This is a genomic window from Promicromonospora sp. NPDC090134 (genome assembly GCF_044746965.1).
Classification (GTDB): domain Bacteria; phylum Actinomycetota; class Actinomycetes; order Actinomycetales; family Cellulomonadaceae; genus Promicromonospora.
The window spans coordinates 948,846-1,003,897 of the sequence record NZ_JBIVCZ010000001.1; the positions used below are offsets into that span (position 1 = coordinate 948,846).

Here is a 55,052-nt window from a genome sequence, read left to right on the forward strand (position 1 = left end):
GACGGCGCTCAGTACTCGACCATCTTCAAGGACACGCGTCTGCTGGCCGAGCAGGCCGTCACCGCCGCCACGTCCTTCCTCGAGGGCAACGAGCCCGAGGCGAACGACACGGACACCTACGACAACGGCGTGAAGGTCGTGCCGTCGTACCTGCTGCCCACGGTGATCGTCACCAAGGACAACCTGCAGGCCGAGCTGGTCGACTCCGGCTACCTCACCGAGGACGAGGTCGCCTCCGGTCAGGTCGACGAGTAGGTCTGACCTCCTCGCGACACCGGCTCGACACCGCTGACCCGTGTCAGGCCGTCAGGTCACCCAGGTGACCTGACGGCCTGACACGGGGCCGTCGGGCGGGCACGGCCTCGCACCCTCACTATTGGCGACAAGTACGCGACAAGGACTGGCATGGCCGATTCGGCGCCGACCGACATCCTCGAGATGCGCGGCATCACCAAGACATTTCCTGGGGTCAAGGCACTCCAGGACGTCAACCTCACCGTCCGCCGGGGCGAGATCCACGCGATCTGCGGCGAGAACGGGGCGGGCAAGTCCACCCTCATGAAGGTGCTGTCGGGTGTGTACCCGCACGGCACCTACGAGGGCGACATCGTGCTCGACGGCGAGACCGCCGCGTTCGGCACGATCAACGACTCCGAGGCGCGGGGCGTGGTGATCATCCACCAGGAGCTCGCTCTCGTCCCGTACCTGTCGATCGCCGAGAACATCTTTCTCGGGAACGAGCGCCTCCGGGCCGGCGGCGCCATCGACTGGAACAGGACCAACTCCGAGGCCGCCGCCCTGCTCACGCGGGTGGGCCTGAGCGAGTCGCCCACGACGCCCATCTCCGCGCTCGGCGTGGGCAAGCAGCAGCTCGTGGAGATCGCCAAGGCGATCTCGAAGGACGTGAGCCTGCTCATCCTCGACGAGCCGACGGCGGCGCTGAACGACAACGACTCCGAGCACCTGCTCGGCCTGCTCCGGCAGTTCAAGGAGCAGGGCATCACGTCGATCATGATCTCCCACAAGCTGGCCGAGATCGCCGAGATCGCGGACCGCACCACCATCATCCGGGACGGCCGGTCGATCGAGACCTTCGACATGGCCACGGCGGGCGCCTCGTCCGACGAGATCCAGGACCGCATCATCCGCGGCATGGTGGGCCGTGATCTCGACAACCGGTACCCCGACCGCGTGTCCAACCCCGGCGACGAGGTGCTGCGCATCGAGAACTGGACGGTGTACCACCCGACCCAGGTCGGGCGCGTCGTCGTCGAGAACGCGAACCTCAACGTCCGGGCCGGCGAGGTGGTCGGCATCGCCGGCCTCATGGGCGCCGGGCGCACGGAGCTCGCGATGTCGCTGTTCGGCCGCTCCTACGGGCGGGACATCAGCGGCACGGCCTACATCCACGGCCAGCCGGTCGACGTGCACGACGTGCCGGACGCGATCAAGGCGGGCATCGCCTACGTGTCGGAGGACCGCAAGCAGTACGGGCTCAACCTCATCGAGGACATCCGCCGGAACATCTCGGCGGCGAGCCTCGGCAAGCTGGCGAAGAACGGCTTCGTGGACGAGAACGAGGAGCTCAAGGTCGCGGAGGAGTACCGCGCGTCCATGAACATCCGCACCCCCAACGTGCTGGTGGAGGTGGGCAAGCTCTCGGGCGGCAACCAGCAGAAGGTGGTGCTGTCCAAGTGGCTGTACACCGCGCCTGAGGTGCTGATCCTCGACGAGCCCACCCGCGGCATCGACGTCGGCGCCAAGTACGAGATCTACACCATCATCAACGAGCTGGTCGCGGCGGGGAAGGCCGTGCTGGTCATCTCGTCGGAGCTCCCCGAGCTCCTCGGGATCTGCGACCGCATCTACACCCTGGCCTTCGGCCGCATCACCGGCGAGGTCGACGTGCCCTCCGCCACCCAGGAAGGACTCATGGCCCTCATGACGCAGGAGAACACGCAGGACAAGCAGGAGGCGACGGCATGACCGGCATCGCCAACCTCCGGGACCTGCTCACCCGGAACATCCGCACCAGCGGTATCTACATCGCGTTCGTGCTGATCATCGTGCTGTTCTCGGTGCTCACCGACGGACTGCTGCTCAGCTCGCGCAACCTGACCAGCCTCGTGCTGCAGTTCTCGTACATCCTGATCCTCGCCATCGGCATGGTGATCATCATCATCGGCGGGCACATCGACCTGTCGGTGGGGTCGGTCGTCGCGCTGACCGGCGCCGTCGCCGCCGTCGTCGTGATCCGGAACGGCCTGCCCTGGTGGGTCGGCGTGCTGGCCGCCCTCGGCACAGGTCTGCTGGTCGGCGTCTGGCAAGGATTCTGGGTCGCCTATGTGGGCATCCCAGCGTTCATCGTGACGCTGGCAGGCATGCTGCTGTTCCGCGGCCTCACGCTCGAGGTGCTGAACAACGTCTCGCTCTCGCCGTTCCCGGCCGAGTACACGAGCATCGCCACGGGCTTCCTCAACGGCCTGCTCGGCGGCTACGGCTACGACACCTTCACCCTGGTCATCTTCGCGATCGGCGTGCTGGGCTTCGCGTACAACTCCTGGCGCAACCGCCGGGCCCGGGTCGCCTACAACCAGACGGTCGAGGCACCGGTCCTGTTCGTGCTGAAGATCGTGGTGGTCGCCGCCGTCGTCATGTGGTTCGCCTACAACCTCGCCACGTACCGCGGCCTGCCCGCCGTGCTGATCATCCTGGCCGTGCTGGTCCTGGCCTACACGCTGATCACCAAGCACAGCGTGTTCGGCCGCCACGTCTACGCCATCGGCGGCAACCTCGCCGCGGCACAGCTCTCCGGCGTCCGGGTCAAGCGTGTGAACTTCTGGATGTTCGTGAACATGGGCTTCCTCGCCTCGATCGCGGGCATCGTGTTCTCGGCCCGGTCGAGCGCCGCGCAGCCGGCCGCGGGCAACATGTTCGAGCTCGACGCGATCGCGGCGTGCTTCATCGGTGGCGCCGCCGTGACCGGCGGCATCGGCACCGTGACCGGCGCGATGGTCGGTGGTCTGATCATGGCCGTCATGTCGAACGGCATGTCGCTCATGGGCGTCGACCAGTCGACGCAGCAGATCGTCAAGGGCATCGTGCTGCTCCTGGCCGTCGCGTTCGACGTCTGGAACAAGAAGCGGGCGTCGGCCACCCGCTGACCCCCGTCCCGCCGAGGTAGAACCGTGGCGAGGTAGAACCGCAGACTCGTGCTGCGGTTCTACCTCGCCACAGTTCTATCTCGGCGCTCTGCGCCGGTGGGCGAGAATGGCGGGATGGCCCAACCTGATCCCGCGCCCCGGCGGGGCCGCCGTCCTGCCGGGCAGGACGCCCGCGCCGAGATCCTGGCCGCCGCCCGTGACGAGTTCGTCGAGAACGGCTACCAGGCGGCCTCCCTCCGGGCCGTGGCCCGGCGTGCCGGGGTGGACCCGGGCACGGTGCGGCACTGGTTCCCCGACAAGGCGCGCCTGCTGACGGCGACGCTCGGCGTCGCGGGGATCGAGCCGGACAAGGTGGTCGAGCGGGTGTCCGCCGGCCCCGTCGAGTCGCTCGGGGAGCGCCTCGTGGAGGGGGTCATCGGCATCTGGGACTTCGACGGCGGGGACACGGTCCGCGTGGTCATCCCGGCCGTGATGTCTGATCCCGAGCTGCGCGGCCTGCTGCCGCAGTTCATCGGCGCGGCCATCCTGGCGCCCGTCATGCGCGCGCTCGCGGTGCCCGACGCCCCGCTGCGCACCGCGCTCGTCGCCTCGCAGATGTCGGGCGTGCTGCTCACCCGCTACCTGATCCCGGTGGAGCCGCTCGCCGCGCTCGCCCCGGCCGAGGTGGCGCGGCTCGTGGGTCCCACCCTCCAGCGCTACCTCACCGGCACCCTCTCCGCCGCGGAGGGTCTTGCGCGGTAGCCGCCGCAGGAGCACAATTCCTCACATGAGGAAAAACGCGGTCGTCATCCGGGACCTGAGGGTCGTCCGGGGCGGGAGGCCGATCATCGACGGGCTGGAGCTCGACGTGCCCGCGGGATCCGTCGTGGGGCTGCTGGGGCCGTCCGGTTCCGGCAAGACCACGCTCATGCGCACCGTCGTGGGGGTGCAGGACAAGGTCACCGGCACGGTCCAGGTGCTGGACGCCGCGGCGGGCAGCCCCGGCCTGCGCCGCAAGGTCGGCTACATGACGCAGGACGCCAGCGTCTACACCGACCTCACCGTGGCCCAGAACCTGCGGTACTTCGCGGCTCTCGCCGGCGTCCCGTCCCCCGCCAAGGCCGTGGCGGCCGCCGTGGCGACCGTCGACCTCGGCGGCCACGAGAAGCAGCGCGTCGGCACGTTGTCCGGCGGCGAGCGGTCCCGCGTCTCGCTGGCCGCGGCCCTGGTCAGCGACCCCGAGCTGCTCGTGCTGGACGAGCCGACGGTCGGCCTCGACCCCGTGCTGCGGCGCGACCTGTGGACGATGTTCCGGCGGCTCGCCGCCGAGGGGCGCACGCTCCTGGTCTCCAGCCACGTGATGGACGAGGCCACGCAGTGCGACCGCCTGCTGCTGATGCGGGCCGGCGGGCTGGTCGCGGACACCACGCCCGACGAGCTGCTGACCAGCACCGGGGCGCCCGACGCCGAGCGCGCGTTCCTCGCCCTGATCGATGCGGCCGACGCCGCCGCCACCCCGACGCACGAGGAGACCGCGCGATGACCCTCACCCTCGCCACCGCCGGCCGCGTGCTGTCCCAGCTGCGCGGCGACCACCGCACCGTGGCCCTCATCCTGCTGCTGCCGTGCCTGCTGATCGGCCTGATCGCCTGGATGTTCCACGATCAGCCCCAGGTGGTCGACCAGTTCGGCCCCATGCTGGTGGGCCTGTTCCCGCTCATCGTGATGTTCCTGGTCACGAGCGTCGCGACGCTGCGCGAGCGGCAGTCCGGCACGCTGGAGCGGCTCATGACCACGCCCATCCGCAAGGGCGACTTCGTGGCGGGCTACGGTCTCGCGTTCGCGACGCTCGCGCTCGTACAGGCGCTCGTCGTGGTCGGCTTCGCCGTGCTGGTCGGGATGGACGTGGCCGGCCCGCTCTGGCTCGTCGTCGTCGTGGCGCTGCTGGACGCCATCCTCGGCTGCACCCTGGGGCTGGCCGCCTCCGCGCTGGCCCGGAGCGAGTTCCAGGCGGTCCAGATGATGCCCGCGATCCTGTTCCCGCAGCTCATCACCTGCGGTCTCCTCATGCCGCGCGACCAGATGCCCGAGGTTCTGGAGTGGCTGTCCCGGGTCTTTCCCCTCACCTACGCCATCGAGGCGATGACGTCGCTCGCCGCGGGGGACGAGTGGGCCGACATCCGCGGCGCCGTCGGCGTGATCGTGCTGTTCATCGTGGGCGCGGTGGTGCTGGGCATCCTGACGCTCCGCCGCCGGACGGCGTGAGTGCGGCGCGGACCGGCCGGCCGGCAGGCCCGGCCGGTCCGCGCGACCTTCAGCGCAGGTGGAGCGCTTCGGCGACGTCGCCCCAGGGCACGTACGAGAAACCCGTGGCGTCCCGGTCCGGGTCGACGTCGGGCCCGGTCTCGGGCTCGTCGTGCGTGACGAGCAGCCCGGACTCGTACTCGCCGACGGGCGCGTTGGACACCGCCAGGCCGTCGGAGCCGTTGACGTCGTCCACGCCGTCGCCCGCCACGCGGAAGGTGCCGAGCGAGCGGTTGCGGCCGGTCAGGGCGTAGACGCCGTAGGTGTCGTCGCCCTGGCTGGAGACGATCACGTAGCCCGTGCGGCCGGGGCCGTACCAGATGTCGACGCCCTCGGCGTCGGCGGTCAGGTTCGCTCCGCCGTACGACGGCGCGTCCGGGTCCACCGGGGCGCACTCCTCGGTCTCGGGGTCGTAGGCGTCGTGCACGCCGAAGTCCTTGACCTTGTCGACCAGGCGCGGCTCGCCCGAGCCGAGCGGCAGCGGCACGCGCCAGAGGCCCACGTCCTCCTGCGTCGCGTACAGGGTGCCGGTGCGGCGGTCGACCGCCACGCCTTCGAGCTGTGGCTCGACGCCCGGTTCCTCGCACGGCACCCAGGTGGTGCCGTCCGGCAGCCGGAACTCGCCGGGGATCTCCAGGTGCTCGACGTCGGTGTAGCCCACGCCGTCCGGACCGGTCGTGAGGCGCGCCGTCGCGATGGTGGTGCTGCCCTCCTGGGTCACCACGGCGTACGTCCCGCCGCGCCGCGGCTGGTAGACGGCCAGGCCGTACGCGGTCTGGTCCTCGGCGACCGTCTCCCGGTCCGGGCTGAACAGGAACTCCAGCTCTGGCGCGGTGGTCTCGGTGAGCGGCGCCCCGGCGTCCGCCCCCGCGGGGTCGATCGCGAAGAAGCGGATCTGGTCGTTGTACCGGTCCGAGACGACGGCGACGTCGGTCGGCTCGCCGGCCACGTCCAGGTCGTAGGCGATGTCCACGTTGTTGAACCGGCCGGGCACGCCGTCCGCGCGCGGGGCCGGCGTGGCCGCGACCGACTGCAGCTCGGCCGCGGCCACGTCGTAGACCCGGAGCCCGCCCTCCTTGGCCGTCGCGACCACGATCGACCGCTCCGAGTCGTCCGGGTGCACCCAGATCGCCGGGTCGTCGCCGGACGCGTTGCCGCCGGCCTCGTCGTCGTACAGCGGGGGAGTCTCCACCGAGGTGGTGACGGTGGCGGTCCGGTGTCTCCCGCCGCCGCCGTCCGCCCCGTCCGCGACGGCCGACGCGGGTGCCGCGACCGGTGCGAGCAGGGACACGAGCAGCAGGGCGGCCGGCAGGCCGGCGAGGCGACGTCGCATGGACCAGAGGTTCCCGGATCGAGGTGTCGCCGACCTGAACTCCACGCGAACCCTTCGGATGCCGGCTCCGGATCGCCGCCGGAGCAGACGGGTCGCGGCCCGATCCGGTCAGTCCAGCAGAGGGTCCAGACCCCACAGGGGGAAGACCGCGCGGCGGGTGGCCTGGACGGCGCGGTCCACCGGGTCGGCCGGGTCGTAGCCGTCGCGCCAGCTCCGGAACGGCACATCGGCCGTGCCCATCGTGTGGGCGGCCTCCAGGTCCAGGGCCTCGACGGCGGCACGCCACGAGGCAGGCAGCGCGGTCCCCTGCGCGACGGGCGCGTGCGCGGCCTCGGCGACGAGCGCGGTCCAGGCCAGCGGGACGACGTCGGACACCGCGTACCCGCCGCCGCCCAGGGCGAGCCAGCGGCCGTCGGCGTGCTCGTGCGCGAGGGCGTGCGCCCACTGCTGCGCGGTGCACTGCGCGTCCACGGAGACGTTCAGGTTCGAGAGCGGGTCGCGACCGTGGGCGTCGCAGCCGTGCTGCGAGACGATCGCCTGCGGGCGGTGCTCCCGGACCAGCGCGGGCACGACGGCGTCGATCGCCCGCAGCCAGGCAGGCCCCGAGGTGCGCGCCGGGACCGGGATGTTGACGGCGGTCCCCTCGGCGGGGCCGGGCATGCCGACGTCGGCCGAGGCGCCCGTGCCGGGGAAGAGGGTGCGGCCGTCCTCGTGGATCGAGACGGTCAGGACGCGCGGGTCGTCCCAGAAGATCGCCTCGACGCCGTCGCCGTGGTGGGCGTCGAAGTCCAGGTAGGCGACCCGCTCCGCGCCCAGGTCCAGCAGCCGGCGGATCGCCGCGGCCGCGTCGTTGTAGACGCAGAAGCCCGACGCCGCGCCCGGCATCGCGTGGTGCATGCCGCCAGCGACGTTCACGCCGTGCGTGATCTCGCCGCGCCACAGGGCGTCGGCCAGCGTGACGGACCCGCCGAGCTGGCGGGCGGCGGCCTCGTGCATCCCGACGAAGAGCGGGTCGTCGTCGGTGCCCAGGCCGCGCAGCAGGTCGGGTTCCAGCGTGGTCCCGGCGTGCCGGACGGCGGCGACGTACTCGGCGTCGTGCACCGACTCGATCACGGCGTCGGTCGCGGGCTCGGCGTCCACCACCTCGAGCGTGGGCCGGTCGAGCAGGCCGAGAGCCTTGATGAGCCGCATCGTCAGGTCGAGGCGGGCGGGCGACATGGGGTGCCCGGGGCCGAAGTCGTACTCGAGGAGTCGCGGACTCCAGACCAGCCGGGCGAGGTGCACCCGCCCACGGTAACGGACCCGGCCGCCGGCGGGTGCGGTGGCCCAGGATGCAGAGTTTCTGCCCGGCGTGCGCCCTTCGGCGTGGCAGAGTAGGGCGTCGATCGTCGGGATGCAGGGGAGGGAGCAGGTCGGATGGCGCCGAGGTTCCGGCACAGGCTGTTCGGCATCCGCGAGTACGTGGGCGCGCTCGCGTTCCGCGCCCCGGCCCGCCTGGCGGTCACGGTCTTCGCGTGCGTGATCGGGGTCTTCGCGATCCTCCTGCTCCTGCCCTTCGCGACCGCAGACGGCGAGGGCGCGAGCTTCGTGGACGCCCTGTTCACCGCCGTCTCCGCGGTGTGTGTCACGGGCCTCGTGGTGCAGGACACGGCGACCTACTGGTCGTTCTTCGGGCAGGTCGTCATCCTCACCGGCATCAAGGTGGGCGGGTTCGGCATCATGACCGTCGCCTCCATCCTCGGCATGATCGTGTCGCGCAAGATCGGGCTCACGCAGAAGCTGCTGACCGCGTCCGAGACCAAGACGAGCAAGCTGGGCGACGTCGGCTCCCTGGTCCGGGTCATCATCGTCACCGCGACCACGCTCGAGCTGTCCATCGCCGTGCTGCTGTTCCCCCGGTTCTTCGTGCTCGAGGACCACGTGGGCACGGCGGCCTGGCACTCGCTGTTCTACGGCATCTCCGCCTTCAACAACGCGGGCTTCGTCCCCACGGTGGAGGGGCTGATGCCGCACGTGGGCGACTGGACCCTGTTGCTGCCCATCGCTCTCGGCGTGTTCGTCGGGGCGCTCGGGTTCCCCGTCATCCTCAACATCCAGCGGGCCCTGCCCCGCCCCGGTCACCGCTGGCACGGCTGGACCAAGCGACTCTCCCTGCACAGCAAGCTCACCCTCGTGACCAGCGGCGTGCTGCTCGTGGTGGGCGCCCTGATGCTCCTGGCCCTGGAGTGGACCAACCCCGCCACGTTCGGGCCGCTGAGCTTCGGGGACAAGCTGCTGGCCGCGCTCTTCGCCGGCATCATGCCGCGCTCGGGCGGGTTCAGCACCGTGGACATCGGCGCCATGCACGAGTCGAGCTGGCTCATCCAGGACGCCCTGATGTTCGTGGGCGGTGGCTCGGCGTCCACCGCGGGCGGTATCAAGGTGACCACGCTCGCGGTCATGCTGCTGGCCATCATCGCGGAGGCGCGGGGCGACCGGGACATCGAGGCGTTCGGCCGCCGGATCCCGCGCGACGTGCTGCGCCTCTCGATCGCGGTCGTGTTCACGGGTGCGAGCATCGTGCTCATCTCGTGCGTCGCGCTGCTGCAGGTCACGGACCTGAGCCTGTCCCGGGTGCTGTTCGAGGTGCTGTCGGCGTTCGCGACCGTCGGACTGAGCACCGGGATCACCGCGGCCCTGCCCGACGCCGGGAAGTACGTGCTGGCCGCCCTGATGTTCGTGGGGCGTACCGGTGCGGTGACCGTCGTGGCGGTGCTGGCACTGCGGGACCGGCGGAGGATCATCCGTTTCCCCGAGGAACGACCCATCATCGGCTGAGACCGCCGTGTCAGAATCCGAGGTCATTATGGTGACCTGAGCATCTGACAGGCTGGCAGAGAGGAATACCGTGCCGGAGAAGAAGCCCGAGCGGGACGCGGGTGTGCTCGTGATCGGCCTGGGGAGGTTCGGGTCGGCGATCGGCGCCACCCTGGACCGGCTGGGCCAGGACGTGCTCGCCGTCGAGCAGGACCCCGTGCTGGTGGCCCAGTGGTCCGGGCGCCTGCCGCTGGTCGAGGCCGACGCGTCCAACCCGGACGCGCTGGAGCAGCTCGGCGCGAAGGACTTCGGCGTCGCGGTGGTGGGCGTCGGCTCGTCGCTCGAGGCGTCGGTGCTCATCACGGGCAACCTGGTGGACCTCGGCACGCCCCAGATCTGGGCCAAGGCGATCTCCGCCGAGCACGGCCGGATCCTGACCCGCATCGGCGCGCACCACGTCGTCTTCCCGGAGGCGGACGCCGGCTCGCGCGTCGCCCACCTCGTCAGCGGCAAGCTGCTCGACTACATCGAGGTCGAGGACGGCTTCACCATCGTGAAGATGCGCCCGCCCCGCGAGGCGCAGGGCTTCACGCTGGCGCAGTCCAACATCCGCAAGCGGTACGGGATCACCGTGATCGGGGTGAAGTCGCCGGGCGTGGACTTCGTCTACGCGACGCCGGAGACCCGGGTCTCCGCCAACGACCTGCTCGTCTGCTCCGGCCACGCCGACCTGCTGGAGCGGTTCGCGGCGCGGCCCTGAGCGGGTCCCCGGACGGGCCTCGTGGCCGGCCGGGGACGCAGGTCCGGCGCACCTCACACCGCCGTCGATTACGGGGCGCGCGGCAGAGCAGGTAGCCTAGGTAGCGGACTCCTTTTCGTGTTGGTCGGCCATCGTCACTATGGCGTCACTGTCCCGGACCAACCGTGGACCATTTCGCCGCGCGGCCCGTCGTCGGGCCGCCGCCGACCGACCGACCGAACATTGCGAGGACCTATGGGCTCCGTCATCAAGAAGCGCCGCAAGCGCATGGCCAAGAAGAAGCACCGCAAGCTGCTTCGCAAGACGCGCCACCAGCGCCGCAACAAGAAGTGACGCGCGCGCCGTCGGGCGCGTGACGAGCAGGCCCGGCCCCTCGGGGGGCCGGGCCTTCTTCGTGCCTCCGGGGGCTAGTGCCCGCGCAGCCGCCGTCGGGCCGCCCGCAGCACCAGGCCGAGCACCCAGGCCGCCCCGGCCCACGACGCCGTCCGGACCCCGCGCCCGGCCGCGCGCTGCGACCGCCCGCGGAACTCCCGGATGGGCCAGCCGACCTCCTGCGCGTGCCGGCGCAGCCGCAGGTCGGGGTTGATGGGGCAGGGGTGGCCCACGGACCGCATCATCGGCAGGTCGTTGAGCGAGTCGCCGTAGGCGTAGCTCTCGTCGAGGTCGATGGCCTCGGTCTCGGCGAGCGAGACGATGGCGTCGGCCTTGGCCTGGCCGTGCATCAGGTCACCGGTGAGCCGGCCGGTGTAGAACCCGTCCTTGTGCTCGGCCACGGTGCCGAGCCCGCCCGTGGCGCCGAGGCGGCGGGCGATGAGCTGCGCGATCTCCACAGGGGTGGCCGTCACCAGCCACACCTGGTGGCCGGCGGCGATGTGCTCGTCGAGCAGCCGGCGCGTGCCGGGGTAGATCCGCAGCGACAGGACGGCGTCCCACACCTCCTCGCCGAGGGTGGCGATCTCCGCGACGCTGCGGCCCGCGATGAGCGAGAGCGCCCGGTCGCGCACCTGGTCGATCTCCTCGCGGTTCTCGCCCCACAGGAGGTATCGCGCCTGGATCAGGGCGAACCTGAGGATGTCCCGCGTACCGAAGAACTTGCGCTGGTACGCCGACTTGGCCAGGTGAAAGGCGCTCGCACCGCGGATGATCGTGTTGTCGACGTCGAAGAACGCCGCGGTGGCGGACGAGGGGTGCGTCGACGGCATGGAGGTCACTCTATCCGCGTGCCACAGGACGCAAGTCCTCGCCGGGCACCCCGGCGGAAGCGCTGGTAGAACCGGTGGGTGACGCAGAACATCAGGATCCCCGAGGGTGTCGGGCTGGCGCGATTCCTCCATCTTCTGGTCGCCGTGCTGGCTCTCGGGGGCTTCGGGATAGAGCTCGTCGTCGCCCTCACCGGAGGCCCCGGTCTCGCACCGACGCACGCCGAGCGGATCGTCCGGCTCTTCAGCTACTTCACCATCCAGTCGAACCTGCTGATCGGCGGGGTGTCGGTGGCGCTCGCGGTGGACCCGCGCCGGGACGGCCCGGTCTTCCGGGTGCTGCGGCTCGACGCCCTGCTGTGCATCGCGGTGACCGGCATCGTGTACAACACCGTGCTGCGCGGGCTGGTGGAGCTGACGGGCGCCGGGATGGTGTCGAACATGATGCTGCACGTCCTGGCGCCGGTGTTCGCCGTCCTCGCCTGGCTGCAGGTGGGGCCGCGGCCCCGCGTGACGGGGCGGACGGTGTGGTGGTCCGTCGTCTATCCGATCGCCTGGCTGGTCTACACGTTCGTGCGCGGCGCCGTCACGGGCTGGTACCCGTACCCGTTCCTGGACGTGAACGCGCTCGGCTACGCGGGCGCGGTCACCAACTCCGCGATCGTCGCCGTCGTCTTCCTCCTCCTGGCCTGGGGCGTGCGCTGGGCGGACGGGCGGCTGCCGGACACCGACCGTTCGGTGGCCCGCGCGTGACGTAACCTCGGGGCGTGACCACTGCCGCCGAGACCCGGGTCGTTCTCTACACACGCGAGGCGTGCCATCTGTGCGAGGACGCACGTGCCGTCGTCGAGAAGGTATGTGAGAGCGCGGGGACCGCGTGGCGCGAGGTCGACATCGACAGCGCGCCCGCGCTGCGCGACAAGTACGGGGAGTACGTCCCCGTGCTCGAGGTGGACGGGATCCAGCAAGGTTTCTGGCGCGTGGACGGTGCGCGCCTGGCACGCCTCCTGGCATGATCGTCCAGGCAGTGTGTGCGTACGCCCGCGACACAGTGGTCGCGGGGAGGGGAGCAGCACGTGGTCGAACTCAGTGACGGGACAGTTCCAGCAGCAACCGTAGGGAGGCTGCCGTACTACCTGCGCGCCCTGCGCGACCTCGCGGCCGAGGGGGTGGACCTCACCTCCTCGACAGAGCTCGCCGAACGGTCGGGCGTCAGCTCGGCGCAGCTGCGCAAGGACCTCTCGTACCTGGGTTCGTTCGGCACGCGCGGCGTCGGGTACGACGTCGAGTCGCTCGCCTCGTACATCACGGTCGCCCTGGGGCTCGAGACGGAGCACCGGCTGGCGATCGTCGGCATCGGAAACCTCGGGCACGCCCTGGCGAACTACTCGGGGTACGCGACGCGCGGCTTCCAGGTCGTGGCGCTGCTCGACGCGTCGCCCGACGTCGTGGGCACGCGCGTTGCCGGCGTGACCGTGGAGCACGTGCGCGAGGTGGCCGAGGTCATCGATCGCGAGCGGGTCTCCATGGTGGTGCTCGCGCTGCCGGGCCACGGCGCCCAGGACGTGGCCGACTCCGTGGTGGGTTCCGGCGTCCGGGAGATCCTGAACTTCGCGCCGGTGGCGCTCCAGGTGCCGGACGACGTGGTGGTCCGCTCGGTCGACGTCGGCGGCGAGCTGCAGATCCTGGCCTTCCACGCGGCCACGCGGGCCGCGGCGCTCTGACTCGGTACCCTGTGCGTCCTCGGTCGCGCGTCGCGGGCTCGTGACCTGCTGCCGCGCTTCTCGAGAAGGAGGACCTTGGTGACCAGCCCTGAATGGCACCCCGGGATCGAGCGGAGGACGCTCACGGGCGTCCCGGCGGGGCGGTTGTCCGCAGCGGCGAGCTGGCTCCTCTGGTGCGGCATGGCCTGCGCCGTCGTAGGAGCGCTCTTCTGGGCCGCGGACCACACCGTTCTCGCTGCGGTGCTCATCCTGCCGGGCGGTGTGGGTATCTCGACGGCCCGCCTTCTCGACACCCTGGCCGGGACCCGGAAGACCCGGGAGATGGCAGCGGGGTACACGACGCTCGTCGAGGGGCGCGGGCCTGTCGATGCGGAGCACGTCGACGCCCGCTCGGGTCGACTGGTGAGCTTCGCGGGGGAGGACCTGACCGGCGTCGAGCGCCGGGCACGGGTCGCGGCGATCCGCGCGGACACCCGGCTCGGGGCCGAGCGGCCCGACCGTGCCCTGACCGGGGGCGGTGGAGCGCTGACGCCGGTCACGGACGCGGAACTCTTCGCCGGGCGCCCCCGGACCGTCGTCACCCTGCCCTGGACCGTGCGGCAGGGTGTCGTCTGGGGAGTCGCCCTGGTGGCACTTGGCCCACTAGGCCTCTTCGCCTATGCCTGGCTCGACGCCGGGGCCGCGACCCGGTCCGTCGTCGCGCCGGTCACGCTCGGTGCCGTGCTGCTGACGGCAGGCGTGGGAGTGGTCCTGCTGATCGTGTCGGCCCGGCGGGCCGATCGCATCCTCGCGGACGGGGGACCGGGTCCGAGCGCCAGGACCCAGGGCCTGGTGCTGAGCCTCTGGATCGTCCCGCTGGGTATCGCCGCGGTCTTCGGGGCCTGCTTCGTCGTCGCGGTCACGGACGTCGCGGGGCTCGGGCACCTCGTGTCGGCGCGCGGCCTGGACCGGGCAGTGGTGCTGTCGGCGGTCTGGGCCGTTCCGTGGTTCGTGGTTTGGGCAGTCCTGGTGCGCAGGGCCGCGGCCCGCTGACTGGTTCCGGACAAGAGTTCAGCAGGCCCCCGACGACCGGAATCCGTGCGGATGCGGTCGTCCGGAGCCTGCTGAACCAGGATCAGGGACGAGCGGGGCTCAGCCCTTGGCGATCGCGCTGACGTCCAGCGTGATCTTGACCTTGTCGCCCACCAGGAAGCCACCGGTCTCCAGCGTGGCGTTCCACGTGAGGCCGAAGTCCTTGCGGTTGACCTCGAGGTTGGCCTCGAAGCCGGCGCGGTCGTTGCCGAAGGGGTCCTTGGCGGTGCCGGTGAACTCGGTCTCCAGCTCGACACCCTTGGTGATGCCGTTGATCGTGAGGTCGCCCGAGATGATGTAGTCGTCGCCGTCGGCCTTGATGTCGGTCGAGGAGAACGTCCAGGTCGGCTTCTCGTCGGCGTGCCAGAAGTCGGCGCTCTTCAGGTGGCCGTCACGACCGGCGTCGCCGGTGCTCACGGAGGCCGCGTCCAGCTCGGCGGTGACGCTCGACGACTCCAGGTCCTCGCCCACCGTGATGGTGCCCGAGGTGACCGTGATGCTGCCGCGCACCTTCGCGATCCCGGCGTGGCGGACGGAGAAGGAGGCAGCGGTGTGGGAGGGGTCGATGTCGTAGGCGCCGGTGGTGAGACCTGCGGGAAGCGGGGTGGCCATCAGGGGGACTCCTTGTGGGTGCGGCGGTTGAGGTAGATAGTTGAGGGATCAACTAGATCTGATGCGTTCCAACATAACGGGTCCCGTAACGTATTCCTAGAGGGCGCCCGGCACGTCGCAGATCACATTCGCGCCGGCGGGCGATCATGGCTCCCGGCGCGACGGCGTCACCCGGGGCGGCCCTCCTGGCAGCTCGGCGAGTACGAAGGCGGTGGGCGAAGTGGCAGCGGAGACGATCCAGGGTTCCGATCTCTGGCTGACCGAGGAGCAGCAGGGCTCCTGGCGGCGGTATCTCGAGGGGACCGCGCGGTTCGTGGAGGCGCTCAGTGCGGTGCACGACCGGACCCTCGACCTCTCGCTCGGGGAGTACAGCCTGCTGGTGCAGCTCTCGGAGGCGCCGGAGCGCACCATGCGGATGTCGACGCTCGCCGACGGCCTGGTGCTCTCGCGCAGCCGCCTCACGCACACGGTCGCGCGCATGGAGGCGCGCGGGCTCGTGGAGCGCCGGGCGGCGGAGGGCGACCGCCGCGGGGTGAACTGCACCATGACCGACGCCGGCTACGCGGCGCTGGAGGTGTCGGCGCCGGGCCACGTCGCGGCGGTGCGCCGGATCATGGTGGACGCGCTGGACCCCGAGGAGTTCGCGCTGCTCGGGCGCATCATGGCCAAGGTCGCGGAGTCCTCGAAGATGTCGGGCGGCACGGAGGAAGGGCTCACGGCGCACTGCGACTGATCCCGGGCCACGCGCGGCGTCCGCGCGCGTGTCAGACGTACAGGTCACCCGGGTGACCTGTACGTCTGACACGGCGGTGGTGGGGATGGCGGGGCCTACTCGGTCAGCACGCGGCTGAACATCGGGCGGTACGCGTACCCGGCCACGAGTGCGCCGAGGATCGGGAACAGGAGGAACACCCAGAGCTGCCCCCAGGCCCAGCCGCCGCCGTAGATCGCGGTGGCGATGGAACGGGCGGGGTTCACCGACGTGTTGGTGACGGGGATCGAGATCAGGTGGATCAGGGTGAGCGTCAGGCCGATGGCCAGCGGCGCGAACCCGGGGGAGGCGATCCGCGCCGTGGTGCCGAGGATGACGAACAGGAAGACCGCGGTGAGCACGGTCTCGGTCAGGATCGCGGAGCCGAGCCCGAACCCGCCCGGGGAGTGCTCGCCGAACCCGTTGGACGCGAAGCCCGACTCGCGTGCGGCGTCGAAGAAACCGTCCGGCCCGCCGAGGGCGACCAGCGCCAGCACGCTGGAACCGAGCGCGCCGCCGATGACCTGCGCCACGACGTAGCCACCGACGTCGCTCCACGAGAACCGGCCCGCGGCCGCCAGTCCCAGCGTGACGGCGGGGTTGAAGTGGCCGCCTGAGATCGGGCCGAGCGCGAACGCGCCGACCACGACGGTGAGGCCGAAGGCCAGCGCGACCCCGAGAAAGCCCACGCCCAGCGTGTTGGCCTCGGCGTCGGGGAAGTTGGCCGCGAGGATCGCGGTGCCGCAACCACCCAGCACCAGCACGAAGGTGCCGAGCGCCTCGGCGGCCAGACGCGCGTACATGGCAGGCGATGCCGTCTCACTCATGTGGAGCCCCCTTGCTTGCATCCGACGGTTTCATGGCGAAACCTTTCCGCCGAATGTAGGTCGGCCGGACCGGATCGGCGCGAGATGACGTAATGCACACTCGCTGGAGGTCACGGGCACCCAGGGTCGGATGGGAGACTGTGGGTCATGGTTTCCACGACGGTTCACCTGCTGCGTCACGGCGAGGTGTACAACCCCGACGGCCTGCTGTACGGGCGCCTGCCCGGCTACCGGCTGTCCGACCGTGGCCAGGCGATGGCCAAGATCGTCGCCGACCACCTCACGAGCACCGGCCGGGACGTGACCCACGTGGTGGCCTCCCCGCTGCAACGGGCGCAGGAGACGGCCGCCCCCGTGGCGCAGGGCTTCGGCGTCGAGCTCGCCACCGACGACCGCGTCATCGAGGCCGACAACCGGTTCGAGGGCCTGGTCGTCGCCGGCCCCGGCGGCGGGGCGCTGAAGAACCCACGCAACTGGCCGTACATGTGGAACCCGTTCCGCCCGTCGTGGGGCGAGCCCTACACGGCGCAGGTCGAGCGCATGCGCGCCGCCGTCGAGGACGCGCGCCGCGCCGCGGAGGGCCACGAGATCGTGCTGGTCAGCCACCAGCTCCCCATCTGGCTCACGCGCCGAGCGCTCGAGGGCGGGACCCTCTGGCACGACCCGCGCAACCGGCAGTGCAACCTCGCGTCCCTGACGTCCCTGCACTTCGAGGACGACACGTTCGTCGGCCTGCACTACACGGAGCCCGCCGCGGAGCTCTACGACGGCGCGAGCAAGGTCGCCGGCGCGTGATGCGGGGCAAGACCGTCAAGGCGGTCCAGTGGGTAGTGGTCGTCGGCATCGTGCTCGGCCTCGTCGTTTCGCTCGCCGCGTGCAGCCCGGAGGACTCGGGCGCCGGCGACGTCGTGGGGCAGGGGTATGTCTCCGGTGACGGTTCGGTCCAGACGTACGACGTCGGGGAGCGCAAGGGGCCCGTCACCATCACGGGCAGCGACTTCGAGGGCAACGACGTCGACACCTCCGGGTGGTCGGGCGACGTGGTGGTCGTGAACACCTGGTACGCCTCGTGCGCGCCGTGCCGCGCCGAGGCCCCCGAGCTCGTGGACCTCGCGGGGTCCAAGGACGGCGTGCAGTTCCTCGGCATCAACACCGAGGACGACGCCGGCGCCGCCCAGGCGTTCCAGCGCACCTTCGAGGTGCCCTACCCGAGCATCGAGGACCGCACCGGCAAGGTGATCGCCGGCCTGTCCGGCGTCGTGCCGCTGCAGGCCGTGCCGTCCACCGTGGTGCTGGACCAGGAGGGCAACGTGGCCGCGCGCGTCATCGGCCAGGTCGAGGGGTCCACGCTGGAGGCCCTGATCGACGAGGTCCTGGCGGAGGCCGCCTGATGTACTCGACCGGCGCCATCGCCACCGCCGTCGGCGACGGGCTCGCGAGCACGGTCTGGAGCGGGTCGCTGCTCCTGGCGGTGCCCGTCGCGCTGCTCGCGGGCTTCGTGTCGTTCGCCTCGCCGTGCGTGCTGCCGCTCGTGCCCGGGTACATCGGGTACGTGAGCAGCATGGCCGCGGCCTCGGCCGGTACGACCCCCGGGATCGTGGCGACGCGCACCAAGCCGGCGCGCGGCCGCGTGGTCGGCGGGGTCGCCCTGTTCGTCCTCGGCTTCACCGCCGTGTTCGTCTCGTTCGGCGCCGCGTTCGGCAGCCTGGGCGCCTACCTGGTGCGCTGGGAGGACGTGATCATCCGCGTGCTCGGCGCCGTGGTGATCCTGCTCGGCCTCGGGTTCCTCGGGGCCGTCCCGTTCCTGCAGCGCGAGGCCCGGTTCCACCTGACGCCGCGCGCCGGCCTGTGGGGCGCGCCGCTGCTCGGCGTCGTCTTCGGGCTCGGCTGGACGCCCTGCATCGGCCCCACCCTCGGCGCCGTGCAGGCGCTCGCGATCGACGAGGCCTCGGCGGGCCGCGGCGCCCTGCTCGGCATCGCGTACTGCATCGGCCTGGGTGTTCCGTTCCTGCTCGTGGCCCTCGGGCTGCAGAGCTCCGAGCGCATGCTGGACTTCCTGCGCAAGCACCGCCTCGCGGCGCTGCGCATCGGCGGCGGGCTGCTGGTGCTGGTCGGGCTGCTGCTGGTCACCGGGCTCTGGACGCGACTGACCGGGGCCATGCAGCTCTGGATCGGTGGATTCGAGACGGTGATCTGATGGCCGGTCGTACCAGCAACCGGGACAGCACCCGGGACAGCAGGGAAGGCACGTACGTCCCCGAGGGCATCGCGGACGCGTTCACGCAGGGCGAGCCGGGCGAGGCGCACGACGGCCCGGCGTCGGACCCGAAGGAGCGCAAGCCCGAGCGGCCCACCGCGCCCGCGCTGGGCCTGGTGGGCACGCTGCGCTGGATGTGGCGCCAGCTCACCTCGATGCGCGTGGCGCTCATGCTGCTGATGCTGCTCGCCGTCGCCGCCGTGCCCGGGTCGGTGCTCCCGCAGCGCAACCAGGACGCCGCAGGGGTGCTCGAGTACCTCGCCGACCACCCGACCGCCGGGGACTGGCTCGACAAGGCCGGGTTCTTCGACGTCTACTCGTCGGTCTGGTTCTCCGCCATCTACATCCTGCTGTTCGTCTCGCTCGTGGGCTGCATCCTGCCGCGGTCGGCGGCGCACTACCGCGCCCTGCGCGGCCGCCCGCCGCGCGTGCCGTCCCGGTTCAACCGGTTCCCGGCCAAGGCCACCGCGACCACCGGCGCCGCGCCCGAGGAGGCGGCCGACGCCGTCGCCGCCCACCTGCGCGGCCGGCTCTCCTGGCTGCCCACGTTCCGGGTGGACCGGGGCGAGGAGGCCGCCCGCGGCCGACGCCCCGCGTCCGCCACCGTGAGCGCCGAGCGCGGCTACCTGCGCGAGTCCGGCAACCTCGTCTTCCACCTGGCGCTGGTCGGCCTGCTCGTCTCCGTCGCGACCGGCCAGATGCTGCACTACCGCGGCCAGGCCATCGTCACCGAGGGCCGCGGCTTCGCCAACGCCGTCGTGGACTACGACACCTTCGAGAAGGGCGGATGGTTCCGCCCCGGTTCCCTGGTGCCGTTCTCGATGACGCTCGACAAGTTCGAGTCGGAGTTCGCGAGCGACACCGTGGCCTTCGCCCAGGCGCGCGACTTCACGGCGCACGTGACGGTCACCGAGCCGTCCGGCGAGGAGCGGCCCGAGCAGATCAAGGTGAACCACCCGGTCGTCGTCGACGGCGCCAAGATCTACCTCCAGGGCAACGGCTTCGCCCCCGAGATCACCGTGCACGACGCCGAGGGCGAGGTCGCCTTCTCCGGCCGGGTCACGTTCATCCCCGAGGACACGATGTACACCTCCCGCGGTGTGGTGAAGGTGCCGGACGTGTCGCCCGGGCTGGACCAGATCGGGCTCGTCGGCTACTTCCTGCCGACGGCGGAGGTGAACGAGGACGGGTCGGCCCGCTCGGCGTTCCCGCAGCCCGTGGACCCGCTGCTCGTGCTCGAGGTGTACACGGGTGACCTGGGGCTCGACGACGGCTCGCCGCAGAACGTGTACGAGCTCGACACGGCGTCGCTCACCCCGGCCCTGGAGGAGTCCGGCGAGCGCGTCAAGGTGCTGGCGCGGCCCGGCGAGACCGTGGACCTGCCGAACGGGCTCGGCACCCTGACCCTCGGCGAGGACCTCCCGCGCTACGTGGCGCTCGACCTGCGGCACGACCCGTCGCTGGCGTTCGTGCTCGTCTTCGCGCTGCTCGCGCTCGCGGGGCTCACCGTCTCGCTCTTCACCCCGCGGCGGCGCGTCTGGGCGCGGGCGTACGACGGGCCGGACGGCGTTACGGTGGTCGAGGTCGCGGGGCTCGCCCGGGGCGACGACGCCGGCCTCCAGGCCGAGGTCGACCGCGCCCTGGGGGCGGTGCCGGGAGCGGAACCCGGACCGGCGGCCACTGGACGAGCTCAGGAACCGCGCATCGAGACCGGATCGGAAAAGGACTGAACATGGAGCTGGCAAACCTGAGCGTGCTGCTCGTCTGGGGTGCCGCGACGGCGCTCGCGATCGGGCTCATCGCGTTCTCGGTGGATCTCTCGCGCCTGTCCGGCGCGAAGGTCGACGCGCGGGACGCGGCGCGGAGCCGCGACAAGGTGAGTGTCGGCGCGGGGGCGGGGGACGACGCGCCCGGCCTGATCGACGCGGGGTCCGCCGCCCCCGTCGGCACCGGCGCGGCGGCCGGTCCGGTGAACCGCAAGTTCGCCGGGATCGGGATGTCCGTGACCTGGCTGGCCGCGGCGCTGCTGCTGATCGCGATCGTGCTGCGCGGCATCGCGGCGGGGCGCACACCGTGGGCCAACATGTACGAGTTCACGCTGGTGGGCACGTTCGTGGCCGTCGCGGTGTTCGCCGGCGTGAACACGCGGCGCGACGTGCGGTACCTGGGCGCGTTCGTGAGCGGGCTCGGCGTGCTGTTCCTGGTGCTGGCCCAGGAGAAGTTCTTCGTGGAGGCGATGGGCGTCCAGCCCGCGCTGCAGAAGTACTGGCTCGTGATCCACGTGGGCGTCGCCATCTGCGCCACCGGCATCTTCACCGTCGCCTTCGTGGCGTCGGTGCTGCAGCTCCTGCGGGACGCCCGGGACAACGGCTCGCCGGTGCTCGGCAGCCGGCACTGGGGCTGGCTCGACCACACCGCGGCGCCCGCCGCCCTGGAGTCGCTCTCGTTCCGCCTAAACTCGGTGGCGTTCGTGCTGTGGACGTTCACGCTCATCGGCGGCGCCATCTGGGCCGAGGACGCCTGGGGCCGCTACTGGGGCTGGGACCCCAAGGAGGTCTGGAGCTTCATCGTCTGGGTGGTCTACGCGGCCTACCTGCACGCGCGCACCACGCGCGGCTGGTCCGGGTCCCGTGCGGCCTGGTTCGTCGTGGCCGGCTACGCGTGCGTGCTGTTCAACTTCACCGGCGTGAACCTGATCTTCAACGGGAAGCACTCGTACTCGGGCCTGTGAGCCCCGACAACCACAAGACCAAGGGCACCGGATCCGCGCGGATCCGGTGCCCTTGGTCTATGTCTCGTCCCGACGCTCAGTTGCTCTCGGCGTCGTCGTCCTTGGCCTCCTGGCGGCCGCGGGCCTCGCGCTCACGCTTGCGCTTCTCCTGCTCCAGCAGCCAGAGGAACTCCGGGTCGTCGTCCGGGGCCACGGGGCCGGAGGGGCGGCGCGGGCCGGGCCGCGGTGGCGTGGTCGGGCGGGTTCCGCCGGAGCCGGGGCCGGGGCCCGAGGCTGGGCCGGCGTCGGACCGGCGGCTGACCCGCACCACGATCCACGAGATCGCGCCGAGCAGGGGCAGGAGGACGATCAGGAGCACCCAGAGCCAGCGGGGCAGGCCGGCGCGTTCGTCCTCGTCGGCGCCCCAGACATCGGTCAGGGCATAGGCCATGAGTCCGACGACCACCAAGATCAGGAGTACGCGAGGCATACCCCCAGCCTACGGTGGGTTGGCGCGGGCGGGGCAGCCCTCGACGTGACGTTCGCCCTGTTGTCGCCCGCTGGGCCGTCGTCGTGCGAACGCGACGCGCGCCCGGCCTACCATGGGTGGGTGCCCCTCGTGATCTACTCCCTGCTCCGTGTCGCGCTCGTCGCCGCGGCACTCGGCGCGCTGTACCTCGTCGGACTGCGGGGCTGGCTGCTCCCGGTCGTCGCCGTGCTGGTCGCCCTGGCGGTGTCGTACCTGACCCTGGGCAGGCCGCGCGACGCCGCGACGGAGTGGATGGCCGGCCGGGCCGAGCGGCGTGCCGCGGCGCGGGCCGCGGCCCCGAAGATCGACGCCGACGCCGCCCACGAGGACGCCGAGGTCGACGAGAAGCTGCGCGCCGACTAGAGCGACAGGCCGAACCAGAGCAGCAGCCCGTAGCCCAGCTCGTACAGCCCCGTGCCCGCCAGGACCGGGACGAGCAGCTTGCCGCGCGCCCCGGCGAGGATCGGGATGGACAGCAGCGCCGCCGGGCCGAGCAGCAGCAGCACCACGAGCGACCACGGTGCCCAGAACACGCACAGCGCGCCGAGCAGCACCGGGACCCAGATCATCGCGATGTACGCGCGACGCGCCCGGTAGTCGCCGAGCCGCACCGCGAGGGTGCGCTTGCCGGCGAGGACGTCGGTCGGGATGTCACGCAGGTTGTTCACCATGAGCAGCGCGCACGCGATGAGGCCCACGCCCACGGCGCCGAGCACCGCGGGCCAGGTGATGCGGTCGGCCTGCGTGTACGTGGTGCCGAGCACCGCGACCAGGCCGAAGAACACGAACACGGCGATCTCGCCCAGGCCCCGGTACCCGTACGGCGTCCTGCCGCCCGTGTAGTACCAGGCGGCGACCACGCTCACCGCGCCGACCGCGAGCAGCCACCAGTGCCCCGACACCGCGCACAGGATCAGCCCCAGCACCCCTGCGACGCCGAACGCCGCGAAGGCGGCACCCTTCACCGCGCGCGGCTGGGCGGCGGCCGACGCCGTGAGCCGCATCGGGCCCACGCGGTCGAGGTCGGTGCCCCGCACGCCGTCCGAGTAGTCGTTGGCGAAGTTGACGCCCACCTGCAGTGCGAGGGCGACGCCCAGCGCGAGCAGAGCGGGCAGCCAGGCGGAGGAGCCGACCTGTGCGGCCGCGCCGGTACCCACCATGACGGGGGCGGCCGCCGCCGGCAGCGTGCGGGGCCGCGCCCCGGAGATCCACTCGGCGGCAGTGGCCATCAGCGTGTCCTTCGTTCGTGGGGTGTGACTGTGTCCTCGCCACGGCACCGGGCCGGGGCCCGGTCCTGGCGGAGGAACGAAGTCATGGTCGCACGGGTTCCCGGCCTTGATTCCGCTCGGCCCGCACGACGGCGTCGCGCACCGCCCGGCGGTCCACCTTGCCCGGGCCCCGGGTCGGCAGGGCCGGGGTCACGTACACGCGGCGCGGCGCCGCCGGCGCCCCGAGCCGCCCGCCGACGGCGGTGCGCAGCCCGGCGAGCAGCTCGCCGTCGGCGTCGGCCAGGGGCAGCGGGACCCCGGGCGCCGTGTCTCCCGGCGTGCCGTCCCCCGGCGTCCGGTGCTCCGGCGCGCCGACGGCGGGCGCGTGGCCGGGCAGGGCGAGGACGGCGACCACGGCCTGGCCCCACTCGTCGTCGGGCACGCCGACGACGCACGCCTCACCCGGCGTGCCCCGCACGGCCAGGTGCCCGGCGATCGCGTCCTCGACGGCGGCCGGGGCGACGTTGACCCCGCCGGTGAGGATCACGTCGTCCGCCCGGCCGAGGATCGTCAGGCGGCCGTCGTCGAGGCGGCCCAGGTCGGAGGTGCGGAACCAGCGGGTGCCGTCGGGGTCGGTGCGGAAGGCGGCGGCCGTCGCGTCGGGGTCGCCCACGTAGCCCTCGGCGAGCACGGGGCCGGACAGCTCGACCACGCCGGTCGCGGCGCCGGGGCCCGCGGCATCGGCCAGCCGGACCCGCACGCCCGCCAGCGGGACGCCGTCGTACACGCAGCCGCCGCTCGTCTCGGACATGCCGTAGGTCGTCACGGCGCGGACCCCGGCGGCTCGCGCGCGGGCCAGGAGCGGGGCGGGGGTCGCGGCGCCGCCGACGAGCACGGCGTCGAACCGTGCGAGCGCCGCGAGGCCGGCCCCGTCGTCGCCGTCCCCGCCGTCGGTCCCGTCCCCGCCGTCGGCCGCGGCGACGAGCCGGTGGAGCTGCGTGGGCACGATCGAGACGTAGGCGCGACCACTCCCGTCCGCACCCGGGGAGTCGAGGAAGTCCCGCGCGAGGGCGGCGAACGCGCCGGGCGTGAAGGGGGCCAGGTCGCCCACGCGCACGTCGGTCCCCGCCACGACCGTCCGGTTGACCACCTGGACGCCCGCGACGTGCGTGGGCGGCAGCACGAGCAGCCAGCGGCCGGGCCCGCCGAGCCGGTCGTGGGTGGCCTCGGCCGAGGCCCGCAGGGCCGCCGCGCTGAGCGCGACCTCGCGGGGGTTTCCCGTGGAACCGGAGGTCCGGAGCACGAGCGCGGTCCCGGCCGGTACGGCGGCGTCGGACAGGCGGGGCTGGGGGGCGTAGACGGCGCCGCCGTCGAGGGCGTCCCGGACGGCGCGCACCACGGCGCCCGCGGGGTCGGTCAGGGTCACCTCCTGAGCGTAAGCGTGCTCGAAGGGCCGGGCGTCGCCCGGATCTGTAAGGTGTGCGCCACACGGACCCCTCGGGGCTCGGCACCGAACGCTCGCGGAGGAGTATCGATGACCACGCGTTGGAGGACGGCGGTCCGTGCCACGGGTACGGCCATGGTGCTGGCGGTCGGGCTGACCGGGTGCGACGGGGGCCGGCCCGCCGAGGCCCTGGCGACACCCACCACGACGGTGGCGGCCTCGGTCGAGAGCGACCGGGGCAGGCCCCCGGAGCCCGAGGTGCCGCTGGTGTGGCCGCTCACCGGCGTGCGGACCGAGAAGGTCGCGCACCGTCCCGCGGTGTCGGTGAAGATCGAGAACGCGACCGCGGCCCGGCCGCAGAGCGGCCTGGTGGAGGCCGACATCGTGTGGGAGGAGGTCGTCGAGGGCGGCATCACCCGCTTCGTGGCGACCTACCACTCGAACCTCCCGGACGCCGTGGAGCCGGTGCGCTCCATCCGGCCGATGGACGCCGCGATCGTGGCGCCGCTCGACGGGATCCTGGCGTTCTCCGGTGGGCAGGGCCCGTTCATCGCCGCGGCGCAGCGGGCGGGCACCCAGACGATCATCATGGACACGGGCGCCCCCGGCTTCCGGCGCGATCCCGGCCGGGCCGCGCCGCACAACGTGATCGGCCACGTGCCGACCTGGGTCGAGCAGGCCGACAGCAGGCGGACGAGCCCGCCGCCCGCCCAGTTCGAGTACGCGCGCAAGGTCGGCCAGGGTTCGGCGCCGCAGGACGGCAAGGCCGCGCGCTCGGTCGACGTGCGGCTGTCCACGCTGCAGCGCACCGTCTGGACGTGGGACCGGGACAACCGGAAGTACCTGCGCAGCGAGGGCTCCGCGCCGTCCGTCGCCGCCGACGGCCGACGGCACGCCGCGCGGAACGTCCTGGTGCTCTCGACCGAGGTGTTCAACACCAAGTGGCGGGACCCGGCCGGGGCGCCCGTGCCGGAGCACCGGCTCGCCGGGCGCAGCGGCAAGGGCACGCTGTTCTCGATGGGGCACAGCCTCTCCGTGACGTGGTCCAAGAAGGACCTGAGCTCGCCGGTCGTGCTGCGGACCGGCGACGGCGCGCACGTGCTGCTGGACCCGGGCAACACGTGGATCGAGCTCGTCCCGAAGGGCAAGGGGAGCTGGCAGGTGGAGTGATCCGGAGCCGTCGCCGGCCCGGGTATTCTTCCCGCACGGCGACGGCGGACGGCCGTCGTGGCTGATGAGAAAGCCTTCATCCGGGTCTCATCACGAGTTCATGGCGGGCTTGTTGAGTAACGACGTCGCACCATCGCGTCCCTCGACAAGAAAGCGTGGCCGCCATGAGCATCCTTGAGACCTCCCCGGAGCTGCGCGGGCTCGACCCGCGCCCCGTCGCCGCACCGCTGCGGGCCGACGCCGCCCCCGCAGCCGTGCGGATGCCGGACCCGGCCGCGCACCGGCTGCTGCGCGCCAAGAAGGCCTACTCCACGCGGTTCGTCGCAGCGGCGATCGAGCAGGACCCGGCCGCCTTCGGCCTGGTCACCGATCCGACCCGGGCACCGCGGCCCGGGGACGTCGTGCTGGCGCGCGTGGTCACGATCGGCCAGCACCGCCGGCTCGAGTCGCCCGTCTCCCGGCGGCAGATCCTGTTCGAGGGCGACGAGATCGTCGTGGCGTACGGGTCGCGCTACGCCGCCGACCAGTTCCTCGCCGTGCTCCCGGAGGACCTCGGGCCGTGCCACCTCGCCGCCGCCGGCGGGCTCGCCTCGCGGGTGGTGGACCAGCACGCCGCGGTCAAGGACGCGACGGTGATCGAGCCGATCGGTCTGCTCACGACGTCGGGGGTCGGCGGGGGTGCGTCCGTGGTCGCGACGTCGGGCACCGTCGTCAACCTCGCGGCCTACGCGCCGCACCCGGTGCGCGCGGCGGGGAGCCTGAGCGGCAACGCCGCGCGCGTCCCGGTGATCGCCGTCATCGGCACGTCGATGAACTCCGGCAAGTCCACCACGCTGGCCTGCCTCGCCCACGGCCTGACCGCGGCCGGCCTCACGGTCCATGCCGGCAAGGCGACGGGGACGGGGGCGGGCAACGACGCGCACCACTTCGTCGACGCGGGCGCGAGCCACGTCCTCGACTTCACCGACTTCGGCCTGCCGAGCACGTTCGGCCTCCCGTTCGAGGACGTCCGCGACGTCTTCGCGACGATGGCGGACGTGCTGGCGTCCCCGGTGCGGCCGGGCGCGCCCGCGCCCGGCGTCGTGCTCATCGAGATCGCCGACGGCGTCTACCAGGGCGAGACCGGTCGCCTGCTGGTCGACGACGCGTTCCGCTCGGTGGTCGACCGCGTCGTGTTCGCGGCCGGCGACGCGCTCGGGGCGAGCGGCGGGGTCGCGGCCCTGCGGGCCCTCGGCGCCGAGCCCTCGGTGGTGTCGGGCGTGCTCACGGCCTCGCCGCTGGCCACCGCCGAGGCCCGCCGGGCGCTCGACGTGGACGTCGTGCCGACCTATGACCTCTGCTTGCCCGCCGTCGCGTGGGCGGCCGCGGGGCTCGGGGACGCGCGGCTCGGCGCGGGCCATGCGGTCGCCTGAGTCCGCGGTGTCCGGCTCCGGCTCGCCCGGACAGGGCGGCCTGCCGCGGATCTTCGTCGGCGCCCGACGCCGCTGGGTCGTCGGTCTCGCCGCGCTCGGCATCGCCCAGGGCGCGCTCGGGGCGGTCGGCGCCTGGGCGCTGACCCAGCTCCGGCCGGGCAGCGCGTGGCCGGTGGCCATCGCGATCCTGAGCATCGTGGCGACGGCGGTGGCGATCGGCGGGCTGCGTATCGAGGAGCGCGTCGTCGCGGAGCGGCTCGGCCAGGACCACGTGCGCGAGCTGCGCCGTGAGCTGGTCGAGTCCGAGCTCACGCCGGGCGGCAGCACCCACCTGGGCATCACCGTGGCCCGCACCACCAACGACCTCGCGAGCGTGCGCAACTGGGTGTCGCAGGGGGTCGGACCGCTCGCGGCGGGCATCCCGCTCATCGCCGGGTCCGCCGTCGGGCTCACGGTGCTCGACCCGTTCCTCGGCCTCGGGTTCCTGCTCCCGCTGGGCGCGCTCGCCGCCGTCATGGTGCCCTGGGCACGCACCGCGTACCTGAAGTCGCGGCGGCTGCGGCGCGCCCGCGGGCGGATGGCCACGCGGATCGCCGACACCGTCGGCGCCTCGGAGGGGATCATCGCGGCGCGCGGCGCCGGCCGCGAGCTCGACCACATCGACTCGGCGTCCGACGACGTGGTCGACCGCGCCGTCGACCGGTCGGCGACCGTCGGGGCGCTGCGGGCCGGGGGCACCGTCGCCGCGCTGCTCGCGACGCTCGCCGTCGCCGCCGTCGGCGTGGTGCGGGGACTCGACCCGGCCGTCACCGTGGCCGCGATGGCCATGGCCGGGCTCGCCTCCACCCCGATCGTCGACCTGGGCCGCATCGTCGAGTACCGCCAGACCTTCCTGGCCGCCCGCGCGGTGCTCGTCCCGGCGCTCGCCGACGCCGCGCGCCGGAAGACGGAGCACGAGCGGGCGAGCAGCATCGCGGCACAGGCCGACGTGCCGGACGGCGCGGACGGGCCGGGCCGGGTGCACCTCGTGGTCCCCGGCCTCGTCCCGGACGGCTCCCCGCTGCGCGCCGGGCCGGGCGCCCGGATCCGGCTGAGCAGCGGAGACGCCGACGGCGGCGGCGACAATCGCGCTGCTGCGGAGGCGCCCCTGCGCCTGATGCGGCGGGTCGTGGGTCTCGACCTCGCGTCCGCCGGGACCACCGACGAGATCTGGGTGGCGGGCCGGAACCTGCGGGCGGTGGCGCCGGGGGAGGGGCGCGCGCTCGTCGGACTCGCGACCCGGGGCAGCGTGTTCGAGCGCGGCACGCTGCGGCGCGCGCTGCGCTACCGTCGTCCGGACCTGGACGACGCCACGGCCGACGCGGTCTTCACGGCGGTGGGCCTCGACGTCGGCAGGTTCCCGGACGGGCCCCGCACCGTGCTGCGCGCCGGCGGGGAGCCGCTGACCGTCGACCAGCGCGCCCGGCTCGCGCTCGCCCGCGCGGTCTACGGCGAGCCGCCGCTGCTCCTGGTCGCCGACCTCGACCGCGACCTGGACCAGGAGGGGCGCGACCGCCTCGCGGGCGTCCTGGCGGGATACCCGGGCGTCGTGATGTTCACGGGGTCCGACGACCTCGCCCGGGCGCTCGACGCCGAGGAGGTGCGCCTGGCGGCCGGGCCGGTCCCGGTCACGCCGTCCGGCCGGCCGGCGGACGACGACGACTGACCCGACGACGACCACCCGACGACGACCACCCGGCTGACTCGGCGATCCCACCTCGGCGAGTCAGCCAGTTGGTCGGTCGGTGGTCAGTAGTAGTAGGGGAAGGCCGACCAGTCCGGGTCGCGGCGTTCCAGGAACGCCTCCTTGCCCTCGACGGCCTCGTCCGTCATGTACGCCAGCCGGGTCGCCTCGCCGGCGAACACCTGCTGGCCGGCGATGCCGTCGTCGGCGGCGTTGAAGGCGAACTTGAGCATCCGGATGGCCTGCGGCGACTTGCCGGCGATGATGCGCGCGTACTCCAGCGCCAGCCCCTCCAGGTCCTCGTGGGCGGCGACCTCGTTGACCGAGCCCCAGCGCTCGGCGTCGTCGGCCGAGTACTCGCGGGCCAGGAAGAAGACCTCGCGGGCGCGCTTCTGCCCGAGCTGGCGGGCGAAGTAGGCGGAGCCGTAGCCGGCGTCGAACGAGCCGACGTCGGCGTCGGTCTGCTTGAACCTGCCGTGCTCCCGGCAGGCGACCGTCAGGTCGGCGACGACGTGCAGCGAGTGCCCGCCGCCGGCGGCCCAGCCGTCCACGACCGCGACCACCACCTTGGGCATGGTCCGCATGAGGCGCTGCACCTCCAGGATGTGCAGGCGGCCGGCCTTGGCGGGGTCGATCGAGTCGGCGTTCTCGCCCTCGGCGTAGCGGTAGCCGTCGCGCCCGCGGATGCGCTGGTCGCCGCCGCTGCAGAACGCCCAGCCGCCGTCCTTGGGGGAGGGGCCGTTGCCGGTCAGCAGCACGGTGCCGACGTCGGACGTCATGCGGGCGTGGTCCATGACCCGGTACAGCTCGTCCACGGTGTGCGGGCGGAACGCGTTGCGGACCTCGGGGCGGTCGAACGCGATGCGCACCACGGGCAGGTCGCGCGGCTCGGGGCCGCTGCGGTCGACGCCCCGGTGGTACGTGAGGTCGGTCAGGTCCTCGAACCCGGCGACCGTGCGCCAGCGCTGCGGGTCGAACGTCTCGGAGACCTGACGGGGAAGATCGGTGCTCGTGCTCACGCGGACCAGCCTAGTTCGGGCGAAGACGGCCGGTGCTCAGTGCCAGGGCCCCACGTTGGGGACGAACTTCTTCATGGCAGCGACGATGTCCTCCGAGTCGGCCAGCGCGAGGGTCACTTCCTCGGTGGTGATCGTCGGTGTCTCCACCCCGGGGTACTCGGAGTCGTGGCGACGAAGGCGGAGCGCGCGAAACGTCCGCACGACCTTGCGCGCATTGGGTCCGAGCTGGGCCTCGACGCCTTCCTGGACCGCCCGGTGGCCGTTCTTGTTCGTCGGCCGCAGTCCCTGCCGGGCCAGGGGCGCGGTCATGGCTTTGCGTGCGGCGTCGTAGAGCATCGCCAGGGCACCGGACGGATCGTCGTCGATCACTTTTGCCGCCGAGGCGAGGTGTGCCGCCGCCTGGCCGAGCAGGAACTCCGCGTGCGCCTCGGACGGCGCGACCTGCTGCAGCTCGCCCTCGTCGATGAGGTTCTGGACCTCGGGCTCACCGATCGGCCAGCGTCCCTTCCCCGCCGTCGTTCCGGCCACTCGCATCTCCTTCGTCCGTGACGAGCTCGACCGTCGGTGAGCTCATGATCGTCCGCTTGAACGGGCCGTCGTCGGTCTCCCAGGCCGCAGCGGAGACCCGACGGACGTTCACCTCTCGGTGCAGTTCCTTCTCGGCCTCGTCGACGACGTCGGCGAGGCGGTCACGGTCTGGATCGCCGATCACGAGCACGTCGATGTCACCGGGGACGGAGCCCGGCTGTTCGTGGTACCGCGCCGCCCAGGACCCGTAGATGAAGGCACGTGTTATGCCGCCGACGTCGGTGAGGAGGTCACGGAGCACCGCCAGGGGACCGAAGGTCACCGCCAGAAGTTCTGCTAGAGGAGCGTAGACCGGGTTGTCTGTTCGCGCGCGGGCAAGGCGAGTGTTGCCGAGGCGGCGGGTGGTGACGAGGCCGGCGTCCTCCAGGCGATCGACCTCCCGAAGCACCGTCGCTGGGGAGGCACCCACGAGCCTGGCCACGTCGGAGAGGCTCTGTTCCTGCCCCGGGTGCAGCAGGACCGCCGCCAGGATGTCGCCCTGCGTCCGCGTGCGCAGCAAGGGGAGGAGCAGGGGTGCCGCTCTTTTCATAAAACCGACACTATCGCTCGTTTTATGAAAAGACTACGGGCGGTGTCGACGTCGGTGTCGGTGTCGGCACCTAGTGTTGCGGCGAGGAGAGGAGCCCCACATGTTCGTTCGTCATCGCGGTCTCGAACCGTCGATCGATCCGTCGGCCTACGTCGCCCCGTCGGCGACCGTCGTGGGTGACGTCCGGATCGCCGCCGGGGCCAGGATCCTGCACGGGGCGGTCCTCACCGCCGAGGACGGCGCCGTCGTCATCGGCGAGGACACCGTGGTCATGGAGAACGCGCTCGTCCGGGGCCGCCGGGAGTATCCCGCCGAGATCGGGCCGGCGGTGCTGATCGGCCCGCACGCGCACGTCAACGGCGCCCGGGTCGAGGAGGAGGCGTTCGTGGCGACGGGCGCCGCCCTGTTCCCCGGCAGCGTGATCGGGGCCGGTGCGGAGGTGCGCATCCACGGGGTTGTGCAGGTCAATACCGTCCTCGCCCCCGGAGCGCTCGTGCCGATCGGCTGGGTGGCCGTGGGCGACCCGGCGACGATCCTGCCGCCGGACCGGCACGACGAGATCTGGGCGATCCAGCGCGAGCTCGACTTCCCCGGCACCGTCTACGGGGTGGGGCGGGACGTGTCGATGCGCGAACTCATGCGCGGGCAGTCGGACTACTACGGGGCGCACCGCGACGATGCGCCGGTCGACGGGACCACGTAGCGGCGGGGGCGGTCTAGTTCGGGCGGTCCGGGTGCTGTGCCGGGGCGAGGTCCTCCGGCCGGACGTCGGGCCGCGCGCCGCGCGTGGCGCCCACCGAGGCGATGACCACGCACAGCACCGCGATCCACTGCGACCAGTGCAGCACCTCGTGGAGCACGACGAGGCCGATGAGTGACGCCATGGCCGGCTCGAGGCTCATCAGGATGCCGAAGACGCGCGGCGGCATCCTGCGCAGCGCCTCCAGGTCGAGCGAGTACGGGACCACCGACGACAACAGTGCGAGACCGAGCCCCGCGACCAGGACCCACGGCTGGATCAGTGCCGCTCCGCTGTCGGCCACGCCGATGGGCACCGCCACCAGCGCCGCGACGACCATCCCCAGTGCCAGGCCGTTGCCTTCCGTGGTGTGGCGGCCCAGCGCCGCGCTGACCACGATGTACAGGCCCCAGCACGCCGCCGCGCCGAGGGCGAACAGCAGGCCGACGAGGTTCACCTCGCCGCCACCGCCCATGAGCAGGACCACACCGCCTCCCGCGAGCACCGCCCAGAGCGCGTCCAGCCATCGCCTCGACCCGCCCAGGGCCACGGCAAGTGGCCCGAGGAACTCGACGGTGACCGCGATTCCCAGCGGGAGCCGGTCCAGCGACAGGTAGAAGCACAGGTTCATCAGGCCGAGGGTCAGGCCGTAGGCGACCACCACGGTCCACGCCCGACGACTCATCCGCGGTGAGGGCCGCCACAGGAGCATCAGGATCGCCGCGGCGAAGAACAGGCGCAGCGCGACCGTCCCGAAGCTGCCGACCTCGCCGAACAGCTGTTTGGCCAGCGCGGAGCCCAGCTGAACGCTGACGATGCCGAGCAGGACGAGTGCCGTCGGCGGGACCCCGCCGAGGCCACGTCCGACCAGACCGGTCAGCGACGACCGAGGGATCGGCTCGCGTCGAGAGCTGTCGTCGTTCATCGAGGCCACACGTGGAGTATCAACGACGGTGGGGTCGCACAACACGTCATTTCGCCGCACCGGAACGCGACCGGGAAGCCACCTGGGTCGTTAGCCTGGCCCTGTGCTGCTGATCGGTGAACCCGTGGTCTGGTCCACGCCCCTGCGGACCCGCTTTCGCGGGATCGACGTGCGCGACGGCGTGCTGCTCCGCGGCCCCGCCGGCTGGGGCGAGCTCTCCCCGTTCTGGGACTACGACGACGAGGAGTCCGCCACCTGGCTGCGCGCCGCGCACGAGGCCGCCCTCGTCGGCTGGCCCGACCCCGTGCGCCGGAGCGTGCCGGTCAACGTGACCGTCCCCGCCGTCGGGCCGGAGCGGGCGCGCGAGATCGTGCTCGCGTCCGGCGGCTGCCGTACCGCCAAGGTCAAGGTCGCCCAGCGCGGCCCCGACGGCACGCTCGAACCCGTGGGCGCCGAGATCGAGCGGGTCGCCGCCGTCCGCGACGCCCTCGGGCCCGACGGCGCGATCCGGATCGACGCCAACGCTGCCTGGACCCCGGACGAGGCACTGGCCCACCTCGCCGAGATCGACCGCGCCGCCGGCGGGCTGGAGTACGTCGAGCAGCCCTGCGCCGACGTCGACGAGCTCGCCCTGGTGCGCCGCAAGCAGGACGTGCCCGTCGCGGCCGACGAGTCGATCCGCCGCGCCTCCGACCCGATGCGCGTGGTGCGCCAGGAGGCCGCCGACATCGTGGTCCTCAAGGTCCAGCCCCTCGGCGGCGTCCGCGCCTGCCTCGACCTCGCCGAGCAGGTCGGCCTGCCCGTCGTCGTCTCGTCCGCGCTGGAGAGCTCGGTGGGGCTCGCCGCGGGCATCGCGCTCGCCGCCGCCCTGCCCGAGCTCCCCTACGCCTGCGGGCTCGCGACGTCCCAGCTCCTGGCGCACGACGTCGTCGCCGAGCCCCTCCTGCCCGTCGACGGCGCACTCCCCGTGCACCGTCCGGAACCGTCACCCGAGGCGCTCGCGGCCACGCCCGCAGACGGCCCGACGACGACCCGCTGGCTCGCCCGGTACCACCGCCTGACCCGGATCCTGGAGGACGCATGACCATCCCGCCCGCCGTGGCCGCCGCCCGAGCCCTCGTCGCCGACCTGGTCACCCGGGGTGTGCGGGACGTCGTGCTCGCGCCCGGTTCGCGCAGCGCCCCCCTTGCGTATGCGGTGGCCGAGGCCGCCGCCGCCGGCCGGCTCACGCTGCACGTCCGGATCGACGAGCGCGACGCCGGCTTCCTCGCGCTCGGCCTGTCCAAGGGTTCGGAGGGTGCGCCGGTCGCCGTCGTCACGACGTCGGGCACCGCCGTCGCGAACCTGCACCCCGCCGTGCTGGAGGCGAGCCACACGGGCCTGCCGCTCGTCCTGCTCACCGCCGACCGGCCGCACGAGCTGCGCGGCACGGGCGCGTCGCAGACCACCGACCAGGTGGGCATCTTCGGTTCGGCGGTGCGGTACGCGGTGGACGTCCCGGCGCCGGCCGGGCCGTCGGGCTCGTCCGACCCGGCCGGCGGGTCCGGCCTCGACGCCGAGGCGGTCCGCCACCTGCGGAGCGTCACCGCCCGCGCGGTCAGCGCCGCGCTCGGGTTCCGCTCGGGACACCCGGGGCCGGTGCACCTCAACCTCGCCTTCCGGGACCCGCTGACGCCGTCCGCCCCGCTGCCCGGACCGCCCGCGGACACCGCGCAGGAGGGGTACGCCAAGCCCGACCCGCCGCTCGTCGTGCCCGCCGTGCTGCAGCACCTCGGCTCGCCGGCGCTGCCCGGCGACCCGGCGCGCACCGTGGTCGTCGCGGGCGACGGCGCCGGACCCGAGGCGCGGCAGCTCGCCGAGGCGCAGGGCTGGCCGCTGTTCGCGGAGCCGTCGTCGGGCGCCACGGGCGGCACCCACGCGATCGCCGGCTACCGGCTGCTGCTCGGCTCCGACGGGCTCGCCGACGGCATCGAGCAGGCGGTCGTGCTCGGCCGGCCCACGCTGTCGCGGCCGGTGCAGCGGCTGCTGGGCCGGCCGTCCGTGGCGGTCACGGTGGTCGCGCCGGGCGCGGGTCCCTGGCCCGACGCCGCCCGCAACGCCGCCGTCGTGCTGCCGGGCCTGGCGCCCGTCTGGTTCGAGCCGGCCGCCGAGCAGCCCACACCGTTCCTGGAGCGCTGGCGGACCGCGGGCGCCGCGGCCGCGCGCGTCCTGGACGAGGTGACCCGCGACGACGCGGTGCTCGGCGGCCCGACCGCCCTCTCCGTGGCGCGCGCCGTGGCCCGGGTCCTGGGCCCCGCCGACCTCCTCGTGGTCGGCTCCTCCAACCCCGTGCGGGACCTGGAGCTGGTGCTCGGCCTCGACGGTCCCGGCCCCGCCGTCCTCGCCAACCGCGGCCTCGCGGGCATCGACGGCACCGTCTCGACGGCGGCCGGGGTGGCCCTCGCCGCCGCCCGCCGCGGCCTGCGCACGCGCGCCCTCCTGGGCGACCTCACGTTCCTGCACGACGTCGGCGGCCTGCTGCGCGGTCCCGACGAGCACCAGGTCGACCTGGAGATCGTGGTGGTGAACGACGACGGCGGCTCGATCTTCGCGACCCTGGAGCACGGGGCGCTCGCCGCGACGAGCGACGCCGCGAGCGCCACGTTCGAGCGGGTGTTCGGCACGCCGCACGGGGCGAACCTGGCGCAGCTCTGCGCGGGGTACGGGGTGGACCACCAGCTCGTCAAGGACGTGCCGACCCTGCGGCACGCGCTGCAGGCGCCCAGCCACGGCATCCAGGTCATCGAGGTGCGCGTGCCGCGCGGCGACCGCCTGGCGGAGTCGCGTGCCCTGGCGGCCACGGTCCAGAAGGTCGCCGCCTCCTGACCTGCCGCCTGCGCCGAGTTCGGGCTGTTTGCGCCTCCGGGCCCTCCGGAGGCGCAGATGTCCCGCACTCAGCGGGGTCTCGGGATATGCAGGGAACTCACAGACTCGTTTAAGGGTGGGACAAGGAACGGGGTGTCAACTGGTTCTGACTTCAAGGAGGGTCACGATGACCGAGCAGAACAGCACTACTCCGCAGCCGGACCAGCAGCCGTCCGAAGCGCAGCCGACCCAGCAGCTGCCGGTCGCCGGCCCGGCACCCGTCCAGAACGCGGGCGCCGAGCAGTCCCCGACCCCTGCGCAGTCGACGGCGCCTGTCCCCGCGCCGCCCGAGGGTGTGACGCCTGAGGGCGTGACGACTCAGGGTGCGACGCCGGCAGGCATGACGCCCGCCCAGCACGAGCGGGCGCAGGCGCCGGTTCCGCAGCCGGCCCCGGCTCCGCAGCCGGTCCCGGCCCCGCAGGCCCCGGCCCCCACGCAGCAGGTACCGGCGCAGCACGCACCGGCGCCGGCCCAGCACGCCCCGGCCCAGCACGCCCCGGCCCAGCACGCCCCGGCCCAGCACGCCCCGGCGCAGCACCAGACGACGCCCGCGCAGACCGTGGCCCCCGGCGGCCCGCCCTCGCCGTCCTACGTCAACCCCTACGCGGCCCCCGCCACCGCCACCGCGACCGCCGAGCCGCGGCCGCGCAACCGCACCTGGGTCCCCGTGGTCAGCGCCGCCGCGGCCGCCGCGCTGCTGGCGAGCCTGGGCACGGCCGGTGCCATCTCGCTCACGAACGGCTCGGACGGCGCGGCCTCCCTCGCCGACGTCGGGCAGACGAACAACCAGACCGTCCCCGTCAAGAGCTCGACCGTCGAGAACCCGGACTGGACCGCGGTCACCTCCGCGGTGCAGGAGTCCGTGGTCTCGATCCAGGTCGAGAGCCAGGCGGGCGGGGCCGAGGGCTCCGGCGTCGTGCTGGACTCCGACGGCCGCGTCCTGACCAACAACCACGTGGTCTCCGGTGCGCAGACCGTCCAGGTCACCCTGAGTGACGGCAGCGTGTACGAGGCCGAGATCGTCGGCACCGACCCGACCACCGACCTCGCCGTCGTGCAGCTGACGGACCCGCCGTCGGACCTGAAGCCGGCGAAGTTCGGCGACTCGGACGACGTGGTGGTGGGCGAGCCCGTGATGGCGCTCGGCAACCCGCTGGGCCTGGCGAACACCGCCACGACCGGCATCGTGTCCGCCCTGGACCGCCCGGTCACGGCCAGCGCCGAGGACGGGTCCGACCAGGTGGTCACGAACGCGATCCAGATCGACGCCGCGGTGAACCCCGGCAACTCGGGTGGGCCGCTGTTCAACGCGTCGGGCGAGGTCATCGGCATCACGTCCTCGATCGCGACGCTGTCCAGCGGTGGCGGCGGGACGTCCAGCAGCTCCGGCTCGATCGGCCTGGGCTTCGCCATCCCGGGCAACCTGGCCACGCAGATCGGTGACCAGCTCAAGGAGAACGGCACCGCGGAGCACGCGTTCCTCGGGGTCTCGATGTCGGACGCCACCGCGAAGGCCGACGGTGTCACGCGGCGCGGCGCGGGCGTCGAGGACGTCGTCGCCGACTCGCCGGCCGGCAAGGCCGGGATCCAGCAGGGCGACGTGATCGTGGCGATCGACGGCGACGCGGTCAACGGGCCGGAGTCGCTCACGGCCTTCGTGCGGGAGAAGGCGGCCGGCGACAAGTCGGTGCTGACCATCGTCCGCGACGGCAAGACGGAGGAGGTCACGGTGACGCTGGCGGTGAAGGAGGAGACCGACACCAGCTCGGGCTCGCAGGACCAGAACCAGCAGGACCAGCAGGGTCAGCTGCCCGGCCAGCAGGACGGCTCGGGCTCCGACCAGACCAACCCGAACAACATCCCGGACTGGCTCCAGGACTTCTTCAACAACCAGGGCTGATCCGCCCCGGAGGACACGTGTCAGACCCTCAGATCACGCGAGTGACCTGGGGGTCTGACGCGTATTCGCGTTCAGCGGGTGAACTTGGCCCGACCGGTTTAGGTTGGTCCGCGTGTCTGGGACGTACACCGTGGTCAGGACCCTCGGCCGGGCGGATGCCGCGCACGACATCCTCGAGGAGCTGCCGGAATGGTTCGGCATCGACAGGTTCACGCACGAGTACGTCGACGCGGCGGCCCGGTTCCCCAACTACCTCGCGGTCGCCTCGCCCTCCGTCGGGGCGGACGGCGGTGCGGTCCCGGCCGACGACGTGCTCGGCGTGCTGCTCCTGGACCAGCGCTACCCGACGTCGGCCGAGGTGCACCTGCTCGCCGTCCGGCGCAAGCACCACCGCTCCGGCATCGGGCGCACTCTCGTGCGACGGGTCGAGGACGACCTGCGCGGTCAGGGCGTGCGCCTGCTCAGCGTGAAGACGCTGGGACCCTCGGCGCACGACCCCGGTTTCGACCAGACCCGCGCCTTCTACGGCGCCTGCGGCTTCCACCCGGTCGAGGAGTTCCCCGACCTCTGGGCGGACGACCCGTGCCTGCTGATGGTCAAGCCGCTCTGATGGTCAAGCCCCTCTGACCTGCCGGCCAAGGGCCTGGCTCAGGCCTTGGCCCGTGCCCCGAACAGCGCCTCGGCGGCACCCGGCACCACGGCGGCGACGACGCCGCCCAGGCTGCGCTCGAGATAGCCGACCAGCTCGTCGTCGGCGAGGTCGGAGTTGATGCCGCCGTCGACCAGGGCCTGCTCGGCGAGCGCCACCCAGGAGCGGACCGCGATGCGCAGGAGCTCGGTCTCCGGCACGCCCAGCTCCAGGAGCACGGCGAGGGCGCGCTCGGTCTGCTGGCGCCGCGCGTCCTCGATCACCGCGCGCACCTCCTCGTCGCCGCTGGCCGCGCCGCGCACGAGCGAGTAGAAGGTGGGGCCGTGCTCCCGGACGTACTCGACGAGCCGGGTCAGGGTGTTGGCCAGGCGCTCGGCGGGCGGGAGCTCGGGCTGCGGCTCGGAGGCGTGGAGCATCGAGTCGCGCGCGCGGCGCACGATCTCGTGGTGCAGGCCGTTCTTGGAGCCGAAGTAGTAGTAGACCAGACCCGTCGAGACACCGGCTTCGGCGGCGATCTCCTCGACGGTCACCTCGGCCAACGGGCGGTCCGCGAGAGTCGCGACTCCGAGGGCCACGAGCTGGTTGCGGCGTTCCTCCGGACGGAGGCGCGTGCGTCGGGCTGTTGCCATGTGTCGAGCATATCCGGCATGCTTTGCGCCGCTGTCAGGGGGTCAATTGACGGTGAGTCAGTAATCACGCTACGGTCGCGGCGGGACGACGATGCCGTCGTCCTCACATTGGCATGAGGGGAAAACCAATGAAGCTCAGCAAGCTCACGGGGACGCGTAGGGGCCGCGTGGCCCTGGCCGTCATCCCGGTCACCATTGCCGCCAGCGTCCTGCTCGGTGGGGTTGCACAGGGCGCAGTGCCCGTCTCGTTCGCCATCTCCGGCAGCCAGTTCAAGATCGGCGCCGACAAGCTCGCGGGCACCGGCTTCTCGCAGTACGCGGGCGTCGCGACCGCCTCCGACGGCACGCAGCACCCCGCCGCCATCGCGAACATCAAGGACGCGCAGCTCTACAACCTCTGCCAGTCGGTCGTGCAGGACACGCCGCTCGGCAAGGTGGGCCTGCTGATCTCCGCGGGCACCGGTGAAGAGCCCGCCAAGGCCACGGACCTGCAGATCGGAATGAGCGACCTGTCCGGTACCGCGATCTTCAAGAACATCCGCATCGGTGTGGACGCCTCGACGGTCAACACGACCAAGAAGGGCGACGCCGGCGACTTCGCCATGGACTCCGACTCGATCGACATCGACGGGCTCCAGCAGGTGTCGTGGAGCACGCAGGCCGCCGTCTTCCAGCTGACGGACCTCAGCCTCAAGATCACGGACGGCACCGAGTGCTTCTGAGTCCGGGTGACGGCCCGGCGTCCGCCGGCCGCCCCGGACTGCGCGCGAGGTTCGCCGACTGGCGCAGGGACTTCCGCCCCTGGCGCAGGCAGCGGCCGTTCGTCGGGGGCGTGCTGGTAGTGCTCGCGGGCCTGGAGATGCTCCTGTCCGGCCCCATCAAGCTGGACCAGCTCGGCATGAACGTCGTGCTGCGGTTCGGGGTCGAGGGCGCGCAGGCGACGATCCTGCCGCTCGCCCTGGTGCTGCTCGGGATCCTGGTGATCGCCCAGCCCGTGCACCGCATCTTCTACGGCGTGATCGCGCTCGCGATCTCCGTCTACTCGATCGCCGGCGTGAACCTCGGCGGCTGGATCATCGGGTTCCTGCTCGGCGTGGTCGGCGGCATCATCGTCGTGTCCTGGGCGCCCCAGGCGGCGGAGGCCGGAACGGCCGAGGGCGCCGACGAGGCGGAGTCCGGGAGCGCGGCCGGGTCCGGGGCGGACGACGGCGCCGCGGGCGCCGGCACCGCGCAGGGCGGCGCTCCGGCGTCGGGCGCCGGCACCGAACCCGCCGCGGAGGCGGACCTTCCCGAGACCGGGACGCCCGCGGACGACGCCCCCGCGGACGACGACGCCCCGCAGGCGGACGAGCCGGCACCGAAGGCCGCCGAACCTGCCCCGGAGACCGAGTCGATCCCCCGCGTGGACTCGCTGAGCGGCGCGCTGAAGGCCCTCTCGCAGAAGTCCGCGGCGGTCGTGGTGGCGGGCGCGATGGCGGTCGGCGGCATGAGCCTGCCGGCGACCACGTCGATGGCCGAGGCCCAGCAGGACGACTCGTTCTGGTGCGTCGTCTTCGGCGCGTGCGACGACGGGGACGCGGAACCGTCCGCCTCGCCGACACCGTCGCCGAGCACGTCCGAGTCCGGGGGCGACGAGGCCGAGGACCCGGTCGGGGACGCGGTCGACGACGTCACCGGCGGCGCGACCGACCCGGCCGAGGGCGGCGACGCCGGCTCCGGTGACGCGGCGGACGGCGGCTCCGGCGAGGACGCCGCAGCGGGCGAGGACGGCGAGCCCGAGTGCCAGGAGCCGACGCAGGACGGCGAGGTGCCCGCGGACGCCGCGGAGGAGGCCCCGAGCGACCCGTGCGGCGAGATCGACCCGCAGGCGACGATCGAGGAGGCGCTCCACACCGAGCTCGGCACCTGCGTGAAGGTGACGTTCGGCGGCAAGTTCGACCTCAACATCGACCTGCCCGGCCAGTGCGGCGCCAAGGAGGACGGCTCCGTCTTCTCGCTCCCCGCCGACCTGGAGAGCCGGGACCTCACGATCCCGCTCACGGGCGTCAACGGGATCGGCCTGGCGAACGTGCCGGTCAAGAACGACGGCTCGCGCCGCGACGCCATCAAGATCTCGGCCGACAAGGTGGTCGTCGACGGGTTCTGGCTCAAGTCGTACGCGTACGACGCGGGCACGGTCGCGGGAACGGACACGCGGGCCAACTTCGTCTCCCTCGAGGGCGACGCACACATGTACGTGTCGTCGATCCACGCGAACCTGCCCGACGGCCAGGACCTGCTCGAGGTGGCGACCAAGGTGCTCGAGGGCGCCTCGCTCATCGAGATCCTGCTGACCGCGACGGACGCGCGGATGGGCTTCATCGGCGCGACGTCCGACCTGCAGGTGTGGGACACCTTCCGCGAGCAGGTCTGGGGCGACCCGACCAACCCGATCGGCAAGGGCCCGAGGGCGGGCGACGCCTGAGCGAGCTTCGCGAAGTAGAACCGCAGCGAGATAGAACCAGGGCCTGGTTCTATGCTCGCTGCGGTTCTGTCTCGCCGGAGTTCTACTTCGGCGGGACGCCCAGGGCGTAGCGCATGGGCTCCAGCTTCGCCTCGGACTCCGCCAGCTCCGCCTGCGGGTCGGACGCCGCGACGATGCCGCAGCCCGCGAACAGGCGGATGTGGCGCGGGTCGGTCGCGGAGATCTCCGCCGACCGCAGGGCGATGCCCCACTCGCCGTCGCCCCCGGCCCCGACCCAGCCCACCGGGCCCGCGTACCGGGCGCGGTCCAGGCCCTCGATCTCGCGGATCAGGCTGCGCGCGGCGGTCGTCGGTGTGCCGCACACGGCGGCGCTCGGGTGCAGCGCGGCGGCCAGCGAGAGGGACGACGGGGCCGGCCTGCCCGAACCCGCGTGCTGGTCCGTCAGCACCCCGGTCACGTCCGTCGCGAGGTGCATGACGTTCGGCAGGTGCAGCACGAACGGGGCCTCGGGCACGTTCATCGACGAGCAGAACGGCTCCAGGGCGGCGGCCACGGAACGCACCGCGAACTCGTGCTCCTCGAGGTCCTTCGAGGACCGGGCGAGCTGGGCGGCGCGCAGCAGGTCGGCGTCGTCGGCGTCCGCCGTGCCGTGCTCGCGGCGGATCGTGCCCGCCAGCACACGCGAGGCCACCAGGCCCTTCTCGCTGCGCACCAGCAGCTCCGGCGTCGCGCCGACCATGCCGTCCACGCTGAAGGCCCAGCAGGCGTCGTAGGCGGACGCGAGGCGGCCCAGCAGGTGCCGGGTGTCGAGCGGGTGCTCGGCGGTCGCCACGACGTCGCGCGCGAGCACCACCTTCTCCAGCTCGCCGGTCTGGATCCGGGCGATCCCCTCGGCGACCACGGCGGGCCAGTCGGCCGCGCCGACGGCGCCGTCGGCCAGGACCACCCGGCCCGGCTCCGTCACGGGCTGGTGCGGGTAGGCCGACAGCAGGTCCTCGCCCACGGGCGCGGACCGGTCGCCCACCAGGGAGATCGTGGTCATCCAGGCGCGGTCGCCCTTCCGCCCGACGACGACGCGCGGCACGATCAGCACGCCGCTGGCCCGCGCGGGGTCCTCGGACTCGTCGCCGGGGGAGACGTCGTCGAAGGCGAAGCTGCCGAACGCGACCAGCCCGCTGCCGGGCAGGTTGACGTCGTCGTGCACCACGGCGTTGTCGAGCACCTGGCGCCAGGCCCCGTCGGCGTCGGCGAACCGGCCCGGGCCGAACGTCTCGAACCGCAGCGCCTCGCCCCAGCCCACGAGCCCGTCGCCGTGCCGTACCCAGGCCAGCGCGTGGGTGTCGGGGAGCCGGTCGACGAGCGCGGTCGGGGTGTCCGGGAGGTGGTCGGTCGCGACGGTGCGGACCACGAGCTGCGGGCCGTGCGGAGCGCCCGGCGGCGCCTCGTCGGACACGGGCGGTGTCTCGACCGCCCAGCCGTCGTACACGCTGGTGCCGGAGGGGGAGCCGGTGGGTGTGCCGGGGGTGCCGCCGGAAGGTGAAGCGATCATCGCTTTCAGGATAAGCGCGCACGACCTGACCGCCCGCCGCCGGTAACGGACGTCACAGCCCGGGTGATCGGTAGTCCACCTGACGAACTGCCGATCATTCGGCCCAGGCGTGAAAGCATGGCGGCATGTCCCGCGCAAGCCTGGAGAAGAAGCCGGCCGAGGTCGCGTCGATGTTCGACGGGATCGCCGCCCGCTACGACCTGACGAACGACCTCATCTCGATGGGCCAGGACCGCCGCTGGCGCCGCCTCACGGTCGAGGCCGTCGCCGCGATGCCGGGCGAGCGCGTGCTCGACCTCGCCGCGGGCACCGGGACCAGCAGCGAACCCTTCGCGGCGGACGGCGCCTTCGTGGTCCCGTCCGACTTCTCGATCGGTATGCTGCAGGTGGGCAAGCAGCGCCGCCCGGACCTGCCGTTCGTCGCGGGCGACGCCACGCGGCTGCCGTTCGCCGACGAGTCCTTCGACGCCGTCACCATCAGCTTCGGCCTGCGCAACGTCGCCGACACGAGCACCGCCCTGCGCGAGATGCGCCGCGTCGTCCGGCCGGGCGGGCGCATCGTGATCTGCGAGTTCTCCACCCCTACGTGGGGCCCGTTCCGGAAGGTCTACCAGGAGTACCTGATGCGCGCGCTGCCGGTCGTGGCCGGCGCCGTGACCCGGGACAAGGGCTCCTACGACTACCTCGCCGAGTCCATCCGGGGCTGGCACACCCAGGTCGACCTGGCCAAGCTCATGCTGGAGGCCGGCTGGGAGCACGCCGCCTACCGCAACGTGACGGGCGGCGTCGTGGCCCTGCACCGGGCGGTGCGCCCGGCGTGAGCCGGGGGTCCGCCGCCAGGAGGTGATCAGGCATGGTTCCCGACCGGGGACCGTGCCTGATCGCGTTTTCGGGCCGGACCGCTCGCGGCCTCCCCAAGTAAGGGGAACCTTCCTACACAATCCCCCCTAAGTGTGGCTAGGGTGTCGGTGTTGTGACAGGGTTCACAAGGGCTTGTCAGGAAGCCCTTGCCGAACCCCGCACAGCAGGTCAGCAACGACCAGGCAGCGGGTTCCCAACGGGGGTGAACGTGCGAAGAGTGATACGCGACGACGCGGATGTCATCGTGGTGGGCGCCGGTCCGGCCGGCTCGTCCACCGCGCACTGGTGCGCGGCCGCGGGACTCGACGTGCTGCTGCTGGAGAAGGGCGAGTTTCCCCGCGACAAGATCTGCGGCGACGGCCTGACGCCGCGCGCCGTGGCCGAGCTGGTCCGCATGGGCGTGCCCACCCGCGAGGAGAACGGCTGGATCCGCAACCGCGGCCTGCGCGTCCACGGCGGCGGCCGCTCCTACGAGCTGGACTGGCCCGACCTCACGACCTACCCGGGCTACGGCATGGCCCGCGCCCGCATGACGCTGGACCAGACCCTGGCCCAGCACGCCCAGGCGAGCGGCGCCAAGCTGCTGGAGCGCACCAAGGTCACCGGCGCCGTCCGCGACGACGACGGCCGCGTGGTCGGCGTCACCGCCCAGCCGCTCGACGCCCGCGGCCGCGCCGAGGGCCCCGTCAAGGAGTTCCGCGCCCCCGTGGTGGTCGCGGCCGACGGCGTCAGCTCGCGCTTCGGGCTCGGCCTCGGCCGGGAGCGCCGCGACGACCGCCCCATGGGTACCGCGGTGCGGGCCTACTACCGCACGCCGCGGCACGACGACCCGTTCATGGAGTCGCACCTCGAGCTGTGGGACGGTGAGCCGGGCAGGAGCGCCCTGCTGCCGGGCTACGGCTGGATCTTCCCGCTCGGCGACGGCACGGTGAACGTCGGCCTCGGCAGCGTGTCGTCCACCCCGGCCCGGCAGTCCGCGGCCGGCATCGACTACCGGCGGCTCATGGAGACGTGGCTCGACAAGAGCGCGCCCGAGGGCTGGGACCTGGTGCACGAGCCGGAGCGCGGGCCCATCCGCGGCGCGGCCCTGCCCATGGGCTACAACCGCGGCCCCCTGTACGCGGACGGCGTGCTCCTGGCCGGCGACTCCGCCGGCATGGTGAGCCCGTTCAACGGCGAGGGCATCGCCTACGGCCTGCAGGCCGGGCGCGTGGCGGCCGAGGCGATCAGCCAGGCCCGGCACCGCACCACCGACGACGCCCGCGAGGCCACGCTCGCCACCTACGCGGAGCGCATGCGGGCCGACCTGGGCGGCTACTACACGCTGGGCCGCTGGTTCGTGCGGCTCATCGAGCACCCCGAGATCATGCGGGTCTGCGTCCGGTACGGCCTGCCGCGCAAGGTCGTCATGCAGTTCACGCTCAAGCTCCTGTCCGACTGCTACGAGCCGCACGGCGGCGACTGGGTCGACCGCGTCATCGCCGGCCTGACCAGGGTGGTCCCGAGCTCATGAGCATCACGTCCATGAAGGGCACGTCGTCCACGAAGGGCACAGCATGAATCCCTACGTACCCATCCTGATCCTCATGGCGATCGGGGCGGTCCTGGCGCTCGGCGGGGTCGCCGCGAGCGCGATCATCGGCCCCAAGCGGTACAACCGCGCCAAGCTCGACTCGTACGAGTGCGGCATCGAGCCGACGCCGCACGCGGTCGGGGGCGGGCGGCTGCCGATCAAGTACTACCTGGTGGCGATGACATTCATCGTCTTCGACATCGAGGTCGTCTTCCTCTACCCGTGGGCCGTGGACTTCACGACGCTCGCGACGTTCGGGCTGGTGGCGATGCTGGGGTTCCTGGCGCTGATCACCGTCCCGTTCGTCTACGAGTGGCGCCGCGGCGGCTTCGACTGGGTCTGAGAGAGCGACTGGACGCCCGGCGCCTGACGGTGCCGGGCAGCGACGCCGGGCGGGGCCCGGCAGCGAGGAGGGGACATGGGTGTCGAGGAAGCGCCGTCAGGGTTCCTGCTGACGACGATCGAGGACCTCGCGGGGTACCTGCGCAAGGCCTCGGTGTGGCCGGTGACGTTCGGCCTGGCCTGCTGCGCCATCGAGATGATGGCGGCGGGCGCGTCGCGGTTCGACCTGTCGCGGTTCGGCATGGAGGTGTTCCGTGCGTCGCCGCGCCAGGCCGACCTGATGATCGTGGCCGGCCGGGTGAGCCAGAAGATGGCCCCGGTGGTGCGCCAGGTGTACGACCAGATGAGCGAGCCCAAGTGGGTGCTCTCCATGGGTGTGTGCGCGTCGTCGGGCGGGATGTTCAACAACTACGCGATCGTGCAGGGCGTGGACCACGTGGTCCCGGTCGACATCTACCTGCCCGGCTGCCCGCCGCGCCCGGAGATGCTGATCAACGCGATCCTCGGGCTGCACGACCACATCCAGAACGCGCCGCTCGGCGTGAACCGGGTCGAGGCCGCGCGCGCCGCCGAGGCGGCCGCGATGGAGGCCACGCCGACCTTCGAGATGAAGGGCCTGCTGCGATGAGCGACGTGACGCCGGGCGGCGACCAGGGCTCGGCCCTGACGCCCCCGGAGGGGGCGGCCACCTTCGAGGTGGTCGAGGTCAAGAAGGGCATGTTCGGCGCCCAGGGCTCGGGCGACACGTCCGGCTACGGTGGCCTGGTCACGCCCGTCGCGATGCCCGCGGCGTCCCCCCGCCCGTACGGGAGCTGGTTCGACCAGGTGGTCGACGTCCTGGCCGAGGTGCTGGAGGACGCCGCGCGGACCGGTGGGCCCACCTTCGACCAGGCGGTCGAGAAGGTGGTCGTGGACCTGCACGGCGCCGCGAGCGCGGACGCGCAGCAGGCGGAGCTGACGATCCACGTGGCCCGCGAGCACGTCGCCGCCGTCTGCCAGGCGCTGCGCGACGACCAGGACCTGCGGTTCGAGCTGTCGCTCGGGGTCAGCGGCGTCCACTACCCGCACGACGCGGGCCGGGAGCTGCACGCCGTCTACCACCTGGCCTCGATCACGCACTCGCGCCGGCTGCGGCTGGAGGTCGCGGCGCCCGACGAGTACCCGCACATCCCGTCGACCACGTTCGTGTACCCGTCCAACGACTGGCACGAGCGCGAGACCTACGACTTCTTCGGGATCGTCTTCGACGGCCACCCCGCCCTGACCCGCATCGAGATGCCGGACGACTGGGTGGGCCACCCGCAGCGCAAGGACTACCCGCTCGGCGGCATCCCCGTCGAGTACAAGGGCGCCACGGTGCCCCCGCCGGACACGAGGAGGAGCTACTCATGAGCGCTCCCACGGACCACAGGCCGCCGCCCGCCCCGCACGCGACGCGCCCCGCCGGGAACGAGGACATGTCGTCCACCGTGCGCGCCTTCGAGGCGTACGGCGACGGCGACTGGGACGACATCGCGCGCGAGGCGATCGGCGAGGAGCGGATCGTCGTCAACATGGGTCCCCAGCACCCGTCCACGCACGGCGTGCTGCGCCTCATGCTGGAGATCGACGGCGAGACCGTCACCGAGGCCCGGGCCGGCATCGGCTACCTGCACACGGGCATCGAGAAGAACATGGAGTTCCGCACTTGGACGCAGGGCACCACGTTCTGCACCCGCATGGACTACGTGGCGCCCCTGTTCCAGGAGGCCGCGTACTGCCTCGCGGTCGAGAAGCTCCTCGGCATCACGGACGACATCCCGGAGCGCGCCTCCGTGATCCGGGTCCTGATGATGGAGCTCAACCGGATCGCCTCCCACCTGGTCTGCCTCGGCACCGGCGGCAACGAGATGGGCGCCACCACGGTGATGACCATCGGGTTCACCGCCCGCGAGGAGATCCTGCGCCTCTTCGAGGCCGTGACCGGCCTGCGCATGAACCACGCCTACATCCGCCCCGGCGGGGTCGCGGTGGACACGCCCGAGGGCTTCACCGCCCAGGCCCGAGCGGCGCTGAAGAACGTGCGCGGCTACCTCAAGCAGCTCGGCGACCTCATGCTCGCCAACCCGATCTTCAAGGCCCGGCTGACGAACGTCGGCGTGCTGAACCTCTCCGGGTGCATGGCGCTCGCCGTGACCGGACCGGTGCTGCGCTCCACGGGCCTGCCGTACGACGTCCGCAAGAACAACCCGTACTGCGGCTACGAGACCTACGACTTCGACATCCCCACCTCGAAGGGCGCCGACTGCTACGACCGCGTCGTGCTCCGCGTCGAGGAGTGCTACCAGTCGCTGAAGATCGTCGAGCAGGCCCTGGAGCGGCTCGACCGCACCGAGGGCGAGCCCGTCATGGTCGCCGACAAGAAGATCGCGTGGCCCGCCCAGCTCTCCGTCGGCGGCGACGGCCAGGGCAACTCGCTGGAGCACATCAAGAAGATCATGGGCACCTCCATGGAGGCCCTGATCCACCACTTCAAGCTGGTCACCGAGGGCTTCCGCGTCCCCGTCGGCCAGGCCTGGCAGACCGTGGAGCACCCGCGGGGCGAGCTCGGCGTGCACGTCGTCTCCGACGGCGGCACCCGCCCCTACCGCGCGCACTTCCGCGACCCCTCGTTCAACAACCTCCAGGCCACGTCGGTGATGTGCGAGGGCGGCCAGGTGGCCGACGTCGTCGTCGCCGTCGCGTCCCTGGACCCCGTGCTGGGAGGTGTGGACCGATGACCGCAGACCCGCAGGCGGCCACGAAGACCGGCTACGACGCCGAGACCGTCGCAGCCCTGACCGCCGACGCCACGGCGATCATGGCCCGTTACCCGGACCCCCGGTCCGGCCTGCTGCCGATGCTGCACCTCGTGCAGTCGGTCGACGGGTACGTGAGCCGCGACGGCATCCTGTTCTGTGCCGAGACGCTCGGCATCACGGCCGCCGAGGTCTCCGCCGTCGCCACCTTCTACACCCAGTACAAGCGCCACCCCAACGGGAAGTACACCGTGGGCGTGTGCACCAACACGCTGTGCGCCGTCATGGGCGGCGACGCCATCTTCGACGAGCTCAGCGACCACCTCGGCGTGGGCCACGACGAGACCACCGACGACGGCGCCATCACGCTGGAGCGCATCGAGTGCAACGCCGCCTGCGACTACGCACCCGTCGTGATGGTCAACTGGGAGTTCTTCGACAACCAGACGCCCGAGACCGCCACGGCGCTCGCGGACCAGCTGCGCCTCGGTGACGACGTCGTCCCCACCCGCGGCGCCGCCTCCGTCTGCTCGTTCAAGCAGATGAGCCGCATCCTGGCCGGGTTCCCCGACGGCCGCGCCGACGAGGGCGTGGGCGCGGGCGAGCCGACCCTGGCCGGGCTCGCGATCGCCCGCGAGCGCGGCTGGACGGCGCCGGACGCGCCCGCCGCCGACGGCGGGGCGGACGTCGCGGCCGCGGGGCAGACCAGCCCGCCGGTCGGCACGCCCGGCTCCTCGGCCGAGCGCCAGCCCGCCACGTCGTCCGACACCGAGGTCGGCAAGGACAAGAAGCCCGGGGAGGACGCGAAGTGAACCTCACACCGGTACTCACCGACACGTGGGACAAGGACCGCTCCTGGCGGCTGGCCACGTACGAGCGCAACGGCGGCTACGCCGGGCTCAAGAAGGCGCTGACCATGGAGCCGGGTGCGCTGGTCCAGGCGGTCAAGGACTCCGGTCTGCGCGGCCGCGGCGGCGCGGGCTTCCCCACGGGCATGAAGTGGGGCTTCCTGCCCCCGCCCGACGGCGGCCCGCGGTACCTGGTCGTCAACGCCGACGAGTCCGAGCCGGGCACCTGCAAGGACATCCCGCTCATGCTCGCCAGCCCGCAGCACCTCATCGAGGGCGTGGCGATCACGAGCTACGCGATCGGCTGCGACCACGCGTTCATCTACGTGCGCGGCGAGGTGCTGCACGTCTACCGGCGGCTGCTGAACGCCGTCGAGGAGGCGTACAAGGCGGGCTACCTGGGCAAGAACATCCAGGGCACGGGCTTCGACCTCGACGTCACGGTGCACGCAGGCGCGGGCGCCTACATCTGCGGCGAGGAGACGGCGCTGCTCGACTCCCTGGAGGGCCTGCGCGGCCAGCCGCGGCTCAAGCCGCCGTTCCCCGCCGTCGCCGGCCTGTACGCGCGGCCCACCGTGGTCAACAACGTGGAGTCCATCGCGTCGGTGCCCGGCATCGTCGCCCGGGGCGCCGACTGGTTCTCCTCGATGGGCACCGAGAAGTCGCAGGGCCACGGCCTGTTCTCGCTGTCGGGGCACGTCACCCGGCCCGGCCAGTACGAGGCCCCGCTCGGCATCACGCTGCGCGAGCTGCTCGACCTGTCGGGCGGCATCCGGGCCGGGCACGAGCTGAAGTTCTGGACCCCCGGCGGGTCGTCCACGCCGATCTTCACGCAGGACCACCTCGACACCCCGCTCGACTACGAGTCGGTGGGCGCCGCGGGGTCGATGCTCGGCACGCGCGCGCTGCAGATCTTCGACGAGACGGTGTGCGTGGTCCGGGCCGTGTCCCGCTGGATCGACTTCTACGCGCACGAGTCGTGCGGCAAGTGCACGCCGTGCCGGGAGGGCACCTACTGGCTCAAGCAGGTGCTGCGCCGCATCGAGGCCGGCGAGGGGCAGGACGGCGACCTGGAGCTCCTGGTCGACCTGTGCGACAACATCCTCGGCAAGGCGTTCTGCGCGCTGGGCGACGGCGCGGTCTCGCCCGTCACGTCGAGCATCCAGTACTTCCGCGCCGAGTACCAGGCGCACATCGACGGCCATGGCTGCCCGTTCGACCCGAGCGCGTCGGCGCTGTTCCCGTACACCCCCAAGACACGGACACCGGGCGCCCTCACGGGCGCCGGCGCGGGAGGTCACCGATGACCGTCACCACGAACAACCCCCAGACCGAGGCGGCCCCGGTCGAGCTCGTCACCTTCACCATCGACGGCACCGAGGTGAGCGTCCCGAAGGGCACGCTGATCATCCGGGCCGCCGAGCAGGCCGGCATCCAGATCCCGCGGTTCTGCGACCACCCGCTCCTGGCGCCCGCCGGCGCGTGCCGGCAGTGCCTCGTCGAGGTGGCCATGCCGGACCGCGAGGGCAACGTGCGGCCCATGCCGAAGCCGCAGGCGTCCTGCACCATGACGGTCGCGCCCGGCATGGTGGTCAAGACGCAGCACACGTCCGCCGTCGCCGACAAGGCGCAGCAGGGGGTCATGGAGCTGCTGCTCATGAACCACCCGCTGGACTGCCCGGTCTGCGACAAGGGCGGCGAGTGCCCCCTGCAGAACCAGGCGATGAGCAACGGGCGGCCCGAGACGCGGTTCACCGACGTCAAGCGCACCTTCCCCAAGCCGATCGCGCTGTCCACGCAGATCCTGCTGGACCGCGAGCGCTGCGTGCTGTGCCAGCGCTGCACCCGGTTCAGCGAGGAGATCGCGGGCGACGCGTTCATCGCGCTGCAGGACCGCGGCGCACACCAGCAGATCGGCCGCTACGACGAGGACGTGCTCGGGTTCGCCGGGGCCGAGTCGAGCACCGGCCCCGTGGACCGCCCGATCGGGGAGGCCACCACGGACACGTCCGGGCGGCCCTTCTCCTCCTACTACTCGGGCAACACGGTGCAGATCTGCCCGGTGGGCGCGCTGACCGGCGCGGGCTACCGGTTCCGGTCGCGGCCGTTCGACCTGGTCAGCACCCCGAGCATCGCCGAGCACGACGCGTGCGGTTCCGCGATCCGCATCGACCACCGCCGCGGCCAGGTGCTGCGCCGGATGTCGGGCGAGGACCCGGTGGTCAACGAGGAGTGGATCACCGACAAGGACCGTTTCGCGTTCACGTGGCAGTCCGCGCCGGACCGCGTCACCACCCCGCTGGTGCGCGAGAACGGCGAGCTGCGCCCCGCGTCCTGGGTCGAGGCCCTGGAGATCGCGGCGGCCGGTCTGGCCGCGGCGCGCGAGAACGGCGGCGTCGGCGTGCTGCCGGGCGGCCGCCTCACCGTCGAGGACGCGTTCGCCTGGTCCCGGTTCGCCCGGACGGCGCTCGGCACCAACGACGTGGACCAGCGGGTGCGCGTGCACTCCGCCGAGGAGGCCGCGTTCCTGGCCCGCGTCGTGGCGGGCTCCGGCATCGGCGTCACGTTCGGTGACCTCGAGAAGGCGCCCGCGGTGCTGCTCGTCGGCCTGGAGGCCGAGGAGGAGGCGGGCGTCACGTTCCTGCGGCTGCGCAAGGGCGCCCAGGGCAAGGCCGGCACCAAGGTCTTCTCGATCGCGCCCTACGCCACCCGAGGCCTGACCCGCCTGGACGGCACGCTGCTCCCGGCGGCCCCAGGCACCGAGGCCGAGTGGCTGACCAGCCTGACCACCAGCCTGGCCGGCGGCCTGCTCCCGGCCGACGCGCCGACGTCCGACATCGACACGAGCGCCCTGGCCCGGCCGGGCGCCGTGATCCTCGTGGGCGAGCGCCTCGCGGGCTCGCCCGGCGCCTACACCGCGGCCCTCGGGCTCGCCGAGGCGACGGGCGCGCGGCTCGCGTGGATCCCCCGCCGTGCGGGCGAGCGCGGCGGCGTCGAGGCCGGCCTGCTGCCGGACCTGCTGCCGGGCGGTCGCCCGGTCGCCGACGCCGCGGCGCGCGCCCAGGTCGCCCAGGCCTGGGGCGCCGAGCTCCCGGCCACCCCGGGGCGCGACACCGCGGGCATCCTCGCGGCGCTCGCCTCGGGTGCCCTGGGTGGCGCGGTGCTCGGCGGCGTCGAGCTCGCCGACCTGCCCGACCCGGCGGCGGCCCGCGCGGCGCTCGACGCGACGCAGGCCCGCGGCGGGTTCGTCGTGAGCCTGGAGGTGCGGGCCTCGGAGGTGACCGAGCGGGCCGACGTCGTGCTCCCGGTCGCACCGCCCGTGGAGCGCGCCGGCTCGTACTGGAACTGGGAGGGCCGCGTGCGGTCCTTCGGCGCCGCGCTCGAGTCGAGCGCCCTGCCCGACCACCGCGTGCTGCACGTGCTGGCCCAGCAGCTCGGCGTGGACCTGCAGGCGGGCTCGCCCGCCGAGGCCCACCTCGCGATCGCCCTGACCCAGGGCGCGTGGGAGGGCGAGCAGGTCGCGCTGGAGAGCGACGTCCTGACCGCCCCGCCCACCGTCGGGCCGGGTCAGGCGGTGCTCGCCACCTGGCGGCTCCAGCTCGACGCGGGCAGCGGCCAGGACGGCGAGCAGTTCCTCGCCGGCACGGCCAAGCAGCCCGTGGCCCGGATGTCCGCCGCCACGGCGAGCGGCTTCGGGGTGTCCGACGGCGCGACGATCATCGTCAGCACGGCGCGCGGCTCCGTCCGGGTGCCCGCGGCGGTGACCGACCGGATGGTCGACGGCGTGGTCTGGCTGCCGCTGGCCTCCGCCGGCTGCCGCGTGCACGAGACCCTCGGCGCGTCCGCGGGCGACCTCGTCGGCGTCAGCCCCCACGTGGCGGACGTCCGGGTCACCACGGCGGCCCGCACGTTCCACGGCTCGGAAGGAGATGCCCGATGAACCCGGTGCTGCTGGCCGAGGCCGCGCCCGGCGTCGCCGCCGACTTCTCGCAGGAGACCATCTGGGCCTCGATCGTCAAGGCCGTGCTGATCGTGGTCTTCCTGCTGACCAGCGTGCTCTTCGCCATCTGGTTCGAGCGCAAGGTCGTGGCGCGCATGCAGGTGCGTCCCGGGCCCAACTGGCACGGGCCGGCCGGCCTGCTCCAGTCGCTCGCGGACGCCATGAAGCTGCTGCTCAAGGAGGACATGACGGTCACGCGGGCCGACCGGTTCGTGTACCTGCTGGCGCCGATGATCTCGGTGTTCTGCTCGCTCCTCGTGTTCGCCGTGATCCCGTTCGGGCCGAGCCTGCCGTTCCCGTGGACCGACTGGACCACGCCGGCACAGCTCACCGACTTCCCGGTGGCGGTGCTGTACGTGCTGGCCGCCGCGGCGCTCGGCGTCTACGGCATCGTGCTCGGCGGCTGGGCCTCCGGCTCCACCTACCCGCTGCTCGGCTCGGTCCGGTCCACGGCGCAGGTGATCAGCTACGAGCTCGCGATGGGCCTGTCGCTGGTGAGCGTGTTCATCATGTCGGGGTCGATGTCGACGTCGCAGATCGTGTCCAGCCAGACGCAGATCTGGTGGTTCATCCCGCTCGCGCCGGCCTTCGTGATCTACGTGATCTCGATGATCGGCGAGACCAACCGCCTCCCGTTCGACCTGCCCGAGGCCGAGGGCGAGCTCGTCTCCGGCTACATGACCGAGTACTCGTCGATGAAGTTCGCCTGGTTCTTCCTGGCGGAGTACATCAACATGCTCAACGTCTCGGCGGTCTGCGTCACGCTCTTCCTGGGCGGCTGGCGGGCACCGGTGCCCGACGGGTTCCTGGGCGGCGCGCTGAACGAGGGCTGGCTGCCCATCCTCTGGTTCCTCGTGAAGCTCTGGGCCGTCATGTTCTTCTTCGTGTGGGTGCGCGGCACGCTGCTGCGCCTGCGCTACGACCAGTTCATGGTCTTCGGCTGGAAGGTGCTCATCCCGGTCGCGCTGACCTGGGTCGTCGTGCTCGCCGTCGTGCAGTGGCTGCAGCGCGTGCAGGGCATGTCCTTCCAGCAGTTCATCCCCGTGATCATCGGGGCCGCCGTCGTCTTCATCGCGGTCATGTGGTTCTGGCCGGAGAAGAAGGAGGCGCCGCCGGGCGGCCGGGACAAGGAGCCCGTCGACGCGTTCGCCGGCGGGTTCCCGGTGCCGCCGCTGCCCGGCGAGAAGCTGCCCCCGTCCAAGCGGTTCGGAAAGGAGGTCCACGGTGAGTAAGCGAGACACGGACGAGTACCAGCCCCTGCGGCCGCAGCCGGGACCCATCGGGGAGCTGTTCGCTCCCGTCGCGGGCTTCGGCGTGACGCTGTCGTCGATGTTCAGGCCCACAGTCACGGAGCAGTACCCCCGCGAGAAGGTGCCGACCCAGCGCCGCTTCCACGGCCGCCACCAGCTCAACCGGTACGCCGACGGGCTGGAGAAGTGCATCGGCTGCGAGCTGTGCGCGTGGGCGTGCCCGGCGGACGCGATCTACGTGGAGGGCGCGTCGAACGCGGCCCTGCCGGAGAACGCCGGCCTCCAGGTCAACGCGGACGACTCCCAGGGCGCGCACATGAGCCCCGGCGAGCGGTACGGCGGCGTCTACCAGATCAACTACCTGCGCTGCATCTTCTGCGGGCTGTGCATCGAGGCCTGCCCCACGCGGGCGCTGACCATGACCAACGACTTCGAGCTCGCCGGCAAGACGCGCGCGGGCATGATCTACGAGAAGCAGGACCTGCTGGCCCCGCTGGCCGAGGGCATGCTCGCGGCGCCCCACCCCATGGTGG

The 55,052-nt window shown here is 72.6% G+C and carries 55 protein-coding genes (2 of these 55 cut by a window edge); 41 read left to right on the forward strand and 14 right to left on the reverse strand.

Translation table 11 applies throughout. From position 1 onward, the window contains the following. The 6 genes from chvE to ACIPN7_RS04105 form a co-directional block, all read left to right on the forward strand. Positions 1-255, forward strand: partial view of a multiple monosaccharide ABC transporter substrate-binding protein gene (gene chvE, locus ACIPN7_RS04080; protein WP_400538226.1) — the end only. The gene continues 921 nt to the left of window position 1, outside the view; 255 of the gene's 1,176 nt are visible here — the last part of the coding sequence; its start codon lies off the left edge, out of view; it ends in the stop codon at positions 253-255. A gap of 150 nt (positions 256-405) precedes the next feature. After that, on the forward strand, positions 406-1,986 hold the full coding sequence (gene mmsA, locus ACIPN7_RS04085; RefSeq protein ID WP_400538228.1) for a multiple monosaccharide ABC transporter ATP-binding protein: 1,581 nt from the start codon (positions 406-408) through the stop codon (positions 1,984-1,986). Further along, the gene (gene mmsB, locus ACIPN7_RS04090) at positions 1,983-3,164 is read left to right on the forward strand and encodes a multiple monosaccharide ABC transporter permease (RefSeq protein WP_400538230.1); all 1,182 of its coding nucleotides are present in this window, start codon (positions 1,983-1,985) and stop codon (positions 3,162-3,164) included. The genes mmsA and mmsB overlap by 4 nt, the downstream gene beginning before the upstream one ends. 114 nt (positions 3,165-3,278) lie before the next feature. Further along, the gene (locus tag ACIPN7_RS04095) at positions 3,279-3,905 is read left to right on the forward strand and encodes a TetR/AcrR family transcriptional regulator (protein WP_400538232.1); all 627 of its coding nucleotides are present in this window, start codon (positions 3,279-3,281) and stop codon (positions 3,903-3,905) included. 25 nt (positions 3,906-3,930) lie between these two features. Beyond that, positions 3,931-4,686 carry an ABC transporter ATP-binding protein gene (locus tag ACIPN7_RS04100; RefSeq protein WP_400538234.1) on the forward strand — a complete coding sequence of 252 codons (756 nt, stop codon included), beginning with the start codon at positions 3,931-3,933 and terminating at the stop codon, positions 4,684-4,686. Continuing rightward, complete coding sequence (locus tag ACIPN7_RS04105; protein WP_400538237.1) at positions 4,683-5,408, forward strand: ABC transporter permease; 726 nt, start codon at positions 4,683-4,685, stop codon at positions 5,406-5,408. Before ACIPN7_RS04100 ends, ACIPN7_RS04105 begins: the two co-directional genes overlap by 4 nt. A 49-nt stretch (positions 5,409-5,457) precedes the next feature. Here ACIPN7_RS04105 and ACIPN7_RS04110 read toward each other — a convergent pair whose 3' ends face one another. Continuing rightward, on the reverse strand, positions 5,458-6,780 hold the full coding sequence (locus ACIPN7_RS04110) for a phytase (protein ID WP_400538240.1): 1,323 nt from the start codon (positions 6,778-6,780) through the stop codon (positions 5,458-5,460). A 108-nt stretch (positions 6,781-6,888) separates the two neighbouring features. Then, entirely contained in the window at positions 6,889-8,064 is a 1,176-nt protein-coding gene (locus ACIPN7_RS04115; RefSeq protein ID WP_400538243.1) for an acetoin utilization protein AcuC, read from the reverse strand. 132 nt (positions 8,065-8,196) lie between these two features. On the opposite strand from ACIPN7_RS04115, the gene ACIPN7_RS04120 reads away from it, so the two are divergent. From ACIPN7_RS04120 to ACIPN7_RS04130, 3 genes are all read left to right on the forward strand, one after another. Continuing rightward, a complete protein-coding gene (locus tag ACIPN7_RS04120) occupies positions 8,197-9,597 on the forward strand; it encodes a TrkH family potassium uptake protein (protein WP_400538245.1) in 1,401 nt (466 codons plus the stop codon). 70 nt (positions 9,598-9,667) lie between these two features. Beyond that, complete coding sequence (locus tag ACIPN7_RS04125) at positions 9,668-10,336, forward strand: potassium channel family protein (RefSeq protein ID WP_400538247.1); 669 nt, start codon at positions 9,668-9,670, stop codon at positions 10,334-10,336. Positions 10,337-10,570: 234 nt separating this feature from the next. Beyond that, the gene (locus tag ACIPN7_RS04130) at positions 10,571-10,669 is read left to right on the forward strand and encodes a 30S ribosomal protein bS22 (protein ID WP_003792170.1); all 99 of its coding nucleotides are present in this window, start codon (positions 10,571-10,573) and stop codon (positions 10,667-10,669) included. Between the two features lie 74 nt (positions 10,670-10,743). Here ACIPN7_RS04130 and ACIPN7_RS04135 read toward each other — a convergent pair whose 3' ends face one another. Further along, on the reverse strand, positions 10,744-11,538 hold the full coding sequence (locus ACIPN7_RS04135; protein WP_377232475.1) for an HAD family hydrolase: 795 nt from the start codon (positions 11,536-11,538) through the stop codon (positions 10,744-10,746). Between the two features lie 78 nt (positions 11,539-11,616). On the opposite strand from ACIPN7_RS04135, the gene ACIPN7_RS04140 reads away from it, so the two are divergent. The 4 genes from ACIPN7_RS04140 to ACIPN7_RS04155 all read left to right on the forward strand — a co-directional run bounded on the left by ACIPN7_RS04140 (position 11,617) and on the right by ACIPN7_RS04155 (position 14,291). After that, positions 11,617-12,288, forward strand: coding sequence for a Pr6Pr family membrane protein (locus ACIPN7_RS04140; protein WP_400538249.1), 672 nt, complete (start codon positions 11,617-11,619; stop codon positions 12,286-12,288). Between the two features lie 14 nt (positions 12,289-12,302). After that, the gene (locus ACIPN7_RS04145) at positions 12,303-12,551 is read left to right on the forward strand and encodes a glutaredoxin family protein (protein ID WP_400538251.1); all 249 of its coding nucleotides are present in this window, start codon (positions 12,303-12,305) and stop codon (positions 12,549-12,551) included. A 60-nt stretch (positions 12,552-12,611) separates the two neighbouring features. After that, a complete protein-coding gene (locus tag ACIPN7_RS04150) occupies positions 12,612-13,259 on the forward strand; it encodes a redox-sensing transcriptional repressor Rex (protein ID WP_400538253.1) in 648 nt (215 codons plus the stop codon). 78 nt (positions 13,260-13,337) lie between these two features. After that, positions 13,338-14,291 (forward strand): hypothetical protein, encoded by a 954-nt coding sequence (locus tag ACIPN7_RS04155; RefSeq protein ID WP_400538255.1) that lies wholly within the window; start codon positions 13,338-13,340, stop codon positions 14,289-14,291. 99 nt (positions 14,292-14,390) lie between these two features. On the opposite strand, the gene ACIPN7_RS04160 is transcribed toward ACIPN7_RS04155, so the two are convergent. Next, positions 14,391-14,942 (reverse strand): YceI family protein, encoded by a 552-nt coding sequence (locus ACIPN7_RS04160; RefSeq protein WP_400538257.1) that lies wholly within the window; start codon positions 14,940-14,942, stop codon positions 14,391-14,393. A gap of 220 nt (positions 14,943-15,162) precedes the next feature. Here ACIPN7_RS04160 and ACIPN7_RS04165 point away from each other — a divergent pair, with 220 nt between their 5' ends. Continuing rightward, positions 15,163-15,675 (forward strand): MarR family winged helix-turn-helix transcriptional regulator, encoded by a 513-nt coding sequence (locus tag ACIPN7_RS04165; protein WP_400538259.1) that lies wholly within the window; start codon positions 15,163-15,165, stop codon positions 15,673-15,675. A gap of 95 nt (positions 15,676-15,770) precedes the next feature. On the opposite strand, the gene aqpZ is transcribed toward ACIPN7_RS04165, so the two are convergent. After that, on the reverse strand, positions 15,771-16,520 hold the full coding sequence (gene aqpZ / locus ACIPN7_RS04170) for an aquaporin Z (RefSeq protein WP_400538261.1): 750 nt from the start codon (positions 16,518-16,520) through the stop codon (positions 15,771-15,773). 147 nt (positions 16,521-16,667) lie between these two features. On the opposite strand from aqpZ, the gene ACIPN7_RS04175 reads away from it, so the two are divergent. The 5 genes from ACIPN7_RS04175 to ccsB are packed head-to-tail and all read left to right on the forward strand — an operon-like array spanning position 16,668 to position 21,508. Further along, entirely contained in the window at positions 16,668-17,315 is a 648-nt protein-coding gene (locus tag ACIPN7_RS04175) for a histidine phosphatase family protein (protein ID WP_400538263.1), read from the forward strand. Then, complete coding sequence (locus ACIPN7_RS04180) at positions 17,315-17,911, forward strand: TlpA family protein disulfide reductase (RefSeq protein ID WP_400538265.1); 597 nt, start codon at positions 17,315-17,317, stop codon at positions 17,909-17,911. The genes ACIPN7_RS04175 and ACIPN7_RS04180 overlap by 1 nt, the downstream gene beginning before the upstream one ends. Next, complete coding sequence (locus ACIPN7_RS04185) at positions 17,911-18,717, forward strand: cytochrome c biogenesis CcdA family protein (protein WP_400538267.1); 807 nt, start codon at positions 17,911-17,913, stop codon at positions 18,715-18,717. The genes ACIPN7_RS04180 and ACIPN7_RS04185 overlap by 1 nt, the downstream gene beginning before the upstream one ends. Continuing rightward, positions 18,717-20,507, forward strand: coding sequence for a cytochrome c biogenesis protein ResB (locus ACIPN7_RS04190; protein ID WP_400538269.1), 1,791 nt, complete (start codon positions 18,717-18,719; stop codon positions 20,505-20,507). The genes ACIPN7_RS04185 and ACIPN7_RS04190 overlap by 1 nt, the downstream gene beginning before the upstream one ends. Before the next feature lie 2 nt (positions 20,508-20,509). Then, entirely contained in the window at positions 20,510-21,508 is a 999-nt protein-coding gene (ccsB, locus tag ACIPN7_RS04195) for a c-type cytochrome biogenesis protein CcsB (RefSeq protein ID WP_400538272.1), read from the forward strand. Between the two features lie 76 nt (positions 21,509-21,584). Here the strand turns inward: ccsB and ACIPN7_RS04200 are convergent, their stop codons facing one another. Then, a complete protein-coding gene (locus ACIPN7_RS04200) occupies positions 21,585-21,977 on the reverse strand; it encodes a PLDc N-terminal domain-containing protein (protein ID WP_400538274.1) in 393 nt (130 codons plus the stop codon). Between the two features lie 120 nt (positions 21,978-22,097). Here ACIPN7_RS04200 and ACIPN7_RS04205 point away from each other — a divergent pair, with 120 nt between their 5' ends. Then, on the forward strand, positions 22,098-22,379 hold the full coding sequence (locus tag ACIPN7_RS04205) for a DUF4229 domain-containing protein (RefSeq protein WP_400538276.1): 282 nt from the start codon (positions 22,098-22,100) through the stop codon (positions 22,377-22,379). Here the strand turns inward: ACIPN7_RS04205 and ACIPN7_RS04210 are convergent. Both ACIPN7_RS04210 and ACIPN7_RS04215 read right to left on the reverse strand, forming a co-directional pair. Continuing rightward, positions 22,376-23,245, reverse strand: a complete 870-nt coding sequence (locus tag ACIPN7_RS04210; RefSeq protein WP_400538278.1) for a 1,4-dihydroxy-2-naphthoate polyprenyltransferase — start codon at positions 23,243-23,245, stop codon at positions 22,376-22,378. The two genes, ACIPN7_RS04205 and ACIPN7_RS04210, sit on opposite strands and share 4 nt — an antisense overlap. 82 nt (positions 23,246-23,327) lie before the next feature. Next, positions 23,328-24,650 carry an AMP-binding protein gene (locus ACIPN7_RS04215; RefSeq protein ID WP_400538280.1) on the reverse strand — a complete coding sequence of 441 codons (1,323 nt, stop codon included), beginning with the start codon at positions 24,648-24,650 and terminating at the stop codon, positions 23,328-23,330. Between the two features lie 108 nt (positions 24,651-24,758). Here ACIPN7_RS04215 and ACIPN7_RS04220 point away from each other — a divergent pair, with 108 nt between their 5' ends. The 3 genes from ACIPN7_RS04220 (at position 24,759) to ACIPN7_RS04230 (ending at position 28,955) form a co-directional block, all read left to right on the forward strand. After that, on the forward strand, positions 24,759-25,838 hold the full coding sequence (locus tag ACIPN7_RS04220; protein ID WP_400538282.1) for a DUF3048 domain-containing protein: 1,080 nt from the start codon (positions 24,759-24,761) through the stop codon (positions 25,836-25,838). Between the two features lie 164 nt (positions 25,839-26,002). Next, positions 26,003-27,250 carry a DUF1611 domain-containing protein gene (locus tag ACIPN7_RS04225; protein ID WP_400538284.1) on the forward strand — a complete coding sequence of 416 codons (1,248 nt, stop codon included), beginning with the start codon at positions 26,003-26,005 and terminating at the stop codon, positions 27,248-27,250. Further along, on the forward strand, positions 27,237-28,955 hold the full coding sequence (locus tag ACIPN7_RS04230; RefSeq protein WP_400538286.1) for an ABC transporter ATP-binding protein: 1,719 nt from the start codon (positions 27,237-27,239) through the stop codon (positions 28,953-28,955). The genes ACIPN7_RS04225 and ACIPN7_RS04230 overlap by 14 nt, the downstream gene beginning before the upstream one ends. Positions 28,956-29,038: 83 nt before the next feature. On the opposite strand, the gene ACIPN7_RS04235 is transcribed toward ACIPN7_RS04230, so the two are convergent. Genes ACIPN7_RS04235 through ACIPN7_RS04245 form a run of 3 tightly spaced genes read right to left on the reverse strand, consistent with a single transcriptional unit; the run spans position 29,039 to position 31,109 of the window. Then, the gene (locus tag ACIPN7_RS04235; protein WP_400538288.1) at positions 29,039-29,992 is read right to left on the reverse strand and encodes a 1,4-dihydroxy-2-naphthoyl-CoA synthase; all 954 of its coding nucleotides are present in this window, start codon (positions 29,990-29,992) and stop codon (positions 29,039-29,041) included. Between the two features lie 36 nt (positions 29,993-30,028). Next, positions 30,029-30,520, reverse strand: a complete 492-nt coding sequence (locus ACIPN7_RS04240; protein ID WP_400538290.1) for a HEPN domain-containing protein — start codon at positions 30,518-30,520, stop codon at positions 30,029-30,031. Beyond that, positions 30,477-31,109, reverse strand: coding sequence for a MarR family transcriptional regulator (locus tag ACIPN7_RS04245; RefSeq protein WP_400538292.1), 633 nt, complete (start codon positions 31,107-31,109; stop codon positions 30,477-30,479). Before ACIPN7_RS04245 ends, ACIPN7_RS04240 begins: the two co-directional genes overlap by 44 nt. A gap of 100 nt (positions 31,110-31,209) precedes the next feature. Between ACIPN7_RS04245 and ACIPN7_RS04250 the strand changes: the two genes are divergently transcribed. After that, positions 31,210-31,812, forward strand: a complete 603-nt coding sequence (locus ACIPN7_RS04250; RefSeq protein WP_400538294.1) for a gamma carbonic anhydrase family protein — start codon at positions 31,210-31,212, stop codon at positions 31,810-31,812. A gap of 13 nt (positions 31,813-31,825) precedes the next feature. On the opposite strand, the gene ACIPN7_RS04255 is transcribed toward ACIPN7_RS04250, so the two are convergent. Then, a complete protein-coding gene (locus ACIPN7_RS04255) occupies positions 31,826-32,773 on the reverse strand; it encodes an EamA family transporter (RefSeq protein ID WP_400539153.1) in 948 nt (315 codons plus the stop codon). 103 nt (positions 32,774-32,876) lie between these two features. On the opposite strand from ACIPN7_RS04255, the gene ACIPN7_RS04260 reads away from it, so the two are divergent. The 4 genes from ACIPN7_RS04260 to ACIPN7_RS04275 all read left to right on the forward strand — a co-directional run bounded on the left by ACIPN7_RS04260 (position 32,877) and on the right by ACIPN7_RS04275 (position 38,187). After that, complete coding sequence (locus ACIPN7_RS04260) at positions 32,877-33,857, forward strand: o-succinylbenzoate synthase (RefSeq protein WP_400538295.1); 981 nt, start codon at positions 32,877-32,879, stop codon at positions 33,855-33,857. Beyond that, entirely contained in the window at positions 33,854-35,638 is a 1,785-nt protein-coding gene (gene menD, locus ACIPN7_RS04265) for a 2-succinyl-5-enolpyruvyl-6-hydroxy-3-cyclohexene-1-carboxylic-acid synthase (RefSeq protein ID WP_400538297.1), read from the forward strand. The genes ACIPN7_RS04260 and menD overlap by 4 nt, the downstream gene beginning before the upstream one ends. A gap of 166 nt (positions 35,639-35,804) precedes the next feature. After that, entirely contained in the window at positions 35,805-37,577 is a 1,773-nt protein-coding gene (locus tag ACIPN7_RS04270) for a trypsin-like peptidase domain-containing protein (protein ID WP_400538300.1), read from the forward strand. A gap of 112 nt (positions 37,578-37,689) precedes the next feature. Continuing rightward, positions 37,690-38,187 carry a GNAT family N-acetyltransferase gene (locus ACIPN7_RS04275; RefSeq protein ID WP_400538302.1) on the forward strand — a complete coding sequence of 166 codons (498 nt, stop codon included), beginning with the start codon at positions 37,690-37,692 and terminating at the stop codon, positions 38,185-38,187. A gap of 38 nt (positions 38,188-38,225) precedes the next feature. Here ACIPN7_RS04275 and ACIPN7_RS04280 read toward each other — a convergent pair whose 3' ends face one another. Beyond that, a complete protein-coding gene (locus ACIPN7_RS04280) occupies positions 38,226-38,855 on the reverse strand; it encodes a TetR/AcrR family transcriptional regulator (RefSeq protein ID WP_400538304.1) in 630 nt (209 codons plus the stop codon). 128 nt (positions 38,856-38,983) lie between these two features. Between ACIPN7_RS04280 and ACIPN7_RS04285 the strand changes: the two genes are divergently transcribed. Further along, complete coding sequence (locus tag ACIPN7_RS04285) at positions 38,984-39,577, forward strand: DUF6230 family protein (RefSeq protein ID WP_377233869.1); 594 nt, start codon at positions 38,984-38,986, stop codon at positions 39,575-39,577. Further along, positions 39,568-41,319 carry a DUF6114 domain-containing protein gene (locus ACIPN7_RS04290; protein WP_400538307.1) on the forward strand — a complete coding sequence of 584 codons (1,752 nt, stop codon included), beginning with the start codon at positions 39,568-39,570 and terminating at the stop codon, positions 41,317-41,319. Before ACIPN7_RS04285 ends, ACIPN7_RS04290 begins: the two co-directional genes overlap by 10 nt. 82 nt (positions 41,320-41,401) lie before the next feature. Here ACIPN7_RS04290 and ACIPN7_RS04295 read toward each other — a convergent pair whose 3' ends face one another. Continuing rightward, on the reverse strand, positions 41,402-42,868 hold the full coding sequence (locus ACIPN7_RS04295) for an isochorismate synthase MenF (protein ID WP_400538309.1): 1,467 nt from the start codon (positions 42,866-42,868) through the stop codon (positions 41,402-41,404). 125 nt (positions 42,869-42,993) lie between these two features. On the opposite strand from ACIPN7_RS04295, the gene ACIPN7_RS04300 reads away from it, so the two are divergent. The 11 genes from ACIPN7_RS04300 to nuoI form a co-directional block, all read left to right on the forward strand. Beyond that, complete coding sequence (locus ACIPN7_RS04300) at positions 42,994-43,689, forward strand: demethylmenaquinone methyltransferase (protein ID WP_400538312.1); 696 nt, start codon at positions 42,994-42,996, stop codon at positions 43,687-43,689. Positions 43,690-43,946: 257 nt separating this feature from the next. Then, positions 43,947-45,242 carry a geranylgeranyl reductase family protein gene (locus ACIPN7_RS04305; protein WP_400538314.1) on the forward strand — a complete coding sequence of 432 codons (1,296 nt, stop codon included), beginning with the start codon at positions 43,947-43,949 and terminating at the stop codon, positions 45,240-45,242. Between the two features lie 43 nt (positions 45,243-45,285). Continuing rightward, entirely contained in the window at positions 45,286-45,645 is a 360-nt protein-coding gene (locus ACIPN7_RS04310; RefSeq protein WP_377228088.1) for an NADH-quinone oxidoreductase subunit A, read from the forward strand. A gap of 75 nt (positions 45,646-45,720) precedes the next feature. Further along, positions 45,721-46,272: an NADH-quinone oxidoreductase subunit B family protein gene (locus ACIPN7_RS04315; RefSeq protein ID WP_020016037.1), complete on the forward strand. Its 552-nt coding sequence runs from the start codon at positions 45,721-45,723 to the stop codon at positions 46,270-46,272. Then, positions 46,269-47,036 carry an NADH-quinone oxidoreductase subunit C gene (locus ACIPN7_RS04320; protein WP_400538317.1) on the forward strand — a complete coding sequence of 256 codons (768 nt, stop codon included), beginning with the start codon at positions 46,269-46,271 and terminating at the stop codon, positions 47,034-47,036. The genes ACIPN7_RS04315 and ACIPN7_RS04320 overlap by 4 nt, the downstream gene beginning before the upstream one ends. Further along, positions 47,033-48,403 (forward strand): NADH-quinone oxidoreductase subunit D, encoded by a 1,371-nt coding sequence (locus tag ACIPN7_RS04325; protein WP_400538319.1) that lies wholly within the window; start codon positions 47,033-47,035, stop codon positions 48,401-48,403. Before ACIPN7_RS04320 ends, ACIPN7_RS04325 begins: the two co-directional genes overlap by 4 nt. Beyond that, complete coding sequence (nuoE, locus tag ACIPN7_RS04330) at positions 48,400-49,233, forward strand: NADH-quinone oxidoreductase subunit NuoE (RefSeq protein WP_400538321.1); 834 nt, start codon at positions 48,400-48,402, stop codon at positions 49,231-49,233. The genes ACIPN7_RS04325 and nuoE overlap by 4 nt, the downstream gene beginning before the upstream one ends. Beyond that, on the forward strand, positions 49,230-50,576 hold the full coding sequence (gene nuoF / locus ACIPN7_RS04335; protein WP_400538324.1) for an NADH-quinone oxidoreductase subunit NuoF: 1,347 nt from the start codon (positions 49,230-49,232) through the stop codon (positions 50,574-50,576). The genes nuoE and nuoF overlap by 4 nt, the downstream gene beginning before the upstream one ends. Continuing rightward, positions 50,573-53,209 carry an NADH-quinone oxidoreductase subunit G gene (locus tag ACIPN7_RS04340; RefSeq protein WP_400538327.1) on the forward strand — a complete coding sequence of 879 codons (2,637 nt, stop codon included), beginning with the start codon at positions 50,573-50,575 and terminating at the stop codon, positions 53,207-53,209. The genes nuoF and ACIPN7_RS04340 overlap by 4 nt, the downstream gene beginning before the upstream one ends. Next, complete coding sequence (gene nuoH / locus ACIPN7_RS04345; protein ID WP_400538329.1) at positions 53,206-54,501, forward strand: NADH-quinone oxidoreductase subunit NuoH; 1,296 nt, start codon at positions 53,206-53,208, stop codon at positions 54,499-54,501. Before ACIPN7_RS04340 ends, nuoH begins: the two co-directional genes overlap by 4 nt. Beyond that, on the forward strand, positions 54,494-55,052 hold the 5' portion of the coding sequence (nuoI, locus tag ACIPN7_RS04350; RefSeq protein WP_400538331.1) for an NADH-quinone oxidoreductase subunit NuoI. 281 nt of this gene lie beyond the right edge of the window; 559 of the gene's 840 nt are visible here — the first part of the coding sequence; it begins with the start codon at positions 54,494-54,496; its stop codon lies off the right edge, out of view. Before nuoH ends, nuoI begins: the two co-directional genes overlap by 8 nt.

Excerpts from the sequence above, each read along its gene's own strand:
- ACIPN7_RS04110 (WP_400538240.1), bottom strand. The coding sequence starts at position 6,780 with ATGCGACGTCGCCTCGCCGGCCTGCCGGCCGCCCTGCTGCTCGTGTCC.
- ACIPN7_RS04310 (WP_377228088.1), top strand. The coding sequence starts at position 45,286 with ATGAATCCCTACGTACCCATCCTGATCCTCATGGCGATCGGGGCGGTC.
- ACIPN7_RS04105 (WP_400538237.1), top strand. The coding sequence starts at position 4,683 with ATGACCCTCACCCTCGCCACCGCCGGCCGCGTGCTGTCCCAGCTGCGC.
- ACIPN7_RS04160 (WP_400538257.1), bottom strand. The coding sequence starts at position 14,942 with ATGGCCACCCCGCTTCCCGCAGGTCTCACCACCGGCGCCTACGACATC.
- ccsB (WP_400538272.1), top strand. The coding sequence starts at position 20,510 with ATGGAGCTGGCAAACCTGAGCGTGCTGCTCGTCTGGGGTGCCGCGACG.
- ACIPN7_RS04270 (WP_400538300.1), top strand. The coding sequence starts at position 35,805 with ATGACCGAGCAGAACAGCACTACTCCGCAGCCGGACCAGCAGCCGTCC.
- aqpZ (WP_400538261.1), bottom strand. The coding sequence starts at position 16,520 with ATGAGTGAGACGGCATCGCCTGCCATGTACGCGCGTCTGGCCGCCGAG.
- nuoE (WP_400538321.1), top strand. The coding sequence starts at position 48,400 with ATGACCGCAGACCCGCAGGCGGCCACGAAGACCGGCTACGACGCCGAG.
- ACIPN7_RS04280 (WP_400538304.1), bottom strand. The coding sequence starts at position 38,855 with ATGGCAACAGCCCGACGCACGCGCCTCCGTCCGGAGGAACGCCGCAAC.
- ACIPN7_RS04320 (WP_400538317.1), top strand. The coding sequence starts at position 46,269 with ATGAGCGACGTGACGCCGGGCGGCGACCAGGGCTCGGCCCTGACGCCC.
- ACIPN7_RS04130 (WP_003792170.1), top strand. The coding sequence starts at position 10,571 with ATGGGCTCCGTCATCAAGAAGCGCCGCAAGCGCATGGCCAAGAAGAAG.
- ACIPN7_RS04135 (WP_377232475.1), bottom strand. The coding sequence starts at position 11,538 with ATGCCGTCGACGCACCCCTCGTCCGCCACCGCGGCGTTCTTCGACGTC.
- ACIPN7_RS04245 (WP_400538292.1), bottom strand. The coding sequence starts at position 31,109 with ATGAAAAGAGCGGCACCCCTGCTCCTCCCCTTGCTGCGCACGCGGACG.
- ACIPN7_RS04300 (WP_400538312.1), top strand. The coding sequence starts at position 42,994 with ATGTCCCGCGCAAGCCTGGAGAAGAAGCCGGCCGAGGTCGCGTCGATG.
- ACIPN7_RS04175 (WP_400538263.1), top strand. The coding sequence starts at position 16,668 with ATGGTTTCCACGACGGTTCACCTGCTGCGTCACGGCGAGGTGTACAAC.
- ACIPN7_RS04295 (WP_400538309.1), bottom strand. The coding sequence starts at position 42,868 with ATGATCGCTTCACCTTCCGGCGGCACCCCCGGCACACCCACCGGCTCC.
- ACIPN7_RS04325 (WP_400538319.1), top strand. The coding sequence starts at position 47,033 with ATGAGCGCTCCCACGGACCACAGGCCGCCGCCCGCCCCGCACGCGACG.
- ACIPN7_RS04285 (WP_377233869.1), top strand. The coding sequence starts at position 38,984 with ATGAAGCTCAGCAAGCTCACGGGGACGCGTAGGGGCCGCGTGGCCCTG.
- ACIPN7_RS04190 (WP_400538269.1), top strand. The coding sequence starts at position 18,717 with ATGGCCGGTCGTACCAGCAACCGGGACAGCACCCGGGACAGCAGGGAA.
- ACIPN7_RS04255 (WP_400539153.1), bottom strand. The coding sequence starts at position 32,773 with ATGAACGACGACAGCTCTCGACGCGAGCCGATCCCTCGGTCGTCGCTG.
- ACIPN7_RS04230 (WP_400538286.1), top strand. The coding sequence starts at position 27,237 with ATGCGGTCGCCTGAGTCCGCGGTGTCCGGCTCCGGCTCGCCCGGACAG.
- ACIPN7_RS04095 (WP_400538232.1), top strand. The coding sequence starts at position 3,279 with ATGGCCCAACCTGATCCCGCGCCCCGGCGGGGCCGCCGTCCTGCCGGG.
- ACIPN7_RS04180 (WP_400538265.1), top strand. The coding sequence starts at position 17,315 with ATGCGGGGCAAGACCGTCAAGGCGGTCCAGTGGGTAGTGGTCGTCGGC.
- mmsB (WP_400538230.1), top strand. The coding sequence starts at position 1,983 with ATGACCGGCATCGCCAACCTCCGGGACCTGCTCACCCGGAACATCCGC.
- ACIPN7_RS04120 (WP_400538245.1), top strand. The coding sequence starts at position 8,197 with ATGGCGCCGAGGTTCCGGCACAGGCTGTTCGGCATCCGCGAGTACGTG.
- mmsA (WP_400538228.1), top strand. The coding sequence starts at position 406 with ATGGCCGATTCGGCGCCGACCGACATCCTCGAGATGCGCGGCATCACC.
- nuoH (WP_400538329.1), top strand. The coding sequence starts at position 53,206 with ATGAACCCGGTGCTGCTGGCCGAGGCCGCGCCCGGCGTCGCCGCCGAC.
- ACIPN7_RS04200 (WP_400538274.1), bottom strand. The coding sequence starts at position 21,977 with ATGCCTCGCGTACTCCTGATCTTGGTGGTCGTCGGACTCATGGCCTAT.
- ACIPN7_RS04250 (WP_400538294.1), top strand. The coding sequence starts at position 31,210 with ATGTTCGTTCGTCATCGCGGTCTCGAACCGTCGATCGATCCGTCGGCC.
- ACIPN7_RS04225 (WP_400538284.1), top strand. The coding sequence starts at position 26,003 with ATGAGCATCCTTGAGACCTCCCCGGAGCTGCGCGGGCTCGACCCGCGC.
- ACIPN7_RS04185 (WP_400538267.1), top strand. The coding sequence starts at position 17,911 with ATGTACTCGACCGGCGCCATCGCCACCGCCGTCGGCGACGGGCTCGCG.
- ACIPN7_RS04220 (WP_400538282.1), top strand. The coding sequence starts at position 24,759 with ATGACCACGCGTTGGAGGACGGCGGTCCGTGCCACGGGTACGGCCATG.
- menD (WP_400538297.1), top strand. The coding sequence starts at position 33,854 with ATGACCATCCCGCCCGCCGTGGCCGCCGCCCGAGCCCTCGTCGCCGAC.
- ACIPN7_RS04340 (WP_400538327.1), top strand. The coding sequence starts at position 50,573 with ATGACCGTCACCACGAACAACCCCCAGACCGAGGCGGCCCCGGTCGAG.
- ACIPN7_RS04210 (WP_400538278.1), bottom strand. The coding sequence starts at position 23,245 with ATGGCCACTGCCGCCGAGTGGATCTCCGGGGCGCGGCCCCGCACGCTG.
- ACIPN7_RS04100 (WP_400538234.1), top strand. The coding sequence starts at position 3,931 with ATGAGGAAAAACGCGGTCGTCATCCGGGACCTGAGGGTCGTCCGGGGC.
- ACIPN7_RS04315 (WP_020016037.1), top strand. The coding sequence starts at position 45,721 with ATGGGTGTCGAGGAAGCGCCGTCAGGGTTCCTGCTGACGACGATCGAG.